This is a genomic window from Paraburkholderia sp., assembly GCF_050742655.1.
Lineage (GTDB): Bacteria > Pseudomonadota > Gammaproteobacteria > Burkholderiales > Burkholderiaceae > Paraburkholderia.
In genome coordinates this window covers 1-56,241 of the sequence record NZ_JBOIGG010000024.1, presented here as the reverse complement: position 1 = coordinate 56,241, position 56,241 = coordinate 1, and the positions used below count along the sequence as shown (strand labels likewise).

General features: G+C 63.6%; 51 protein-coding genes. 29 read left to right on the top strand and 22 right to left on the bottom strand.

The window, feature by feature from the left end; genetic code table 11:
- The first annotated feature begins 12 nt into the window (after window positions 1-12).
- The 6 genes from ACREXZ_RS27010 (at window position 13) to ACREXZ_RS26985 (ending at window position 7,563) form a co-directional block, all read left to right on the top strand.
- Window positions 13-1,614 (top strand): DUF3138 family protein, encoded by a 1,602-nt coding sequence (locus ACREXZ_RS27010; RefSeq protein ID WP_431767199.1) that lies wholly within the window; start codon window positions 13-15, stop codon window positions 1,612-1,614.
- 69 nt (window positions 1,615-1,683) lie between these two features.
- Window positions 1,684-2,976 (top strand): NAD(P)/FAD-dependent oxidoreductase, encoded by a 1,293-nt coding sequence (locus tag ACREXZ_RS27005; RefSeq protein WP_431767198.1) that lies wholly within the window; start codon window positions 1,684-1,686, stop codon window positions 2,974-2,976.
- The gene (locus ACREXZ_RS27000; protein ID WP_431767197.1) at window positions 2,976-4,280 is read left to right on the top strand and encodes an NAD(P)/FAD-dependent oxidoreductase; all 1,305 of its coding nucleotides are present in this window, start codon (window positions 2,976-2,978) and stop codon (window positions 4,278-4,280) included. Before ACREXZ_RS27005 ends, ACREXZ_RS27000 begins: the two co-directional genes overlap by 1 nt.
- 261 nt (window positions 4,281-4,541) lie before the next feature.
- Complete coding sequence (locus tag ACREXZ_RS26995; protein ID WP_431767196.1) at window positions 4,542-5,933, top strand: SidA/IucD/PvdA family monooxygenase; 1,392 nt, start codon at window positions 4,542-4,544, stop codon at window positions 5,931-5,933.
- Between the two features lie 69 nt (window positions 5,934-6,002).
- Complete coding sequence (locus ACREXZ_RS26990) at window positions 6,003-6,398, top strand: hypothetical protein (protein WP_431767195.1); 396 nt, start codon at window positions 6,003-6,005, stop codon at window positions 6,396-6,398.
- Between the two features lie 157 nt (window positions 6,399-6,555).
- Window positions 6,556-7,563: a DUF2891 domain-containing protein gene (locus ACREXZ_RS26985; RefSeq protein WP_431767194.1), complete on the top strand. Its 1,008-nt coding sequence runs from the start codon at window positions 6,556-6,558 to the stop codon at window positions 7,561-7,563.
- A gap of 16 nt (window positions 7,564-7,579) precedes the next feature.
- Here ACREXZ_RS26985 and ACREXZ_RS26980 read toward each other — a convergent pair whose 3' ends face one another.
- The 5 genes from ACREXZ_RS26980 to ACREXZ_RS26960 all read right to left on the bottom strand — a co-directional run bounded on the left by ACREXZ_RS26980 (window position 7,580) and on the right by ACREXZ_RS26960 (window position 13,462).
- The gene (locus ACREXZ_RS26980; protein ID WP_431767193.1) at window positions 7,580-8,998 is read right to left on the bottom strand and encodes an MFS transporter; all 1,419 of its coding nucleotides are present in this window, start codon (window positions 8,996-8,998) and stop codon (window positions 7,580-7,582) included.
- A 112-nt stretch (window positions 8,999-9,110) separates the two neighbouring features.
- A complete protein-coding gene (locus ACREXZ_RS26975) occupies window positions 9,111-9,779 on the bottom strand; it encodes a polar amino acid ABC transporter permease (protein WP_431767192.1) in 669 nt (222 codons plus the stop codon).
- On the bottom strand, window positions 9,766-11,370 hold the full coding sequence (locus ACREXZ_RS26970; protein WP_431767191.1) for an ABC transporter permease subunit: 1,605 nt from the start codon (window positions 11,368-11,370) through the stop codon (window positions 9,766-9,768). Before ACREXZ_RS26970 ends, ACREXZ_RS26975 begins: the two co-directional genes overlap by 14 nt.
- A 14-nt stretch (window positions 11,371-11,384) precedes the next feature.
- Window positions 11,385-12,197, bottom strand: coding sequence for a class I SAM-dependent methyltransferase (locus tag ACREXZ_RS26965; protein WP_431767190.1), 813 nt, complete (start codon window positions 12,195-12,197; stop codon window positions 11,385-11,387).
- Window positions 12,194-13,462 carry a hypothetical protein gene (locus ACREXZ_RS26960; RefSeq protein ID WP_431767189.1) on the bottom strand — a complete coding sequence of 423 codons (1,269 nt, stop codon included), beginning with the start codon at window positions 13,460-13,462 and terminating at the stop codon, window positions 12,194-12,196. Before ACREXZ_RS26960 ends, ACREXZ_RS26965 begins: the two co-directional genes overlap by 4 nt.
- A 1,220-nt stretch (window positions 13,463-14,682) precedes the next feature.
- Here ACREXZ_RS26960 and ACREXZ_RS26955 point away from each other — a divergent pair.
- From ACREXZ_RS26955 to ACREXZ_RS26915, 9 genes are all read left to right on the top strand, one after another.
- On the top strand, window positions 14,683-15,594 hold the full coding sequence (locus ACREXZ_RS26955) for an alpha/beta fold hydrolase (RefSeq protein WP_431767188.1): 912 nt from the start codon (window positions 14,683-14,685) through the stop codon (window positions 15,592-15,594).
- Between the two features lie 2 nt (window positions 15,595-15,596).
- Window positions 15,597-16,163: a methyltransferase family protein gene (locus ACREXZ_RS26950; protein ID WP_431767187.1), complete on the top strand. Its 567-nt coding sequence runs from the start codon at window positions 15,597-15,599 to the stop codon at window positions 16,161-16,163.
- A 55-nt stretch (window positions 16,164-16,218) separates the two neighbouring features.
- Window positions 16,219-17,496, top strand: a complete 1,278-nt coding sequence (locus ACREXZ_RS26945) for a glycosyltransferase (protein WP_431767186.1) — start codon at window positions 16,219-16,221, stop codon at window positions 17,494-17,496.
- Window positions 17,493-19,088, top strand: coding sequence for a DHA2 family efflux MFS transporter permease subunit (locus ACREXZ_RS26940; RefSeq protein WP_431767185.1), 1,596 nt, complete (start codon window positions 17,493-17,495; stop codon window positions 19,086-19,088). Before ACREXZ_RS26945 ends, ACREXZ_RS26940 begins: the two co-directional genes overlap by 4 nt.
- A gap of 32 nt (window positions 19,089-19,120) precedes the next feature.
- The gene (locus ACREXZ_RS26935; RefSeq protein ID WP_431767184.1) at window positions 19,121-20,638 is read left to right on the top strand and encodes an efflux transporter outer membrane subunit; all 1,518 of its coding nucleotides are present in this window, start codon (window positions 19,121-19,123) and stop codon (window positions 20,636-20,638) included.
- A complete protein-coding gene (locus ACREXZ_RS26930) occupies window positions 20,631-21,833 on the top strand; it encodes an efflux RND transporter periplasmic adaptor subunit (RefSeq protein WP_431767183.1) in 1,203 nt (400 codons plus the stop codon). The genes ACREXZ_RS26935 and ACREXZ_RS26930 overlap by 8 nt, the downstream gene beginning before the upstream one ends.
- A 22-nt stretch (window positions 21,834-21,855) precedes the next feature.
- Complete coding sequence (locus ACREXZ_RS26925; protein WP_431767182.1) at window positions 21,856-22,425, top strand: methyltransferase family protein; 570 nt, start codon at window positions 21,856-21,858, stop codon at window positions 22,423-22,425.
- A gap of 22 nt (window positions 22,426-22,447) precedes the next feature.
- Entirely contained in the window at window positions 22,448-23,389 is a 942-nt protein-coding gene (locus ACREXZ_RS26920) for a glycosyltransferase family 2 protein (RefSeq protein ID WP_431767181.1), read from the top strand.
- 68 nt (window positions 23,390-23,457) lie between these two features.
- The gene (locus ACREXZ_RS26915; protein WP_431767180.1) at window positions 23,458-24,225 is read left to right on the top strand and encodes a hypothetical protein; all 768 of its coding nucleotides are present in this window, start codon (window positions 23,458-23,460) and stop codon (window positions 24,223-24,225) included.
- A gap of 92 nt (window positions 24,226-24,317) precedes the next feature.
- Here the strand turns inward: ACREXZ_RS26915 and ACREXZ_RS26910 are convergent, their stop codons facing one another.
- The 4 genes from ACREXZ_RS26910 to ACREXZ_RS26895 all read right to left on the bottom strand — a co-directional run bounded on the left by ACREXZ_RS26910 (window position 24,318) and on the right by ACREXZ_RS26895 (window position 27,486).
- On the bottom strand, window positions 24,318-24,965 hold the full coding sequence (locus ACREXZ_RS26910) for a glutathione S-transferase family protein (protein ID WP_431767179.1): 648 nt from the start codon (window positions 24,963-24,965) through the stop codon (window positions 24,318-24,320).
- Window positions 24,966-25,124: 159 nt separating this feature from the next.
- Entirely contained in the window at window positions 25,125-25,922 is a 798-nt protein-coding gene (locus tag ACREXZ_RS26905; protein WP_431767178.1) for a BPSS1780 family membrane protein, read from the bottom strand.
- Between the two features lie 107 nt (window positions 25,923-26,029).
- Window positions 26,030-27,151 (bottom strand): DUF1700 domain-containing protein, encoded by a 1,122-nt coding sequence (locus ACREXZ_RS26900; RefSeq protein ID WP_431767177.1) that lies wholly within the window; start codon window positions 27,149-27,151, stop codon window positions 26,030-26,032.
- Entirely contained in the window at window positions 27,148-27,486 is a 339-nt protein-coding gene (locus tag ACREXZ_RS26895) for a PadR family transcriptional regulator (RefSeq protein WP_431767176.1), read from the bottom strand. Before ACREXZ_RS26895 ends, ACREXZ_RS26900 begins: the two co-directional genes overlap by 4 nt.
- Window positions 27,487-27,919: 433 nt before the next feature.
- On the opposite strand from ACREXZ_RS26895, the gene ACREXZ_RS26890 reads away from it, so the two are divergent.
- The 4 genes from ACREXZ_RS26890 to ACREXZ_RS26875 all read left to right on the top strand — a co-directional run bounded on the left by ACREXZ_RS26890 (window position 27,920) and on the right by ACREXZ_RS26875 (window position 32,099).
- Window positions 27,920-28,924, top strand: coding sequence for a sugar ABC transporter substrate-binding protein (locus ACREXZ_RS26890; protein WP_431767175.1), 1,005 nt, complete (start codon window positions 27,920-27,922; stop codon window positions 28,922-28,924).
- A 102-nt stretch (window positions 28,925-29,026) separates the two neighbouring features.
- The gene (locus tag ACREXZ_RS26885; protein ID WP_431767174.1) at window positions 29,027-30,013 is read left to right on the top strand and encodes an ABC transporter permease; all 987 of its coding nucleotides are present in this window, start codon (window positions 29,027-29,029) and stop codon (window positions 30,011-30,013) included.
- 38 nt (window positions 30,014-30,051) lie between these two features.
- On the top strand, window positions 30,052-30,843 hold the full coding sequence (locus ACREXZ_RS26880; protein WP_431767173.1) for an ATP-binding cassette domain-containing protein: 792 nt from the start codon (window positions 30,052-30,054) through the stop codon (window positions 30,841-30,843).
- Window positions 30,844-30,872: 29 nt separating this feature from the next.
- A complete protein-coding gene (locus tag ACREXZ_RS26875) occupies window positions 30,873-32,099 on the top strand; it encodes an ROK family transcriptional regulator (protein ID WP_431767172.1) in 1,227 nt (408 codons plus the stop codon).
- 4 nt (window positions 32,100-32,103) lie between these two features.
- Here the strand turns inward: ACREXZ_RS26875 and ACREXZ_RS26870 are convergent, their stop codons facing one another.
- Both ACREXZ_RS26870 and ACREXZ_RS26865 read right to left on the bottom strand, forming a co-directional pair.
- Window positions 32,104-35,199: a transglycosylase domain-containing protein gene (locus ACREXZ_RS26870; protein WP_431767171.1), complete on the bottom strand. Its 3,096-nt coding sequence runs from the start codon at window positions 35,197-35,199 to the stop codon at window positions 32,104-32,106.
- Between the two features lie 270 nt (window positions 35,200-35,469).
- The gene (locus ACREXZ_RS26865) at window positions 35,470-37,407 is read right to left on the bottom strand and encodes a S53 family peptidase (RefSeq protein ID WP_431767170.1); all 1,938 of its coding nucleotides are present in this window, start codon (window positions 37,405-37,407) and stop codon (window positions 35,470-35,472) included.
- A 527-nt stretch (window positions 37,408-37,934) separates the two neighbouring features.
- Between ACREXZ_RS26865 and ACREXZ_RS26860 the strand changes: the two genes are divergently transcribed.
- On the top strand, window positions 37,935-39,215 hold the full coding sequence (locus ACREXZ_RS26860; RefSeq protein WP_431767169.1) for an NAD(P)/FAD-dependent oxidoreductase: 1,281 nt from the start codon (window positions 37,935-37,937) through the stop codon (window positions 39,213-39,215).
- 110 nt (window positions 39,216-39,325) lie between these two features.
- Window positions 39,326-40,000 carry a TetR/AcrR family transcriptional regulator gene (locus ACREXZ_RS26855; RefSeq protein ID WP_431767168.1) on the top strand — a complete coding sequence of 225 codons (675 nt, stop codon included), beginning with the start codon at window positions 39,326-39,328 and terminating at the stop codon, window positions 39,998-40,000.
- A gap of 125 nt (window positions 40,001-40,125) precedes the next feature.
- Here the strand turns inward: ACREXZ_RS26855 and ACREXZ_RS26850 are convergent, their stop codons facing one another.
- Window positions 40,126-40,893 carry an SDR family NAD(P)-dependent oxidoreductase gene (locus ACREXZ_RS26850; protein ID WP_431767167.1) on the bottom strand — a complete coding sequence of 256 codons (768 nt, stop codon included), beginning with the start codon at window positions 40,891-40,893 and terminating at the stop codon, window positions 40,126-40,128.
- 318 nt (window positions 40,894-41,211) lie between these two features.
- Between ACREXZ_RS26850 and ACREXZ_RS26845 the strand changes: the two genes are divergently transcribed.
- Window positions 41,212-41,883, top strand: coding sequence for a peroxiredoxin-like family protein (locus ACREXZ_RS26845; RefSeq protein WP_431767166.1), 672 nt, complete (start codon window positions 41,212-41,214; stop codon window positions 41,881-41,883).
- Between the two features lie 12 nt (window positions 41,884-41,895).
- On the opposite strand, the gene ACREXZ_RS26840 is transcribed toward ACREXZ_RS26845, so the two are convergent.
- A complete protein-coding gene (locus ACREXZ_RS26840) occupies window positions 41,896-42,807 on the bottom strand; it encodes a LysR substrate-binding domain-containing protein (protein WP_431767165.1) in 912 nt (303 codons plus the stop codon).
- Window positions 42,808-43,028: 221 nt separating this feature from the next.
- Here ACREXZ_RS26840 and ACREXZ_RS26835 point away from each other — a divergent pair, with 221 nt between their 5' ends.
- Entirely contained in the window at window positions 43,029-43,352 is a 324-nt protein-coding gene (locus ACREXZ_RS26835) for a hypothetical protein (protein ID WP_431767221.1), read from the top strand.
- Between the two features lie 164 nt (window positions 43,353-43,516).
- A complete protein-coding gene (locus ACREXZ_RS26830) occupies window positions 43,517-43,777 on the top strand; it encodes a hypothetical protein (RefSeq protein WP_431767164.1) in 261 nt (86 codons plus the stop codon).
- A 33-nt stretch (window positions 43,778-43,810) separates the two neighbouring features.
- Here the strand turns inward: ACREXZ_RS26830 and ACREXZ_RS26825 are convergent, their stop codons facing one another.
- The 6 genes from ACREXZ_RS26825 to ACREXZ_RS26800 form a co-directional block, all read right to left on the bottom strand.
- Entirely contained in the window at window positions 43,811-44,149 is a 339-nt protein-coding gene (locus tag ACREXZ_RS26825; RefSeq protein WP_431767163.1) for a hypothetical protein, read from the bottom strand.
- 11 nt (window positions 44,150-44,160) lie between these two features.
- Window positions 44,161-44,877 carry a helix-turn-helix domain-containing protein gene (locus ACREXZ_RS26820; protein WP_431767220.1) on the bottom strand — a complete coding sequence of 239 codons (717 nt, stop codon included), beginning with the start codon at window positions 44,875-44,877 and terminating at the stop codon, window positions 44,161-44,163.
- A gap of 184 nt (window positions 44,878-45,061) precedes the next feature.
- On the bottom strand, window positions 45,062-46,390 hold the full coding sequence (locus tag ACREXZ_RS26815; protein ID WP_431767162.1) for an FAD-dependent oxidoreductase: 1,329 nt from the start codon (window positions 46,388-46,390) through the stop codon (window positions 45,062-45,064).
- The gene (locus ACREXZ_RS26810) at window positions 46,387-46,662 is read right to left on the bottom strand and encodes a (2Fe-2S)-binding protein (protein WP_431767161.1); all 276 of its coding nucleotides are present in this window, start codon (window positions 46,660-46,662) and stop codon (window positions 46,387-46,389) included. Before ACREXZ_RS26810 ends, ACREXZ_RS26815 begins: the two co-directional genes overlap by 4 nt.
- Window positions 46,659-47,798 carry an NAD(P)/FAD-dependent oxidoreductase gene (locus ACREXZ_RS26805; protein WP_431767160.1) on the bottom strand — a complete coding sequence of 380 codons (1,140 nt, stop codon included), beginning with the start codon at window positions 47,796-47,798 and terminating at the stop codon, window positions 46,659-46,661. The genes ACREXZ_RS26810 and ACREXZ_RS26805 overlap by 4 nt, the downstream gene beginning before the upstream one ends.
- Window positions 47,795-48,742, bottom strand: a complete 948-nt coding sequence (locus ACREXZ_RS26800) for a 4-hydroxyproline epimerase (protein WP_431767159.1) — start codon at window positions 48,740-48,742, stop codon at window positions 47,795-47,797. Before ACREXZ_RS26800 ends, ACREXZ_RS26805 begins: the two co-directional genes overlap by 4 nt.
- A 235-nt stretch (window positions 48,743-48,977) precedes the next feature.
- Here ACREXZ_RS26800 and ACREXZ_RS26795 point away from each other — a divergent pair, with 235 nt between their 5' ends.
- Both ACREXZ_RS26795 and ACREXZ_RS26790 read left to right on the top strand, forming a co-directional pair.
- Complete coding sequence (locus tag ACREXZ_RS26795) at window positions 48,978-49,883, top strand: dihydrodipicolinate synthase family protein (RefSeq protein ID WP_431767158.1); 906 nt, start codon at window positions 48,978-48,980, stop codon at window positions 49,881-49,883.
- 205 nt (window positions 49,884-50,088) lie between these two features.
- Window positions 50,089-51,558: an MFS transporter gene (locus ACREXZ_RS26790; RefSeq protein WP_431767157.1), complete on the top strand. Its 1,470-nt coding sequence runs from the start codon at window positions 50,089-50,091 to the stop codon at window positions 51,556-51,558.
- 101 nt (window positions 51,559-51,659) lie between these two features.
- Here the strand turns inward: ACREXZ_RS26790 and ACREXZ_RS26785 are convergent, their stop codons facing one another.
- Together ACREXZ_RS26785 and ACREXZ_RS26780 are read right to left on the bottom strand one after the other, a co-directional pair.
- Window positions 51,660-51,932, bottom strand: a complete 273-nt coding sequence (locus ACREXZ_RS26785; RefSeq protein ID WP_431767156.1) for a hypothetical protein — start codon at window positions 51,930-51,932, stop codon at window positions 51,660-51,662.
- A 53-nt stretch (window positions 51,933-51,985) separates the two neighbouring features.
- A complete protein-coding gene (locus ACREXZ_RS26780; protein WP_431767155.1) occupies window positions 51,986-52,417 on the bottom strand; it encodes a DoxX family protein in 432 nt (143 codons plus the stop codon).
- 250 nt (window positions 52,418-52,667) lie between these two features.
- Between ACREXZ_RS26780 and ACREXZ_RS26775 the strand changes: the two genes are divergently transcribed.
- From ACREXZ_RS26775 to ACREXZ_RS26765, 3 genes are all read left to right on the top strand, one after another.
- Window positions 52,668-53,393: a DeoR/GlpR family DNA-binding transcription regulator gene (locus tag ACREXZ_RS26775; protein WP_431767154.1), complete on the top strand. Its 726-nt coding sequence runs from the start codon at window positions 52,668-52,670 to the stop codon at window positions 53,391-53,393.
- Window positions 53,394-53,618: a hypothetical protein gene (locus ACREXZ_RS26770; protein WP_431767153.1), complete on the top strand. Its 225-nt coding sequence runs from the start codon at window positions 53,394-53,396 to the stop codon at window positions 53,616-53,618. It abuts the gene before it with no gap.
- Window positions 53,619-54,275: 657 nt separating this feature from the next.
- Window positions 54,276-55,829, top strand: coding sequence for an MFS transporter (locus ACREXZ_RS26765; RefSeq protein ID WP_431767152.1), 1,554 nt, complete (start codon window positions 54,276-54,278; stop codon window positions 55,827-55,829).
- A 97-nt stretch (window positions 55,830-55,926) separates the two neighbouring features.
- On the opposite strand, the gene ACREXZ_RS26760 is transcribed toward ACREXZ_RS26765, so the two are convergent.
- Window positions 55,927-56,085 (bottom strand): hypothetical protein, encoded by a 159-nt coding sequence (locus tag ACREXZ_RS26760; protein WP_431767151.1) that lies wholly within the window; start codon window positions 56,083-56,085, stop codon window positions 55,927-55,929.
- Between the last annotated feature and the right edge of the window lie 156 nt (window positions 56,086-56,241).

Below are 56,241 nucleotides of genomic sequence, written 5' to 3'. Positions count from 1 at the left end.
AGGAGAACGTCAATGAAGATGAAACTGATCTGTCTGCTGGTCGCGGGAACCCTACCGGGTGTCGCGCTGGCCGACTCCACCAGCGCCCAGCTAAAGGCGATGCAGGCGCAGTTGAACGCGCTGCAAAAAGAGGTCAAGGAATTGCGGGCTCAGGTCGCCAGCAAGAAGGCGGCGCCGGGGGCGCCCGCGGTCGCGGCCTCGCCAGGCGTTGCGGGCAAGGCGGGCACGCCGGCGGTCGCGGCGGCGCCGGTCGACGTGTCGTCACCAGACTACGGCAACGCGCAGGCGTCACTGACCAACGACCAGGTCGGCGCGATGAAGCAGCAGATCGCCAACCAGCAGCTGAAGGTCGATTCGCTGGTCGATGCGGCGAATACCGGACCGCTCGCAGGTCTTTCGGTGACTGGCTATCTCGACCCGACCTACATCTACAACCGTGCGGCAAGCAGTTCGTCGTTCCTGTTCGGGAACCACGAAAGCAGCTACAACTACTTCAACAGCACGTTCGGCGATCTGTACCTCGACATCAAGAAGACCTTCGGTGTTGGCCCGATGGCGCCGTCCGCGGAAGTCACGCTGATGCCGAACCGGGGCAACGGCATCACGCTGCTGACAAACGAGCACGGCAACATCGGCAACAACCTGTTGAACACGGCGGTTATCACGGTGCCGGTTACCGCGACGACGACCTTCGTGGCCGGCCTGATGCCAAGCTTCGGCGGCTATGAAGTGCAGCAGTCGAACCAGATGCTGACGCTCACGCACAACCTGCTGTATGACTTCTCCGATCCGGGCAGCTATATCGGCGTCGGCGTGAACTACACGGGTGACGGCAGCAACTGGGCGTGGAAGTTCATGCTGGGCAATGAACAGTACCGCACGTATGGTTCCGTGGTGCAGACGGGCACCAACGCGCTGGGCGATCCGATCACGAGCAGCAACAAGATCCCGACCTTCACGGCCCGCCTCGATTACACGTGGTCGAGCGCGCTGGATATCGGCGGCTCGTTCAATATCGGACGCCAGACGCTGGCGGCGTCCGTTGACAACAACGGCAACGGTGTCTACGGGGTCGGCGGCGGGGCGAGCAACCCGTATGGTTTGTTCTTCTTCGGCGAAGCTGACCTGGCCTACACCCAGGCCGACGTGCAGTACAACGCCGAAGTCGACTACGGCCAGCAGCAGAACGCGGCGTTCAACGGCGGGCAGGCACAATGGTACGGTATCTCGCTGCTCGCGCACCGCAAGTTCAGCATGCCGGTGGTGGGCCGGATGGGCGTGACCGCACGTTATGACGCACTCGTCGACAGCAAGAACGGCGGCGGCGGCGGCGGTGTCGCGCTGAACTCGAACGGCATGGATACGGCGGATGGCTTCGGCATCGGCGCGGACTGCCTTGCCAATTCGAAGGCAGGCGGCGGCCTCGGCTTCGAGTGCAAGGGCGCGATCCATCAGGACGTCGCGCTCGACCTGCTGTTTTATCCGACCCAGCAGATCACCGTGAAGGTCGAATACCGGCACGACTGGGCGAACAAACACGTGTTCCTGCGCAACGACGGCTCGTACGCGAAGTCCAACGACCTGGTCGGCACGCAGCTGATCTACGCGTTCTAACGTATCAGGCTGGAGCGCGGTGCGATGCATTACTGCACCGCGTTTCGGCTCTCTTTTGTGTCTCTGCCTATGGCCAGCTTTTCGCAGCAACCTCATGTCGCGTCTTACTACGCGGCTACCGTCAACGACACGACCGTTCATCCGCCGCTCGACACCGACATCGCCGTCGACGTATGCGTGATCGGCGCCGGTCTCACCGGCATCTCCACCGCGCTGAATCTCGCGGAGCGCGGCCATTCGGTGGCTGTGCTCGAAGCATCGAAAGTCGGCTGGGCCGCGAGCGGACGCAACGGCGGCCAGTTGATCGGCGGCTTCGCGTGCGACATCGATACGTTCGCCAAATATCTGCCCGAAGAAGACGTGCAGCGCATCTGGGCGATGGGCCTGGAAACGCTCGACATCGTGCGCATGCGCGTCGAGAAGCATCAGATCGACTGCGATCTGACCGCGGGCTACCTGACCGCTGCGAACAAGCCGCGCGACGTCGACGCATTGCGGCAGTGGCGCGATACCGCGGCATCGCGCTTCGGCTACGACCGGTTGCGCTATGTCGAACGCGATGCGCTCGGCCAGTACGTGCAGTCGTCGCGCTACCTCGGCGGCCTGTTCGATCAGGACAGCGGCCATCTGCATCCGCTCAACTACACGCTCGGCCTCGCGCGCGCCGCCGTCGCCGCGGGTGCGCGGATCTTCGAGGACAGCTGCGTCACCGCGCTGCGCCGCGAAGACGGCCGGCACGTTGTGCGGACTGCACGCGGCACCGTGCGTGCGCAGTTCGTCGTGCTCGCGTGCAACACGTACCTCAATACGCTGGCACCGGCCGTCGCGCGCAAGATCATGTCGGTCGGCACCTACGTGATCGCGACCGAGCCGCTCGGCGAAGCCCGCGCGCAAGCGCTGATGCCCGCGCAGGCGGCCGTGTGCGACAGCAGTTTCGTGCTCGATTATTTTCGCCCGGCGCCGGACGGCCGGCTGCTGTGGGGCGGCAAGGTCAGCTACTCGACACTCGAGCCGCACAATCTCGCGCAGGCGATGCGCAGCGACATGCTGAAGACGTTCCCGCAACTCGAGGACGTCGCAGTCGATTACGCGTGGGGCGGTTTCGTCGACATCACGATGAACCGCGCGCCGCACTTCGGCCGCATCGAGCCGACCGTCTATTTCGCGCAGGGCTTCTCGGGGCACGGCGTCAACACGACCGGGCTCGCGGGCAAAATGATCGCCGAGGCGATCGACGGTCAGGCGTCGCGTTTCGACCTGTTCGGCAAGATCGAACACCGCGATTTCCCCGGCGGCGCTACACTGCGCACCCCTGCACTCGTACTGGCGATGGCGTGGTATCGCCTGAAGGATCTGCTTTGATGGCTGACAGTCTCGACCGCCGCGCGGATGACCTGATCCGCGACTCTTACTACGAAGCGAGCGCGACGCGCCCGTCCACCGACGATCCCCAGCTGCAAGGGTCGCACGAGGCCGACGTGTGCGTGATCGGCGCGGGCTTCGCAGGGCTGTCGGTGGCGCTCGAATGCCGCGCGCGCGGTCTTTCAGTGATCGTCGTCGATGCGCACCGGCCGGGCTGGGGCGCATCGGGTCGCAACGGCGGACAGATGATCGTCGGTTTCGCGAAAGACCCGGTGATCGAACAGCAGCTTGGACTCGACGGCGCGCGCGCGGCGTGGGCGCTGTCGGTCGAAGGCGTGAAGCTGATCCGCGAACGGGTCGAGCACTACGGTATCGATTGCGATTTCACGTCCGGCTATCTGACCGTCGCGACGAAACCGAAACGCGTGCCCGACCTGCGCGCGTGGATGGATGCGGCGACGCAGCGCTGGGGGTACGCGCAGCTGTCGTGGCTCGACACCGACGCGATACGGGCGCGTATTGCATCGAAGCGTTATCTGGCAGGCGTCTACGATCCGTTGTCCGGCCATCTGCATCCGCTCAAGTATTGCCTCGGACTCGCCGACGCTGCACGACGCGAGGGCGCGCAGCTGTTCGCGCATTCGGCGGTGGTCGAGGTCGTGCGCGGCGCGCGTCCGGTCGTGCGCACCGCGGCGGGCGAGGTGCGCTGCCGCTTCGTCGCTGCCTGCGGCAACGCGACGATGGGCGACGTACTGCCCGCCGGCATCGCCGCGCGCATCGCGCCGATCGCGTCGTACATCGTCGCCACCGAACCGCTCGGCGAGGCGCGCGCGAACGCGCTGATCGTGGGACGCGAAGCGATCTGCGACAACAATTTCGTTCTCGACTACTTCCGTCTGTCGGCCGATCACCGCGTGCTGTTCGGCGGGCGCGCGAGTTCGTCCGGCGCGTCGCCGGCGCAGCTCGCCGATGCGATCCGTGTACGGATGCTCGACGTGTTCCCGCAGCTCGCCGACGTGAAAACGGCCTACGCCTGGGGCGGTTTCGTCGACGTCACGCGCAATCGCGCACCGGACTTCGGCCGGATCGATCCGAATTACTTCTACGTGCAGGGCTTTTCTGGTCACGGTGTCGCACTAACCGGGATCGCGGGGCGCGTTGTCGCTCAGGCGATGGCCGGCGAGAGCGCCGCGTTCGATCTGTTTGCGAAGCTGCGGCATGCGCGGTTTCCGGGTGGGCCTGCGCTGCGTGGGCCGGCGCTTGAGATTGGGATGTTGTATCACCGGATACTTGAGCTGTTCTGACCGTTCCGTATTTCTCCTGTAACGAGGGGCAAAATTTTTGCAGTAGTGTCCGGCCGCCCGCTTGCGTCCCGGCCGAGTGCGGATACGAGTTTTACTGCGGCTGCCCTTTGCCACTAGCGTTTTCCTGCCAGGCTGCGTGCGAGGAAAGACGAGCCCGACGCGCCCCATCGTCCTATCTGCCGTGCTCCTGGTGGGCGAGTTGACGCGCCTCGAATCGACAAGGCATAGTCATTCATTCCGAGGTCAATCGCCAATTCAAAAATGCCTACTGCAAACGTTGCCAAGAAGGCAAAGAGAAATCCGAATGAGCCTGTTCAGATCGCGATTGTAGGTGGTGGCCCAAAAGCCGCTGCTCTCGCTGCCAAGGCTTCGGTTCTGAGCAACTCCGGCAGGGGCGTTACGGTCAATGTGACAATTTTCGAATCCAGTGAGATCGGAGCCTACTGGTCGGGAAAAGGCGGCTACACGAACGGCGAACAACGACTGTGCACCATCGCTGAGAGAGATGTCGGCTATCCCTACCGCTCGATGTTCGACAAGTCACTGGACGTCGAAATGGCTTCTCGATTTTCGTGGGGACGTTTTCTGCACGGTCGCTCGAAAGGTGACCGACGCGCGTACAGCACCTGGGTCGACGGTGGGCGCAAGCCGCCGCTTCATAAGGACTTCGCGGACTATCTCAAATGGGTGGTTGACGAGTCCGGACAAAAGGTCGAGATCGGAAAGGTCACCGAACTGGCCAAGGCAGCCCCAGAGAAATGGCGTATCAAGAGTGAAGATGCCAACGGGAACGTCTCCGTGCACCGCACTCACTTCGACGCTGTTGTTGTGACCGGACCCGGCCCGGCCCGCTCCGTCAAAACGAGACCCGGCTCTGGAGACCCGCTGCCGGCTGCGCGAATCTTCGATGGCGCCAGTTTCTGGCTGCGGCACGATGAGGTGAAGAAGTGCCTCGCGAGAGCCGCAAAAGAGCAGCAAAAGTTGGGCGCGTTAGCCAATCCTATTGTGTTAATTGGCGCGGGAGGAACTGCCGCTGCCATTCTCTCCTGGCTTGTCGCCAATGGTGCGAAGGATCTGCCAATCCAGATCGTTGCCAACCAGGCGGCGCTTTACACGCGAGTCGACAGCGTCTTCGAGAATCGGCTTTTTAGCGACCCCACGCAGTGGGAAAGTTTGTCTCCCGATAGCCGGAAAGCGTTCTTCGACAGACTGAATCGAGGCGTGGTGTGGGCGACGGTAATGGACCAGGTGTCTTCCGCCACCAACTTTACGATGGTCGATGGCCGCGCCCAGTTCGTCAAGCCGACTGGTAAGGACAAGATAAATCTGGAGGTCAAGCGCGGAGACGGCACGTCTTATTCTGCGGAACCCGTGATGCTCGTCGATTGTTCGGGTTTCGATCCGTGGTGGTTTCTGTCCCTCATCAAGGGGCTGCCTGCCAGAATCAAAAAAGAGGCAGACCTGCGTCCCGGCTGGCAGCAATTGATGGGAAAGGCCTTACAGTTAAAGGGAGCGCCCTGGGACGACTTCCCGCCCCTTCATGCTCCAATGCTTTCGAGCAACCTGGGGCCGGGGTACGGCAGCCTGATGGTTCTCGGTGCGATGGCTGACCGGGTGCTGCACGCTCACGCGGGACTGATCAACGTTTCTTGAACGTCGGTCAATAAAGGTGTATACGTATACATATGAACGTACGGGCCCCGGTCCGACAAGGAGTAGCGCATGGCAGACAAAAATCTCGTCCTCCGCACGGTGTATATGGACCCGGACATCGACGACGAGTTGCGCGACGAGGCGTATGCCGGTCGTCGCAGCAAAAATGACCTGGTCCGGATGTATATCAAGATGGGCATGGAGGCAGCAAAGCTCGGCGCGACCCTTGGCAAGCCTGTTGTCATCCAGAAGGCAAACAAGGTAGTCGTCTCTGATGTAACTGCCAGATCCGGCACAGCCGCGCGCGCAAAATCGACCCCCTCCGGTCTGACCAAATCTGTCCCGGCGGCTCTTTTGCAGAAGAAGCCGTCTGGAATGGCGCGAGCAAGCGCTGCAAAGGCGGCCTCGGCTAGACGCGCTTCTCCTGCGAGGAAAGCCGCTGCCAAGCGCGCAGCCGTCGGATAAGGTGTTCTCGCAGGCTTGCCTCACGGCCTTGCACCCGACGTCAGAAAAGCCGGTCTCATGACCGGCTTTTCTGTCTGCCACGTTCGCTGTGACGCGCCTGGCGATTAGCTACGGACACCCGCGCCGGACCCCGCCCACCTCATCCAGAGAGTCACCGATGACCCAACTCACTTCCGCTATCGCAGCGAAATTCGCTACGCTCGCGCTCGATCACCTGACGCGCGAATACCCGAACAAGCTCACGCATGCGCTCGCCGGCCCGCAGGACGTGCAGGGCCCGCGCGCGCTGCATCCGATCTTCTACGGCAGCTACGACTGGCATTCGTGCGTGCACGGCTACTGGCTCGTGCTGCATCTGCTCGAACGCTATCCCGATCTGCCCGAGGCCGAGCGCATCGTCGCTTTGGTCGACGAGCACTTCACGGACGCGAACGTGGCCGCCGAACGAGCGTACCTCGACCTGCCGCACAATCGCGGCTTCGAGCGTCCGTATGGCTGGGCGTGGCTGCTCGCGCTGTCGGCGCAGCTCGACACGCTGAAGCATCCGCATGCCGCGCGCTGGGCCGCGACGTTCGCGCCACTCACCGACGCGTTCGTCGAGCGCTTCGAGGAATTCCTGCCGAAGGCGACCTATCCGCTGCGCGTCGGTACGCACTTCAACATGGCGTTCGCACTCGCGCTGTCGCTCGATTTCGCGCGCACGACGTCGCGCGATGCGCTGGCCGCGTTGATCGTCGATACGGCGAAGCGCTGGTATCTGAACGACGTCGGGTGCCAGGCCTGGGAGCCCGCGGGTGACGAATTCCTGTCGCCGTCGCTGATGGAGGCCGAACTGATGCGCCGCGTGCTACCGGCGGAAGCGTTCGCCGACTGGTTCGCGCGCTTCCTGCCCGATCTCGCGCAAGGCGAGCCCGCGACGCTGTTCGTGCCGGTTACCGTGACCGATCGCAGCGACGGCAAGATCGCGCATCTGGACGGGCTCAACCTGAGCCGCGCGTGGTGCCAGCGTTCGCTCGCCCGCGCGTTGCCCGCAGGCAATGCGCGGCGTGCACGGCTTGAAGATGCCGCGCAACGCCATCTGGACAGCGCGCTCGACCACGTCGCCGGCGACTACATGGGCGAGCACTGGCTCGCCACGTTCGCGACGCTCGCGCTCGAAGCGTAAGCCTGCACAGGCATCGTCAGTGCGAGATGTCCTCGAGCGCGATACCCCGCGTTCGAGGACCGAGCAGACCGATCGCGAGCATCACGATCGCCATCGCGCCCGCGATAAACACGAACACGCCGACCGTGCCGAAAAGCCGCAGCACCCAGGCGATCAAAAACGCGGTGAAGATCGCCGAGAAGCGGCTCCACGAATAGACGAAGCCCACGGCCCGCGCGCGGATGCCGGTCGGGAACAGTTCCGACTGATACGCGTGGAAGCTGTACGACATGATGTTGTTCGCGAGCGTGAGGCCGATGCCGAGCGTCACGAGCAGCACCGCGTCCGCGACCTGGCTGAACCACAGCCCGCAGACGATGTTCGCGCCGGCCATCGCGACGATCACCGTCCTGCGCTCGAAACGATCGGCGATCACGAGGCCAATCAACGGACCGATCGGCGCAGCAAGCGCGATCACGGTCGAATACATCAGGCTCGTCGTTACCGTGATGCCTTGCCTGATCAGCAGCGTCGGTACCCAGTTCGCGAAGCCGTAGAAGCCGACTGTCTGGAACACGTTGAAGATCACCAGCATCAGCGTGCGGCTGCGGTATGGCGGCACCCACATGTCGGCAAAACGGCCCTGCGCGACGACCGGCGCAGCCGGTGCGGGCAACGGCAGCGGCTGTCCTGTCTCAGCCTGCACTTTCGCTTCGAGCATCCGCATCACGCCATCCGCTTCGTCGAGGCGCCCCTGCTGCGCGAGCCAGCGCGGGCTTTCCGGCAACTGCCGGCGGATCCACCAGACGAACAGTGCGCCGTGCGCGCCGATCAGCACGACCCAGCGCCAGCCGTCGAGGCCGAACGGCGCGCGCGGCACCAGCAGGTACGCGAGAAACGCGACCACCGGCACCGCGGTGAAACCGACTGCCTGCTCGCACGCGAACGCGCGGCCACGAATGTGCTTCGGCACCAGCTCGGAAATGTACGTGCCGATCGTCACGAGCTCGACGCCGATGCCGATGCCCGCGACGAAGCGCCAGAAGTTGAGGCCCGTCGCGGTCTCCTGAAACGCCATCACGACGTTCGCGACGGTGTACCACAGCAGCGAGTACGTGAAGATCGCGCGACGGCCAAAGCGGTCCGCAAGAAAGCCGCACGCGATCGTGCCGATGAACAAACCCGCAAACAGCGCCGCGATGAAACTCGCGACACCGGTCGTGCCGAACAGGCCTTGGGTGGTCGACGTCAGCAGGCCGCTTTTGACGAGGCCAGGCGCGACGTAGCCGGTGTACAGCAGGTCGTATAGCTCGAAGAAGAAGCCGAGACTCAGCAGCACGACGAGCTTCCAGATCGAGCGTGTCGCGGGCAAGCGGTCGAGCCGCGCCGAGATCGTGCCGGCGTCGATGGTTGTATTCATATGTGCGACGGATCCGGGTCGGTCGGATGATGCCATGTCGTCTCCTCGTTCGACTGTTCCCCGCCGGCATGCAAGGCCGGATGCGGGTCCGGCCTGCATTCTAGCTGCACGTGGCTTTCAATTCACCGAACCAGGGGACTGTCAGAGGTTACGCGTCTTCGGAGAGCCGGCGATCAAGGCTATGCGACAGCCTGCGGATCAGCAACGTCGCGCAATAGCAGAACGCGAAGAACCACGCCATCGCGTACAGGTACACCCACAGCATCATGTCCGTCCTGCCGGCCGCATTGACCACGGTATTGCAACGGCTGACGATTTCCGGCACGCCGATCACCGATGCCGTCGACGACGCCATCACGACGATCACGAAGTAGTTGCCCCAGCTCGACACGAACAGATGCGCGTCGCGTCGACAGCCCGCGCGCCACGCACGCACGGCGCGCAGCAGATGGTCGGACACGAAGGCGGACACCGCGAGTGCAAGTGCGAGCGCAGCCTTTAGCCACGACGGAAACGGCATGCGTGCAGCCGCGAACGGCAGTGGCAATGTATCGGGCAGCATGAAAACCAGATAGAACTGGAACACGAACGTCGGTATGTTGCGCGTGAGTCCGGTAACCGTGATACCCGTGTTCGCGCACGCGCGCCGCGACGATGCACTCAGCCGCATCAGCAGATAGCCGCACACGGTGCCGACGATCATCGCGATTACCGAGATCGCGATGTTCCACATGAAGCCGCCCGCAAGGAACGGCGTCCACGCAAACAACAGGCTCACGATGTCGCCGACGCTCGCGGTGTGTTCAAGGCCGTTCATGGGCTCCCCGCTTTTCCATCCAGCGCAGCAGGCCCAGCACACCGAACACGGGCAGCAGGAACATCAGCATCAGCGTGTTCATCATCGTCGCGACGTTGCCGTGCTCGGCAACGATCGACGTCGAGACCGACAGCAGCTCCGGTACGGCGACGGCGCTCGCCATCATCGTCGCCTTCGTCACGTTGACGAGCAGCGCGGTGATCGAGGCCGAAGCATGACGGATCAGCCCACCCAGAGTCGCGATACGCAGCGAGAAATCCGGTGCGAGCCGGCGTTCGTGATGCGCGGCATCTTCGAGCGCCTGCATCACACCGGCGCCGGTATAAAGACTCAGCGATGCCACCACGGCCGCAAACGCATTGCACTGAAGACCCCAGCGCGCGGCGACGAGACTACCGACACCGAACACCAGCACGTAGATCTGCAACAGCGGTGGTGTCATTCTCGCGATCAGCGCGAAGCCACGCAACGCTCTACTGATGCAGGGCCATTCGTGCGCGGCGAGCAGCGCGAGCGCGATGCCGCACACGAGACTGCCTGATACGCAGCAGACGGTCAGCGCGAGCGTCAGCCACAGCCCATGCAGAAATTCGCCGCGTTCGTAATCGTCGTAGATGTACGTCAGATTGATGCCGGTCTTCTCGAATACGCGCAGACCCCAACTGCGCAGACCGCTCACATCGGTCGACGTGACGAAGATCGGATTGCGGCATGCGGGCGGCCACTGCCCGTCTGCCTGACGACGGCACACCCATGCACCGTCCGGTTCGCGCCGGGTCCACAACGTATGCATGTCCGCGAGAAAAGTCGAAGGCGGCAAACTCCATTTGCGTTCGAGCGCGATCAGCGTGCCGCTTCGGTGCCAGTCCGCGACGGTATCGCCGATGAAGCGTTCGAGCGGATCGCCCTTCGCCGCGCGCGCGATTGCGATCGCCCACGGCGTCATGAGTTCGGGCGGCAGACCGATGCGGTAGCCGTGCCATTCGGGTGTCAACAGATCGCCTGCGATCGCGGTGTTGTCGAACAGCCAGCCGACGCAGCGCCGGTCGCGCACGCCGAGCTTTGCGTCGCGGCCGTTTGCGTAGATCTGCAGATTCACCAGATAACGCGTCGCCACGGTCCGGTTGAAATAGCTGCCCTGCGTCGCGCACACCGTCTCGCCGCGAATACCGGCCCACGTCTTCAGCGTGCTGTCGGGGCGCGTCATCAGCGTCACGCCGGACGAGTAGTAGTCCGGTTCGATCAGCGTCGCGATCTGGCGCCGCTCCGACGTGTCGCCGAGCGTCGCGATCGTGACGTCCGCGCGACCTTCGTCAAGCACCTGAAGCCGGTTCGTGCTGGTCACACCGATGGTGCGCAGCTGCACGCCGAGCCGTCCCGCGAGATCGGCGGCGAGATCGTGCTCGAAGCCCTGCTGCACCGCATCGCGCGACAGCATGCCGAACGGTGGATAGTCGGTCTTCACCGCGACGACCAGCACGCCGCGCTGGCGGATCGTGTCGAGCAGTCCGGCCGCGTGCGCGGTGTCAGTCGCTGCGAAGATGGCGAGCGTCAGGCAGACAAGCGCACACAGGGAGCAGGTTCTGTGCAAACGTGCGGGCGCCCTCATACCGGCCGCGCCAGCACGCGGATGCCGTAACCGAGCGAGGGTGCGATCCAGCGCGACACGATGCGGTCGAGACCGCGCAGGATGCGCGATTGCGTCACCCACCATTCGGGCAGCACGCTTTCCGCTTCGCAGCGCTGGATCGCGAACCCGGCGGCCGCGAGATCCGCACGCAGATCGCGCAGCGTGTACAGGTGGTAGAAAAACGTCAGCGAATCGCCGTTCACCAGGCGAGTGAAATGGATATTGCCCGCTTCGTCTTGCGGCGGCTGCGCACGGCCCAGGCGCCGCGCGAGCACCGCCTTCAACAACTCCCACGGTCGTCGCCGGAAAATCGACGGTACCGACAGGATCAGGCGGCCATCGTTGCGCAGCAGGCGGCGCAATGTCGACAGCGTGCGGACGCGCGTCGCACGGTCGCCGACATGCGACAGCACTCCGAACAGCATCAGAATGAGATCGTATGAAGCAGGCTTCCCGAGCGCGGTCAGATCGTCGTGCACGAAGGCGACGCGTGCGCCGTACGGTGTGCGTTTCAGTGCGTCGGCGAACTCGGTCAACGACGCGGCCGAGATGTCGAACGCGGTCACGTTCGCATTCGATTCGGCGAGCAGCGCGAGCGCATAGCGGCCATTGCCGCAGCCGAAATCGAGAATCTTCGTAGCAGTGCGCGCGCCGTTCGCCAGCAGGAAATCCAGCGTCGCCGCGTTGGGCTGCGGATAACGGTGTCGATAGCCCTCGCTCGAAAAATACCGGTCGTACGTGTGTTGCATCTCCGCTGCAACGGGGTCGACAGAGCGATCTGGGGTCACTGCGCGCTCCGCGGTGTGGTGCTCTCGCTGCGGACCTGGACTGCTTCCCGCAGCTGAGCCAGCAGATCGTGCATGCCGTGGTCTTCTTTCGCGAGCGCGGTCTCTATCTTCCGCACCACCGCGAGCATCGCGCGCGACGGCGTACTGCCGCTGCGCGCGCGCCAGCGCATCCACCACAACACCGCACGCGCAAACACGACCATGAAGAAAAAGCGCACGCGTTCCAGCTCGGCGATCACGTTGACGACACCCGCAGCGACCCACAGCGCGAGCAGCGGCGCGAGATAGCCGTCGACCACGCTCGCCAGTGCCGCCGGAAAATGCGCGTAGGTCCACGGCGTGCCGTTGCGATAGAAATCGTCGACCCGGCTTTCCGCGAGATCGACGTTGCCCGAATAGCGCGGAAATTCATCGGAGCGGTTGACGTAGCTGCTCCGGCGATGCACCTCGCGCATCGCCTCGAGCACCGCATAGGTCGTCGCCGGCGGCAAGTCGCGACGCGCGGCGACCGAAATCGTCGCGGCGAGCATGCCGACGTCATGCGCGGGAAGGTCGTGGGCAAGATCGAAGATGCCGGCGGGCAGGCTCACTTCCTTCAGGTAGGTCAGCTTCTTCGTGATCGCCGTCTGCTGCGCGATCTGCACTATCGTCAGGTTCGGGTCTCTCGCGAGATCCGCCATCAGGTCGCTGTCGGCCGCGAGAATGAATAGCCCCACGTCGAACGCGCCGTGCTTCAGGCGGTCGATGCCCTGATCGAGCGGCAGGAATTCGATGTGCGTGTTCTGCCGGTCGATATCGTTCAGCGCGAAGATGCCGAGCAGCGTACGGCTGGTCAGGCTGCGCTCGGGCGGCAGCACCAGCGTCATCCCGCGCAGGTCGGAGAACGCGTGGATCGGTCGGGTGGCGGCCGTGCGACTGTTTTCGAAGATGAAGATCGGCTGCAACTGGATGTCGCCGAGCGACATCAGCTTGTCGCTCGCTTTCGCGCCCAGGTCTTCGGCGACGAAGCCGATGTCGAGGCCACGACGGTCGTCGGCCACGTCCGCGCCGATCTCGTCGGTGTTCTGAAACGGCACGATCTCGACGCGATAGCCCTTCTGTTCGATGATTTTTCGGTACTCGACCGCGGTTTCATAAAAGCTGCCGCCGACCGGTCCGGCCGCGATGCGGATGTGCCGCGACGGCAGGACGTGCACGGTCGCGTACACGAGACTGCCGAGCGCCACCGCACTCAGCAGCACGCGTGGGCGCCGGAGTTTCTGCATGATTCGCCACATGTCGGATTCCCGTTCGGATTCCCCGTTACCCGCGGCATCTGGACGATCGACGGCTACCGTGGTCGGCGTTGCGCGGAACCGCGCGGTTCATCCGCCGGCCCTGCGCACGCCCTCGTTATCGTGATGACCCTCCGGTATTGCCGTCGACACCGCACCGCGCGGCTCGTCGGCTTGCCGACCTGCGGCGACGTCATGTGCTGTTCACGCAAGGAAGGTCCATGTACCGTCTTCGCACCAGCAGAGTCACTGGATGCGCGACGGTCGAAGCCAGTGTAAAAACCGGCTGGGTCGACGGAAATGTGGCATTCGTTTGCAGCGACGCCATGGGCCAAAAGTCACGCGGGCGAACGGATGACCACGGCGCCCGGTTCGAGTGCAGGTACCCGCAGACGTGCCCTTCGATGATGCAAAGGGAATCGGGAGATTTTTCTTGCTTGAATAATTAGAATCGATTTAAGTACCGAATTTAATCTAAATCTTCCAATTTCCCATAATCTATTCCAAGTGGAATTAAATAGAGCAAATCGTCCATTCATTCGCCTAATTCAAACGCCTGTATCGCGTTCCGCGACCTGAGCGACACCGCCTGCGATGGTCCGGAAGAACGCTCCGAAACAACGGACGACGACGAAGGACGATGTGCTCGGCACCATGAATCGCGTCGCCTGCAACCGCGCGAGCTGCATCGGAGAGCGGACGGGTCGAGCTCACCGACGGTCTCGCCATCGCACTTGGCAATTTGAGCAAGAACGAGGTTTCATGCGGCTCTTGAGGCATCTCCATCACAGCATAAGTTGCACTTTTTGAACATCGCTGCGACCAGTTCTCGTTCCGCGCAAGGTTGACATGTCGCTGCGAAGCCATCGGAACATGGTGCGTGTAGACGCTTCACGCGCACCATCGCAAAGCCGGTCCAGCGCAAGCCGGTGCATGCACGTCACCTCGGCAACAAGTCGATTTGATTAAATTTATGCAGAGTGTTTATTTTGAAAAAGCCGCATAACTAATTCGAATTCCGTTAACTTTTTCCCTTGCGTTTACCCGGATCGCCAGACTATATTCCGGTCACGACATTGCGCCGCACAATTTGTTCCGGGGCAGTATTTTTCAGTGCGGCTCGCCTCGATTTTCAGCTGATGTAATTCACTGGTTATCGCCCCTCGTGGCGCGATGGTGGATCGTTTTGTCTTTCGAAACGCGGAGATGACATGCCTGTCGAGAAAGTGGTCGTTCGCCTCGCGAATTCGTTCAACGTGCATGTCGAACGGCACGTTTTTCATCCCGATGCCGACAGCGTCATCCTGATCAATGGGGCGCTCGCAACTACCGCGTCGTTCGGTCAGACGATCAAGTACATGGGCGAACGGTACAACGTCGTGTGCTTCGATCTACCGTACGCGGGACAGTCGCGCCAGCACAACAAGACCTCGTCCGTGCTGACCAAAGACGACGAGGTCGACATCCTGCTCGAACTGATCCATCGTTTCAAACCGGCCTTTCTCTGCTCGGTGTCCTGGGGCGGACTGGCGGCGCTGCTCGCACTCTCCCGCGGCGCGAGCAGCATTCGCCGGGCGACGATCTGCTCGTTCTCGCCGCACCTGAACGATGCGATGGTCCGCTACATCACCAGCGCACGCGACCTGCTCTCGCGCAGCGAAAACCGGCTCGCTGCACAACTGCTCAACGATACCGTCGGACAGCACCTGCCGCGCATCGTGAAGCTGCTGAACTACCGCTACCTGACCGCCCTGCCGAAGGACGAGGTCGATCAGGTCGCGTTCCACGTCGACCAGATCCTCGCGCTGGAACCGGCGGCCTACCTGCCGCGCCTCGCGGATATCCGCTGCCAGGTGAAGTTCATCAACGGCGCGCTCGACGAACATACGACCGCACACGATATCCGGCAGATCTTGCCTTACGTGAAAGGCGCGCAGTTCGCGTCGATCCCCAACGCCGGTCACTTCCTCGATCTCGAAGGCCGCGCACAGGCCGCCGCGGTGCGCGATGAAATCCTCGGTTTTTACGGCGCGCCCGTGCATACACCGGCACCCTCGCCAGTTCCTGCGCCACAGGAGCAAACGTTTGCTCCCATCGGATTCAATACGTCATTCGGAGCCTGAGCATGTCCTACCTGCGTTCTGCCGCCATTCTGATTCCGTGGCTGATGTGGGTCGCGTACTGGGTCCGCGCGTCGTCCGGCACGAAGCAGACCGTGCGTCGCGAGAGCGATCTGTCGCGCAGGCTGCAGGCGCTGCCGCTGATTCTCGGCGGTGCGCTGATCGTGCTGCCGCCGGTCGCATTCGGCCTGCGCAGCAACGCGGATGATTTCGGCTGGTTGCAGACCGTCGGTCTCGCCGTGCTCGCTGCAGGGCTCGCGTTTACGGTGTGGGCCCGCCTGCATCTCGGCACGAACTGGAGCGTGTCGGTCACGCTGAAAGATGCACACGAACTGATCCGCACCGGACCGTATGCGCTCGTGCGTCACCCGATCTACACGGGCTGTCTGCTCGGCGTGATCGGCTCGGCGCTGATTCGCGGCGAATGGCCTGGCGTGATCGGCTTCGCGCTGATCTTCGCGTCGCTCGCGTACAAGGTCCGCGTCGAGGAGCACTGGCTCTCCGAGTATTTCGGCGAAGGCTACCGCGTGTACCGGCGCGAAGTTCACGCGCTGGTGCCGGGACTGTACTGATCCATCGGGTTCGTCGGACACATCGAACGTACCGGACGCATGGGGCGCAAAACGCATGGCACAGATCATCATCACCGCGATCGGCTCGGCCGGCGACGTTCATCCGTTTCTCGCGATCGGCCGCACGCTGGCGGATCGCGGACACCGGATCGTGTTCTGCACGCATCCGCCATTCGCGCCGCTCGTCGAGCAGCACGGTTTCCAGTTCGTGCCGATCGGTACCGCGCTGGAATACGAAGCGGCGATGGCGAATCCGGCGCTCTGGCATCCGCGCACGTCGTTCCGCACGCTGTGGAAAGTGATCGCGCCGACGATTCGCCCGCACGTCGATGCGCTGACCGCACTCGTCACTGAAGACACGATCATGGTCGGTTCGCTGTGGGCGTTCTCCGCGCGCATCGTGCAGGAGATCCAGGGCACACCATACATCTCGGTCCAGGTCTCGCCGTCGACGCTGTTCTCCGGTCACGCGCCACCGACGCACAAGCGCTTCACGGTGCCGATGTGGCTGCCGCTGCAGATTCGCATCGCATCGATGCGGCTGATCGAAAAAGCCGTGCTCGATCCCGCGCTCGGCCCCGCGCTAAACGGCGTACGCAACGAGATCGGTCTCGCGCCCGCCCGGCGGATTCTGGGCAAATGGCTGCATTCGCCGGACGGCGTGCTGTGTCTGTTTCCCGAATGGTTCGCGAAGCCGCAACCCGACTGGCCGTCGAATCGCTTTCTGTGCGGCTTTCCGATGGCAAGCGAAGCCGGTCTCGCACCACTCGACGACGATCTCGCGGACTTCCTCTCCGCCGGCCCGGCGCCCGTCGCGTTCACCGCCGGCTCGACGCTGATCGACGAGCGCGCGTTCTTCGGCGCCGTGGAGGAAGCAATCCGGTTGACCGGCGTACGTGCAATCGTGCTCACACGCAGCGCACCGGCCGCGCTCGCCGCGCATCCGCACGTCAGGCTACGCCCGTTCGTGCCGATGCAGACGCTGTTGCCTCGCTGTGCGGCGATCGTTCATCACGGCGGTATCGGCACCGCTGCGCTCGCGTTCTCGAGCGGCATCGCGCAAGTCGTCACGCCGTTCGCGCACGACCAGTTCGACAACGCCGCGCGGATCGAGAAGACCGGCTGCGGTCTACGCATCGACGGTCCTGCGAGCGGGCGCGCGCTAGCCGCCGCGTTGACGCGCGTAACGCACGATTCCGCAGTCGCCGCGCGCTGCGCGCAGATGCGTCGGCGTATCGCCGAAGCGCCCGACGCGACTGTCGCCGCATCGCAGTACATCGAGCGCTTCGCGCCGTCGGTGGCCACGCTCGAAGCGCTGGATGTGCCTGCATGACGGGCGCACCTCCGCATCGGCAATCCGCCCCGTTTCCGCACGGCGGTACCGGAAGTAGCGACGCCACGCCGCTTCTGCGTGGCGCAAAACTCGCGCTGCTGACGTTCGCGCTGTCGCTTGCCACCTTCATCGAGGTACTCGATTCGACCGTCACCAACGTCGCGGTGCCGTCGATCGCCGGGAGTCTAGGCGTATCGAATTCGCAGGCAAGCTGGGTCATCAGTTCGTACTCGGTGTCGGCGGCGATCGCCGTGCCGTTGACCGGCTGGCTGTCGAACCGCATAGGCGAAACGCGGCTCTTCGTGATTGCCGTGCTGCTGTTCACGCTGACGTCGCTGATGTGCGCGACGGCACCGAACCTCGAGCTGCTGGTGGGCTTCCGCTCGCTGCAGGGCCTCAGTTCGGGCCCGATGGTGCCGCTATCGCAGACCATCCTGCTGCGCGCGTTCCCGCCGCAGCAGCGCGTGCTTGCGCTCGCGCTGTGGGCGATGACGGTGCTGCTCGCGCCGATCTTCGGTCCGGTGTTCGGCGGCTGGATCATCGACCGTTTTTCGTGGCCGTGGATCTTCTTCATCAACCTGCCGATCGGCGTGTTCGCGTTCATCGCCTGCATGTGGCTGCTGCGTCGTGACCCCGCGCCGGAACGCCGCGCGCGCATCGACCTGCCCGGCATCGTGCTGCTGGTGGTGGGCGTCGGTTCGCTGCAGGCGGTGCTCGACCTCGGCCGCGAGAACGGCTGGTTCGATTCGCCGATGATTATCACGCTCGCGGTCGTCGCCGCGATCGCACTGTCGTCGCTGCTGATCTGGGAATCGGCCGAAAAACATCCGGTGATCGACCTGTCGCTGTTCCGCGACCGGACCTTCTCGTTCGGCGTCGCGATCATTTCGTTCGGCATGGTCGCGTTCTCGGTGATCGGTGTGATCTTCCCGCTATGGATGCAGACCGTGATGGGTTACACCGCGTTCCAGGCCGGCATGGCGACCGCGCCGCTCGGTGTCCTTGCACTCGTGTTTTCGCTGCTGATCGGCATCTATCTCGAACGACTCGATGCACGCCTCGTCACGTCGTTCGGCTTCCTCGTGTTTTTCGGGGTACTCGCGTGGGATACGACGCACTTCACGCTGACGATGACCTTCCAGCAGATCGTCACGCCGATGCTGATCCAGGGCATCGGGCTGCCCTGCTTCTTCATCCCGTTGACGGCGGCAATCGTGTCGCGCGTGCCGGATCACCAGCTCGCGGCGGCGTCGGGATTGTCGAACTTCCTGCGCACGCTGTCGGCCGCGTTCGGCACCGCGCTCAGCGTCACATGGTGGGACAACCGCGCGGCGTTTCACTACGGCACCCTGCGTCAGTCGGTGACGCCCGCGTCCGACGGAACCAGCCTGTTCGCGCAGTCGCTGCACGATGCGGGTCTCGCGGCCGCTGGACCATTGCCGGTGATCCGCGAGGTCGTGCAGCAGCAGTCGTACATGATGGCGACCAACGATCTCTTCTATATGGCTTGCATCGTGTGCCTGGTGCTCGCTGCAACGATGTGGCTGACGCGGCCGGCCCGCCGTCTGTCGGCCGCAGGCGCGGGACACTGACGACCATGGCACGCGATCTCGACCGAACCCCAATGCGCACCTGGCTGCTTCGCCTGCGCCCGATCGCCGTCTCGATGCTGCTCGTGCCGATGCTCGTCGCATGCATCGACGACGGCACCGCGCGTCACGCGGTCGCGCTGCACGTGCCGAAGGCCGATGCGCTCGCGAACAGCACCCGCACCACGCACACCGATGCATCGTCGAACGCCACGACGAACGACTGGCCGACGACGAACTGGGTCGCGTCGTTCGGCGATCCGCAACTGGTCGCGCTCGTCGACGAGACCTGCGCGAACAGCCCCGACATCGATATCGCGAACGCACGGATCGCGGCCGCACAGGCTCAGCTCGAGACGTTCGGCGCCGCGTCGGGGCTCGGCGGCACCGTGGCCGCCAACGCGTTGAAAGCGCGGCTACCGAGAGTCGACGGTGCCGCCAACGTGAACTACGCGGGCACCACCATCCCGATCGATCTGTTCAGCGATCCGTGGGTTTCACCTGCAAGCGTCATCGGCGCCGCGCACTACGACCTCGATCTGTGGGGCCGTAACCGCGCGATCACGCGCTCGTTGGTCGCCGAACGCGACGCAGCACGCGTCGATGCGCAGCAGGCGCGCCTCGCGCTCGTGACGACGCTCGTCACGCTGTACGGTCAACTCGACGCGGACTACGCCTCGCGCGATCTCGTCGTGCAGAAGCAGCAGGACGAACAGCGCCGCGATGCGATCCTGCAAAACCGCATGACACGTGGCCTCGATACCGGCTACGACGCGCAGACCGCGCGTGCGCGTCAGGCCGATCTCGCGCTGCAACTGCAGCAGGCCGACGACACGATCACGCAGGTGCGTCTGCAGATCGGTGTATTGACCGGTAACGGTCCTGAGCGCGGGTTGAAGCTCACGCGTCCGGCGTTCGCGGCATCGGGCGCCACCGCGCTGCCGTTGCCCGCGAACCTGCCGCTTGATCTGCTCGGCCGGCGCCCCGACATCGTCGCCGCACGGCTGCGCGTTGCGGCGGCCGAAGGACGCATCGACGCGGCACGCGCGCGGTTCTATCCGAACATCGATCTGATCGGGGCGGCTGGCTTTTCGTCGTTGAACATCGGCTCGCTGTTCTCCAGTTCGTCGGCACTGTTCGCGATAGGGCCCGCGCTATCGCTACCGATTTTCGAGCGGCCGCAGCTGCGCGCGCAACTGCACGGCGACCAGGCGAATGCGGACGCGATGATCGGCCTCTACAACAAGACACTCGACACGGCACTCGGCGAAGTGGCGCGCTCGATCGCAACCGTGCGCAGCGCCGACGCGCAGATTACCTTGCAGGAACAGGCTGTCGCGGCGCGCACACGCGTCGCCTGGATCGCCGACGAACGGCACAAGCGCGGTCTGCTGCCGGAAGAACAGGTGCTGTCCGCGCGTCTCGCGCTCGCCGACGAACAGCTTCGCCTCGTGTCGCTGCACGCGCAGCGGCGCGACGCGAAAATCGCGCTGATACGCGCGCTGGGCGGAGGTTTCGATTACGACATCAAAGAGAACCACGGGCATGCATAGAGACAATCTGTCCGAAGCGGACATCGCGCCGGCCATTCGCGATGTGCAGGACGCGCAGGACCTGCGCGACCCGCGCAAGGTACGCCGCCGCAATGTGATGTTCGCGGTGCTGGCCGGGCTCGTGCTGCTCGCCGCGCTTGCGGCCGGCATCGAGTGGCTGGTGTGGGGCCGCTACGCGGAGAGCACCGACAACGCGTACGTAACGGGCAACATCGTGCGCATCGCCGCGCGCGCGCCCGGTGTCGTGCGTGACGTCGCAGTGGTCGACACCGAATGCGTGAAGGCAGGCCAGCCGCTCGTGCGTCTTGATCCGACCGACGCGCAGATCGCGCTCGAACGCGCGAAGGCCGGTCTCGTGCAGGCCTTGCAGCAGACGCGGCAAACCGGCTTCACGAATGCGATGTACGAAGACGCGATCCGCGCGCGCACCGCCGATCTCGCGCTCGCGGAACAGGCGTTGAAAGCGCGCTCGAACGCGCCAGCGGAAGTCGTGTCCGGCGAGGAATATGTGCGCGCGCAGTCGTCGGTTGCGCTCGCGCGCGCCAATCTCGCGGCCGCACGCAACCAGCTCGCCGCGGGCCAGGCGGCGATCGGTCCGGCCGATGCGAAGAACAACCCCGCGGTTGCGAACGCCGCGCAGCAGGTGCGGCTCGCATACGTGAATCTCGCGCACACGACGATCGCCGCGCCGGTCGCGGGCTGCGTGACGCAGCGCTCGGTGCAGATCGGTCAACCGGTCGCCGCGGGCGCGCAGTTGATGGCGGTCGTGCCGCTCTCGCAGTTGTGGATCGAGGCGAACTTCAAGGAGGCGCAGATCCGTCACGTGCGCGTCGGGCAGCCGGTGAAAATCGTGTCGGACCTGTATGGCTCGGACGTGGTGTTTCATGGCCGCGTCGAAGGGCTCGCGCCCGGTACCGGCAGCGTCTTCTCGATGCTGCCGCCGCAGAACGCGGCGGGCAACTGGATCAAGGTCGTGCAGCGGCTGCCGGTGACGATTTCACTCGTGCCCGCTGAAATCGCGGCGCATCCGTTGCCGCTGGGGGTGTCGATGGATGTGTCGATCGATACGCACGATCGCAGCGGGACGATCGCGACATTGGCGCCGCCGCGCGTGGGCGGATCGCCCGTGGCCGACGACGGCACGATGCAACAGGCGGACGCGGTCGTCAATGCGGTGATCGACGGCACCCAATAGCAGCGTAACGAGGATAGACGACATGAACATCATTCAAAGCATTGCCATCCTGCTTCCGTGGACTATCTGGCTGATCTACTGGATCGCCACGTCGAAGGCCGTGAAAGCCACGGCAAAACGCGAGGGCGTCCTGTCGCGCAGGCTGCAGGCGATCCCGCTCGTCATCGGCGGCGTGCTCATTACCGTACCCGCACCGGTCGCCGCCTTGTGGACGCCTGATCTCGGGAGCCTTGGCACCGTGCAACTTGCCGGCGAGCTGATTCAACTGGCCGGACTCGGGTTCTCGGTCTGGGCGCGACGGTACCTCGGGACGAACTGGAGTGTGTCGGTCACGCTGAAGGAAGGGCATGAACTCGTGCGCAACGGCCCCTATCGCCTCGTGCGGCATCCGATCTACACGGGTTGCCTGCTGGCGCTCGTTGGCTCGGCACTGATCAACGGGCAATGGTTCGCATTTCTGGGGGTCGCGTTGATCTTTGCGTCGCTCGCGTACAAAGTCCGCGTCGAGGAAAGCTGGTTGACCGATTATTTCGGCGATGCATACCGTCACTACCGACTCGAGGTGTCCGCGTTGATCCCCGGACTCTACTGAAAACCCAGAGGAGCGAAACGCGATGACGACACTGGGTGCGCTGATCGTGCTGTTTCACCCGAGCAAGGAGGAGCTTGCACACGCCGTGTCATTGCGTACGCACTGCAGCTCGATGCTTGCGATCGACAACTCACCGCAACCCGACGTCGAAGCGGCTGCCGTGCTCGGCGCATCTGGCGTACCGCTTCTTCATAACGGCAACCGCAACGGCATTGCTGGGGCGCTGAATCGCGGCCTGGCGCAGCTTTTCGTGGCGGGCGCAGACGCGGTCGTGCTGTTCGACCAGGATTCGTCCCCCCCGCCCGAGTTCTTCGACGTCATGCGCGATACGTGCAGCACGCTCGGCGCACAGCCCTTCCTGCTCGGGCCGCGCATCTACGACGACAACGAAAAGCGCTTCCTGCCCGAGATCGTTATCGACGGTCTGCTCGTGCGTCGCCTGCGGCTGGACCCGGGTACCCGCGCGCAACGCTGTTCGTTCCTGATTTCATCGGGATGTGTCGTGTCACGACGCGCGTTCGAGACGCTGGGTAATTTTGTCGAGTCTCTTTTCATCGATCACGTCGATACCGAATACTGCTTCCGCGCATTGCTGCATAACGTGCCACTCTATGTAATTCCCCAACTCGTATTGCCCCACAGAATCGGCAACAAGCGGCGACATCGGCTTGGACCGTTCATGCTCACGTCGGAGAATCACGCGCCCACGCGCAGGTATTACACAGCGCGCAACGCGATGTACATCGCACTGAAGTACGGCATGCGTTTTCCCGTCGCGTTTAGTCCTAACCTGTGGACACTGTGGCAGGCCTTGCAGGTTCTGCTGTTCGAGGCAGACAAGATCGCGAAGCTGCGCAGCATCCTGATGGGGGTGGCCGATGGGTTGTTCGGGCAGCTTGGGCCGCTCGAGACGGCGCGGCCTGGGCTTGCGGCCTGGCTGGCGCATCGTGTTGGGCGGGAGTGACGGGTGTTACTTGCTGCTGGTTTGCTCCGGCAGATGGCTAGGTTCGACCAATCTCCTGGGAGTTCACGATGACAGACAATTTCTCGCCGCAAGCCGCAGGCGACAGTAAAGCTGCAGCGGTTAAAACCGATCCGCTTTTTGTCAACCTGGATCTTTTCGGCTGGTTGCAGGAGGTGGTCGTGGCCCCGGACGTGCTCGCCGCTACCGTCGACGACGCACTCGCGAGTGCTTTGCGCGGCGCAATGACGGAAAAGGTGGGAGAGCGGTTAGCTAAATATCCTGGCGAGTTCATGATCTATACGCAGATCAGCTTCCAGGAGAATGGATATAACGCACCACCCGACTCTTGCGTATTCCTGTCGAGCGCGAGCAACGATTTTCTCGCCGGTTACGTCACATGGATGGGTCCCAAAGGGTACCTGGGAGGTGTTGGCGCGAACCATGCGATCACCTGTACCGTGGCTTGTTTTCGAGGTGGGCAAAGCTTTACCGTTGACGGACTTGACCGGGATGGTTTTCGCTACGGTGTGGTCGAGAAAGTCTTGAAAAGCCAGGCGGCAGTCAACGCCGAGAAAGACCAGGAAGCGGTATGTGCCGCCGTGCGAGACGGGATAACACAGGAAATGCAATCGAGGTTACCCGGTTATCAGGTGTTTACGCACGTCGGCCTCACGTCCGATGTCGATTACACCGACTGGCACTGGCCAGATCAATTTCTTGCAAGCAACGCCGGCGATCTCCACGCAGGCTATGTAGCGACGGGTGTCGGTCAAGCCGCTTTGGGGGGTGCTAACGAGATGTATGAATTTGGGGTAAGCGTCGCTTTCTGGAAATGACGAGGGAACATCAGATTCAAGCCACTCGCGCGAAGGCTGTCATTCCTCCGCGCCCGAATCGCAAGACAAAGCGCCGCTACAGTCGATGTGGCCTAATAGTCGAGCCGTCCGCGCAATTCTTCAAATGGAATCATCACATATTCCCTGTACGCCGGACGCTCTCTGAGTCGTTCGTACCACGCTTCAACATGCGGTACGTGAGGTCTCCTGATATCAAGTTCGAAGTATCGGTACAGGTTCGTTCCAGCGGGTATATCGGCCAAGGTGAGTCTATCGCCAGCGAGAAACGGCCGCTCAGAAAGAACTTGATCAAGAAGCTGGAAATATTGCGCGCATAGATCAATGCTCTGTTCAACGCTGGGGGCGTCTCGCAACTCTGGAGGGGTTCGAAAATAGCCCCAAAATACCCCGGTCAGGAAAGCCGGTTGCAGACTCGTTTGGGCCCAGTCCATCCAGCGGTCTGCGTTGGATCGGGTACCGGGGTCCTCACTCCAAAAATCGGGCCGCCCATAGCGAGCAGCAAGAAATCTCAAAATGCTGTGCGACTCCCAGACGACAGTTCCTTCATCATCGATAACTGGGACTCGCCCATGCGGATTCATCGCGAGAAATTCGGGGGTATTCTTGATTCCAAAACTTCCTCCGGCCGGAATATGCCGATGTTGAATACCTAGCTCACCAATGAGCCACATTACCTTTTGAACATTGAACGAACTACTGCGCCCCCATACCGTAAGCATACTGTTCTCCCGGAACCCTGTGCGTGCCAAAGCCTGGATGGTAACTCCAGTCGATTTGGCGTCGACACGCTACGGGTATGAGCGATCCATGAAAATGTGAACAGAGCCTGGAACAAGGACGCGCGCAATCTCACCGCGCACGCCCTACTTCGCGTCGTCTTACTTGCCGACAAACACGTCACGATACGCGCCATAGATTGCCAGCAGCGGCAGCGCAGTCAACAGCGGCGTCAGGACGAGCGCCCGCACTGCGAGCGGCATCGTCGGCATAAACAGCACGACAAGGGTCATCACAAGGAAGCCACCCAGCGTCAGCGGCCAGTTGCGCAGTGCGCCGCCGAGACTGGCGATCATGGCGTCAAGCGGTGTCATGTTGTGCAATGTCACGAGCGCCGGCGCAAAGCATGCGGCAGCGACGGCAACAGCGTAGATCGACGCGCCACACATTGCTTCGAGTGTGCCGCGCAGGCCCGGAGCACCGCCGTAGCTGATCGACAGGTTATGAACACCGTCCGCCGTAGTCGAGGCCATCAGCGAGACATTGAAGATCGCCAGCATGACGACGTAACCGATTGCGACGATCGCTGCGGCATACAGCCCGATCATGCAAAGTGCGTTGCTGCGGCGACGGATTGCCATCCACATTTCGCGAAACGACACTGGCTCGTCCCGGCTTGCGCCTTCCTGCACGAACATCAGCGCGCCGACCGCGAGCGGCGCCAGAAGCACCGCCAGCGGCCGCAACAACGGCAGGAAGCCGAGCAGCGTTGCGAAGTCGGCGCAGAGAAGCACGATGCTGAGCCACAACACCGGCTGCATGCTCGCCGCCCGCCAGCCGGCTGCGAGCCACGCGAACAAGCGCAGCGGACTGACTTCATGGCCCGCGGGGAAACGCAATGCGGGTGTGCTATGGGTGCGGGTTTCCCTTGAAACTGCGCTTGGGTAATCGATGTTCATGACGATTTCCTCTGATAGGGCGAATGTGGGGGTTTTGCTACCGTGTTTAGTTATCCGAATCTTCAATCGTTCTGTGATCCAATGACTTGCGTTTCTTCACTTCGTGTTCAGGACGTCTGGTCGCGCTCGAGTCTTTCCGAGACCACGTCGATTTGCCGCATTACATAGCGCGTCACGGCGCGCCAGCTCATTCGTGTCAGCCAGACCCAGAACAGCAGACCCAGCACGCCTATCGGCAGCATTGCGACCAGATAGTTATATTTACCGCCCGATGCGTGGACACGAATCCGGTCCTGACCGTCGTCAATGTCGACGCTGCCGTTGCGGATCTGCACCGAGTCCGAACCGCTTTTCGCGATCAGACTGCTGGTGTTGCCATGCGCGTCTTCCTCGATCTCCACATGGTCGCCATCGTCGCTGGACATTTTCCACCTGGCCGACTTGCCATCCTGCCCGGCGCTGACAAACGACACGCGGTCATCGTCGTCATTCCTCACGTCGAGCGTCACCACCTCATCGCGGCGGATACTCAAGGTACCGTCCTTCTCTTTGCTCAGAAGTTGCCGCGCGCCATCGCTCGGGGTTTCGATCTTCAGCTCGTCGTCGTCATTGCGCATCTTGATCGGACCGGCGCGTGTCACCATCGACACGCTGCTGCCATCCTGTAGATCGAAGACAAACCGGTCGCCGACGATTCGCAAATCTTTCAGGTTGCCCGGCGACTCCTCATCGCCCTTGCTGCTGCTGGCGGCGGTGGTATCCGCGTCGCCAGCATTGCCGTGGTCGCTGCTGCCGAAATGGATAGACGGAATGCCGTGCGACGGCGTGCTGAACAGGTGGTGTCCACTCAATGCAACTACGCCGACAATCCCGGCAATGGTCAGCCCGGTGAAGGCCACATAGCCAATAGTCAACACCACCAGGTACAACATGAGCGGCACCAGTAGCAGCACATTCAGCAGCCCCAGCCCTGCGATCGAGACCATCACGCGGAGCAGATTGCCGACCGAACGGCGGCTTTGCCATTGCCGGTAGTTCGCCTGCGCCTTCAGTTCGCGGGCCAGCTTGACCGGGTCGCCCAGCGCGGCGATCACGTCTTCCTCGCGCCGTCCGGCGGCGAGCGCGTCTCCGATGTACTCGCGATAGTCCGCCACAATTTCATCGACCGCCTGCTTGGGCAGACTGCTGAGTTCCCGACGCAGCGCTTCGATGAATTCGTCCTGCTTCATGGGTTTTCCCCTGAGTTCTGTTTGCCTTGTTGTCCCAGCACGCCGTTGACCTCGTCCACAAAACTGCGCCATTCGTCTTCCATTTCGAGCAAGCTGCGCCGCCCCGCACCCGTCAGCGAGTAGTACTTACGGGGTGGCCCCGAACTCGACTCGACGAGGTAAGTCGACACCCACGCTTCTGCCTGTAAGCGGCGCATCAGCGGGTAGATCGTGCCTTCGCTGATTTCCATCGTTTCCGCCAGCGTCGACACAAGCTCGTATGCGTAGCTATCCCCACGGGCCAGGACAGCCAGCACGCACATATCGAGCGTTCCTTTCTTTAACTGCGTCTTCATCAATTGCCAAGTTTGTAGTGTGTGTTGCGCGGTACCGTGCAAAGCACTGTAGCAGCGGCTACTGTTTTATGCAAGGTACCGTTCTATGCACGTCTCCTTGCCAAAAGACACCCCGAAAACCACCGCCACCTCCCGATTTACCCGAATCAGCCAACCTTATCGCTGCACTGCGAAATCATACAAACAGGCAGGCTGCACAAGGCTTTAACCACGACACTCCCTCACCTGATTCCCGCACCGCACCGCAACCTCCATCCTTGACACCCCATCCTCGCCCTGCTGTACTAAATAAACCAAAGTGATTTAGTCCCGACCGCAGCACAACCGCTCGCAAAACAAAGAGCGACTAAAAGCGGCCAGGAACAGAGGCGCATCGAACGCCCGCCCGCAGTCCCGACACGTCGTCAACTATCCGGATTTGGAGGAGCAACCCATGACCCAGCATTCCCGCAGCTACCCTGTCGCGCGGCGTCTCGCCGCACTCTGCGTCGCCGCATCCGCGCTCTGGGGCGCGAGCGCGTCGCAGGCCGCCGATCAGCCGATCGTCGGCCTCATCACGAAGACCGACACCAATCCGTTCTTCGTCAAGATGAAACAGGGTGCCGAAGGCGCGGCGCAGAAAAGCGGCGCGAAGCTCCTCACCGCCGCGGGCAAGTTCGACGGCGACAACGCGAGCCAGGTCACGGCCATCGAGAACATGATGACCGCCGGCGCGAAGGCGATCCTGATCACGCCGAGCGACACGAAGGCGATCGTGCCGAGCATCCGCAAGGCGCGCGCGGCAGGCGTGATGGTGATCGCGCTCGACACGCCGACCGAGCCGCAGGACGCAACCGACGCGCTCTTCGCCACCGACAACTTCAAGGCCGGCGTGCTGATCGGCGAATACGCAAAGGCCGCGCTCGGCAACAAGCCGGCGAAGATCGCGACGCTCGACCTCGCACCGGGCATCTCGGTCGGCGTGCTGCGTCATAACGGCTTTCTGCAGGGCTTCGGTGTGAAGGAAGGCGATCCGTCGATCGTCTGCAGCCAGGACACGCGCGGCGATCAGGCGAAGGGGCAGACAGCGATGGAAAACTGTCTGCAGAAGTCGCCCGACATCAACGTCGTCTACACGATCAACGAACCGGCCGCGGCTGGCGCATATCGCGCACTGAAAGCAGCGGGCAAGGACAAGAGCGTGATGATCGTGTCGATCGACGGTGGTTGCGAAGGCGTGCGCAACGTGAAGGCCGGCGCGATCGCGGCGACCTCGCAACAATACCCGCTGAAGATGGCCGGGCTGGGCGTGGACGCGGGCGTCGAATACGCGAAGACCGGCAAGAAGGTCAGCGGCTATCACGACACCGGCGTGACGCTGATCACCGACAAACCGATGTCCGGCGTCGACAGCAAGGACACGAAGTTCGGCCTCGACAACTGCTGGGGCAACAAGTAACGCTGCTTGTGCGGATCGCGCAGCGCATGTAGTACACGCGCTGCGCGATCCGCGACGTGAGTCACAGGGCGCACCGCGCCCTGCATCGAGGAATCCATCATCATGTCGACTCCCTCCGCGCCGGCGTCCTCGTCGCGCCGTTTCGCCGATCGCCTGCCGTCGCTTGCGGAAATCGGTCCGTTGATTGCACTGCTGCTCGCGTGCGCGTTCTTCATCTCACAGAGCAACCGATTCCTGTCGGCCGAGAACCTGTCGCTGATCCTGCAGCAGACGATGGTCGTCGCCGTGATCGCCATCGGCCAGACGCTGATCGTGCTGACCGGCGGCATCGATCTGTCGTGCGGGATGCTGATGGCGTTCGGCTCGATCGTGATGACCAAGTTCGCCGTCGTACTCGGCGTGCCGCCGATCATTGCGATTGTCTGCGGCATCGCGGCGAGCGCGCTGTTCGGCGCGCTGAACGGTGTGCTGATCACGCGCATCAAGCTGCCGCCGTTCATCGTCACGCTCGGCACGCTGAACATCGCGTTCGCATTAACGCAGATCTATTCGAACGCGGAGAGCGTCTCGAACCTGCCCGACGCGATCATGTTCCTCGGCAACACGTTCCGCTTCGGGCCGGCCGAAATCACGTACGGCACGGTGCTCACGCTGCTGATGTACCTCGCCGCATGGTTCGTGTTGCGCGACACGGTGCCGGGACGTCATCTGTACGCGCTCGGCAACAACGCGGAAGCCGCGCGTCTGATGGGGCTGTCATCGCAACGCATCCTGTTGACGGTGTACACGCTGGCCGGCGCGATCTACGGCATCGCCGCGCTGCTGTCGGTGTCGCGCACCGGCGTCGGCGATCCGCAGGCCGGGCAGACCGAGAATCTCGACAGCATCACCGCAGTCGTGCTCGGTGGCACGAGTCTGTTCGGCGGACGTGGGTCGATTGTCGGCACGCTGCTTGGCGCGTTGATCGTCGGCGTGTTTCGCAACGGGCTGACGCTGATCGGCGTGTCGTCGGTGTACCAGGTGCTGATCACCGGGATGCTGGTGATTCTCGCCGTCGCCGCCGACAAGCTTTCGCATCGCCGCACGTGAGTTCGCGCGCCCTGCCCCCAGCATTCCAGGAGACCGTCATGTCGACCCCTCAATCCGCCGCGACCCCGGTGCTGCAGGCACGGGGCCTCGTCAAGCGCTACGGCCAGGTCACCGCGCTCGACGGCTGCGATTTCGAAGTGCTGCCCGGCGAAATCCTCGCCGTGATCGGCGACAACGGCGCGGGCAAGTCGTCGCTGATCAAGGCGTTGTCCGGCGCGACCGTGCCCGACGAAGGCGAGATCCTGCTCGACGGCAAGCCGGTCAAATTCCGCAGCCCGCTCGACGCGCGCGAACAGGGCATCGAAACCGTCTACCAGGAACTCGCGGTCGCGCCCGCGATGAGCATCGCCGAAAACCTGTTTCTCGCACGCGAGATCGTCAAGCCGGGCTGGCGCGGCTCGCTGCTGAAGATGATCGACAAGCGTCGGATGCTCGAGGAAGCGACCGCGCACATGAAGGGTCTGCAGATCGGCATCCGCTCGATGCGGCAGGCGGTCGAGACGCTGTCGGGTGGTCAGCGCCAGGGCGTCGCGGTCGCGCGCAGTGCGGCGTTCGCACGGCACGTCGTGATCCTCGACGAACCGACGGCCGCGCTCGGCGTCAAGGAAAGCAACATGGTGCTGGAGCTGATCCGCCGCGTGCGCGATCGCGGGCTCCCGGTGATCCTGATCAGCCACAACATGCCGCACGTATTCGACATCGCGGACCGCATCCACATCCAGCGGCTTGGCCGACGCGCGGCGCTCGTCAATACGAAGGACGTGCACATGTCGGAAGCGGTCGCGATCATGACGGGCGCTAAAGAAGCAGACGTCAAGGCGATCGCATGACCTTGCTTCGCGATTAATCGGCGCACGTAATGGACACCGGTACCCGCTCACCGATGCGGCGCACGGTCGGCTCGAATCAGGTCGGCATGCGCCAGTTCAACGAACGCATCGTGCTGCAGGCGATCCGTCTGCATGGTCCGTTGCCGAAGGCCGATGTCGGGCGTCTGACGCGGCTGTCGATGCAGACGGTATCGATGATCGTCGAGCGGCTGATCGACGACGGGCTGCTCGTCAAGCAGCCGCGCGTGCGCGGCCGCATCGGCCAGCCTTCGGTACCGATCGCGCTGCGGCCCGATGGCGCGTTCACGATCGGCATCAAGGTCGGACGCCGCAGCCTCGACGTGCTCGCGATGGACTTCACCGGCAGCGTCTGCTGCCGCGACGTGCTCGACTATGCGTACCCCGATCCGCGCGAGCTGTTTCCCTCGCTCGAAGCGAAGCTCGCGCGCGTGAACGATGCGCTCGGCGCGCGTGCGCGCAAGGTGGTCGGCGTCGGCGTGGCTGCGCCGCTGTGGCTCGGCGGCTGGCGCGATTTTCTGGGCGCGCCGCAGGAAGCGCTCGACGCGTGGCACGACATCGATATCCGCGCGCGCATCGAAGCGATGACCGGCCTGCCCGTCGAATTCGCGAAGGACACGACCGCCGCGTGCGCGGCCGAACTCGTGATGGGCCAGGGCCGCGGCATTCACAACTTCCTGTATCTGTTCGTCGGCACGTTCATCGGCGGTGGCCTGGTGATCGACGGGCGACTGCACAGCGGACCGCACGACAACGCAGGCGCAGTCGGTTCGATCCCGCTCGCGGGCACGTCGCGCGCGAACGCGCCTGCGCGGCAGTTGCTGCACACCGCATCGGGCTTCGTGCTCGAACAGGCGATCGGCGCAGCGGGTGCGCCGATCGCTGCCGCGCACGATCATCGCGCGTTGTCGGCCGAATTGTGGCGTCACACCGAGCAATGGCTCGATGCTGCGTGCCCCGCTATCGCTGGCGCGCTAACCAACGCGGCGGCGTTGCTCGATCTGGAAGCGGTCGTGATCGACGGCGAACTGGACCGGCAGCTGGTACGCGAGATCATTCGACGAACCGAGCGCGTGCTCGACCGTTTCGAATGGGAAGGGATAGTGCGGCCGCAGTTGCTCGAAGGGACGATCGGCGCGGACGCACGCGCGATGGGCGGTGCGATTTTGCCGCTATACGCGCACTTCGCGCCGGTGCATGAGCTGTTTCTGAAGCCCGCAGTCGAAGCGCCGTTTTGAGCGGTCAGCTGGCTGCGTCGATGTCAGCGGTGCCAGTGACACCCGGCGTGGTGCCTTCGGCCCGTCGATCGTCGTCGAGCAGCGGCTGCAGCACCGGCGTCAGCGACTTCAGCAACTGCACGGACAGCGCGCTCGTGAAGTCGTAGCGCGCCGCATACGGTTCGTGCACGTAGGCCGTCAGCGTGCCGAAGAAGCGATCGCCGATCACGAACACGAACGTCGCGCTGCGATTCACCTTGCGCGACGCGATCAGCCGCGCGCCAGGCGCGAACACGTTGAAGCGCTGGTCGCCGGTGCCGGTCTTGCCATACACGTCGAGCGTGCGACCATCGGGCAGCGCGATACCTTCTGCGAGCCGCTTCGCGGTGCCGCCGTTCACGACGTCGCGCAGCAGCACACGTGCGACTGCCGCGATCTCCGGCGAGAGCACCGGTTGCGCGGGCGCCGCGACATGCGTGAAGCGCGTTTCGTACGGCGTGCCGCTCGCGAAATCGAGCGACGTCATGCTGTGCGTCGGGATGCGGTTACCGTCGTCGGCGATGATGCCGATCAGTTGCGCGAGCGCGACCGGCCGGTCGCCGGATGCGCCGATCGCCGCCGCGTACGACGGCGTCAGGTTCGCGAATGGATAGCCGAGCGCCTGCCACGACTTGCCGATCGCATCGTACGCGCGCAGCTCGACCATGCGCTTGATGCGGCGATCCTGGGTCGCGTGATAGCGGGTCTTGAAGAGCCACGTGTACGACGAGAAGCGTACGTCGCGGCTTGCGTCCTGCACGTCGTTCGCGCTCGCGTCCGGATGCGCGCGCAGGTACGCGGCGGTCCACAGCTCGAGCGGATGCACCTTCGCGATGTAGCCACGATCATTCAGATTGAAGCGGTCCACGCTGTACTTCGCGTACATCGTCGCGAGATCGTCGTCGGACATCGATGCGGCCGGCGTGCCCTTCAGTGCCACGCGCATCTGCGCGTCGAACCATGCAGGCGACTGCTCCGGCGCGACGCTACGCAGCACGGTGGCGACGCGCTGAGGCGATTTGCGCACTGTATGCAGCATCGTCGCGAGTGCGTCGTCGGCGGTCTTGCCGTGGTACTTCGTGTAGAAGCGGTTCATGTACACGCGGCTTTCCTGATCGACGAAACGTCGCAGATACATCTGCCGCGTCGCCGGATCGTCGAGCCATTGCGACGACGGGCCCGACGTCTGGATCATTTCGTAGCGCACGATATCCCGCATCAGCCGCACGAACACGAGGTTCACCGAATGCTGGAACGCGCGGTGCACGGTCAGGATGCGGTCGTTGTCGCTCGATTCGAAATTGGTAAACGCCTGCGCGCCGCCGCCCGTGTAGAAGGTTTCGCCCGCGCTCGCCGAGTACTTGCGCTCGACCGCCGCATCGAGCATCGGGCGCAGCGAACGATCCGGCGTCTTCGCGAGATAGTCGAGCGCCCAGCGAGTCAGCACGTCCTGGCGATCGGGCTGCACCGCCCGCAATTGCGCCGTGCTCATGCCGGCGTAGCGCTCGTGCAGGTCCGACACGATCTGCAGGTACGTGACGATAGTGCGCAACTTCGCGGTCGAGCCGAGATTCAGCCGAGCGCCCTGGTTGATGTCGAACGGCTGGTCAACGCTATCGGTCTGCACGCGCACGAGGTTCGCACCGCCTCGGCGTTCGAACAGCGTGAAGCTGTACGCGATCTTCGATGGGTCGTCCTGGGTCCGTAGCATTTCGAAGCCGTACAGGCCAGCCACGCGCGCGCCGTCGCGCGTCGCCGCACTGGCGAGCCGTTCGCTGACGGCCTGCTGCACGGTGTTGTCGAGCGTCGCGGTCGCGCGCAGATCGAGCCGGTCGAGATCGTACAGACTCGCTACACCCAGCGCGCCGAGCAACTGCGAACGCAGCGACGTCACCGCCTTGCGCGTGACGAACGACGTCGCAGGCGGCGGCTTCGACGTGCGGTTCAACGCGAGCGGCGCATTCAGCGCGGCATCGCGCACCGTCATCGAAATGACACCGTTCGCCGCAAGCAGCCGCAGATAGCTGTCGGTCAGCCGCTCGAGTTCCGGGTAATCGCGTTGCAGAAAGAACGACGGTGCGCGCTGCGCGATCATCAGCGACAGCACCTGCCGGAACGCGAGTCCCTGCGCGGCCAGTTGATCGGGATCGGTAGAAACGGGTGCCGTCAGGATGCGGTTCACATCCGCGAAATCGCGGCCATACCACGCGGCGAGGCCATCACCGATACCGTTGATTTCGCCAGTGCCCGCCTGCGCGGCAAGCGGCACCGAGTTCAGATAGCGCACGACGATCTGCCGCCGCGCGAGCATCGTCTGCGGACCGTTCAGATACGCGCGCACCGAAGCGGACGCGATCTGCCTCAGCTTCTCCGGCGCCGTCGACGTGCGGCCGCCCGCAGAGTGGCGGAATTTCTCGATCTGAGTCGCGAGCGTGCTACCGCCAGGCGTCTGCTGATGCGGATCGAACAGCCGCACGCCCTGATCGGCGAGCGCGCGACTGAAACGCCCCCAGTCGATTGCGGGATTGCGGTTCGGCTGCGACGGGTCGAGCAGATAGCGGTCTTCGATAAAGAGCAACGCATTCACGACGAGCGGCGGCACGTCGTCGTAGCTGCCATAGATGCGCGCCGGATAGCGCGCGCTGAAGAGCGGCGTGCCCGCTGCGTCGAACAGTTGCAGGCCGGCCTGGTCTTTTTCTTCGTAGGGAAGAAAGAGGCCTTCGTCGGCGAGATCCGTCATACGCACCGAATCGCGCGCCTGTGCGGCGACGACGTAGCCGCGCGACGCGAGACGCGCTTCGAACGCCGGCAACTGTGCGTAGCCGAGCCGGGTGTCGTAGGGTGCTTTGGCGGGGAAACGGATGCTGTCGCTGCGGCCTTCGTCGACGGTAAAGCCGACGTCGCGCGTCAGTTCGGACAGATAGCGCGCCTGCAGCCGCGAGGTTTCGATCTCGGTCCGCGCGACACGGTAGACGATCGCGACGGCCAGCAGAAACACGGCGAAAAGGAGCCACTTGAACCACGTCCAGAAGGACGTAGTGCCGATCGCGCGATGCGGGATGCGAACCAGCGGCCGATTCATGGCTGCGTCTCCTGCGCAGGTACAAGCCACAAAAACGTCGTTTCAGCAGCTAGTCTAGCGCCGATTTGCAAACTCGGCCGGACCACCGTTGCGCAGCCAGTACATCCATTTAGAGCGCTTGCAGACGCGCAAAACGCGGCTACACTATCAAGTTCGCAGGACGCTTCAACACCCTCAACGCGATGCCCTGAAAAAAACAGACGGCCCGTGAGTCGTCAAACGCACGGACCGCCTGGTGCTACGCGCTTATTGCGCAACTACGCTGCTTGATCACTGCGTATAAAGCGCGCTCAGCTTGCCGAAGTCGAGACTGCCGAACCCGGTGTCGTCGTCCCAGCCGGCCTTTGCGGTATAGCCATGACCGCTGTAGCCGTTATTGCCCGACGTCACGTCGTGGATGTACGTCGTATTGGTCGGGAAAGTCTGGTAGAAACCGGACGTCGGCAAGCCGATGCCGTTGCTATGCGCGGATTCGATCCGTGCAAAGCCGCCGACGAAAATCGGCGAAGCGAGGCTCGTACCGCCGAACTGTTCCGACTGTCCGTTGACGATGACCTTTGCGCCCGTCGCCCCGGCCGCATCGAATCCGACGTCCGGCAACACGCGCTTCGTCACGGAACTGCCGAGCGCCGTGGTCTGCCAGCTCGGTGCGGTCTCGTACGAGCTGACGCCGCCGCCGGTCGCCCAGATCCGGACCGAGTCGTCGATCTGGTTGCCGAACTGGTCGACGTCGGCAAACGCGGTCCCTTCGTTCCAGACCGTTTCGCCCGACCACGTGGTGGTGTTCGTCGTCGACAGCGTCGTGCCGCCCACCGCGACGACGTTCGGCGAACTGGCCGGCGACGATACGCTGTAGTGCGACAGGTTGATCGTCGTGTTGACGCCGCTGCCGTCGTTCGTGCCGATGTAGCCCGGCGCACCTTGCGGCGACGTGGACCACTGATACACGCCCGCGTCTCCGGACGACACCGAGAAAATCTGCCCCTGCGCCGCGGCCTGCTTGAAGACCGTATCGTCGGCGCCAAGCGAGCCGTCCGAATTCGCGGACGCTTCGTCGAGGCCGAGCGACACGTTGATGATCTTCGCCAGGTTGTCGGTCACGGCCTTGTTGTACGCCGACGTCAAAGTGCCGTCGGTCAGACCACTGTCCTGGCTGTCGCCGTTCACCGCCGCATAGAAGATCAGTTGCTTGACACCGCCAGACGTGCCGATGATGTCCTGGCTGTCGAGATCCCACTCGCTCGGGTCGCCGTCGTCGGCGAGCGTGCCGGAGCTTCCCGCGACCACCTTCGTGTTCACTGTCGCCAGACCGGCGTTGCCCGTGAAGGTGTTCAGATCCGCGATCGTCTGGGTCATGTCGCCCCACGTGATGATGCCGACGGTCGTGTTCGTCGCGGCAGGCAGGCTGCTCGCGCCGTAGATCTTCGCGAAATCGGTTGGCTGGTGTCCGACCTGCGCCGCCGCCGCGTTCGTTCCCGCCGTGCGTGCTTCGACGTTAGCGTTGACCGGGAAGACCCGGTGCAGCAACCGGTGCGGCACGATCGCGTTCTGCAGGCCGAGCACGGAGTCGACACTGGCGCTGAGCGACGACGGCACGAGTGCAGCCGTATCGTTCGCGAACACTTGCTTGCCGCGGTAATTGAAACGCTTCAGGCTCGCGTGAAATCCGTTCTGCGCGTTATTCGCATTGCCTTCCGCCGTGACCAGCTTGTTATTCGCGGACACCGCGATGTTCGTGAAACCACTTGCCTTCAAATGCGCGACTACCGCCTGCACCTGCGCATCGGTCGGGGCGAAACGCGCCTTGAATTGCTCGGGCGTCAGATACTGGCGGTAATGCGCGCTGCCCGGCTGGGCAACCTCGCGCAGAAACGCATCAAGCTGACTTTCGTTGCGGCCCTTCAGCACCACCGTAACGTGCAGCGGCTGGCTGACTTCGAGCGGCGTCACGAGCGCGTTGTTGAGTTCGGCGGCCGCGTGCGTGCCGAGCGTATAGCTGGCCACACCTGCCGTCGCACCGCGGGCTTCCGATTGCGCTGCGGCGGTAGCCGCCTGCGCGGGTTGCAGGAACGCGGCAGTCCGCGTCGCCACCCAGCTGTCCGCGGCATACGCGGACAGCGGCAGCAGCGTCGCCGCCACGGCCATCGGCAATAGCGCTCTCGCGAAACCAGCCGGGGATACACGTTTCACATGCACGACCTTCTTCATTTTTCCACGCTCCTGAAAAGAAACAAGAAATGAAATACCGGCACGACGATATATCTATAGTTAATTATCTGAAAACCCGCCCATTCCGATAATCAAAATCAAAATAACTCAAATTAGATCGTTATTAATCCGGCGGACGAAAGAAGCCCTCCGGAAATTATTTTTCCGGTAATAACGTCCAATGGATAGACCGCCTGCTCGCCATACGGCAAAAGCGTCCGGTCAGCAAGAAATGTGATCGCAGATGGAATTCGGGTGGTCAAAAGGTATAAGTCCCAAAACCCTCTGTCAAACTTTTTTTGATGAGATTTTGGATTTGTTGAATATTGGCAAGAAACTCATGTAATTAAAAGAAAGTATTCCGTAAATTAAATAGAATCCGTCGTGCATATCAGAAAATGTAAAATCGAAATAGTTAAATCGGCGAATTGGGCGCGGTGCGCCGACCATGCTCGTCCTCGTCACGCAACGGGCATTTCCTGATAGCCTGCCGGCTCATCGACCCCACTTACTCTCCCGGTTTTTTCATGCAGAGTTTCTACGAGGCAACGGTCGTGCGGCCCGAACGGCCCACTGTGAACGGCGCGCAAAGTGCCGAGGTATGCATCGTCGGCGGCGGCCTCGCCGGGCTGTCGACCGCACTCGGGCTGGCCGAACGCGGCGTGCGCGACGTCGTCGTACTCGAAGCCGAACAGGTTGGCTTCGGCGCATCGGGGCGCAACGGCGGCTTCGTGTTCGGCGGCTACAGCCTCGATTGCGCGGATCTGCTGCGCACGCTGGGGTCGGTCCATGCGAAAGCGCTTTACGCGCTGACCACCGACGCCGTCGATCTGATGCGCAAGCGCATCGCGCGCTACGACATCGCCTGCGACGCGACGGACGCGGGCGTGATCCTCGCGAACTGGTTCGACGATCCCACGCGCCTCGACACGCAGCGCGCGCTGATGAAGGACGCGTTCGACGTCGACTGGGAGCCGGTCAGCCGCGACGCACTCGCCGCGCAACTGAAGACCACCCGCTATCACGGTGGTCTTCTCGAGCGCAACGCGTTCCACTTTCATCCGCTGAAATACGTGCTCGGCATCGCCGAGGCGGCCGCCGCGCGCGGCGTGCGCATCTACGAACGCTCGCCGGTCGTGCACGTGCGTCCGCAGCGCCGCGGCGGGTTTCTCGTGCAGACCGCCGGCGGCAGCGTCGATGCGCGGCACGTCGTGATGGCGGGCGGCGGCTATATGCGCGCGGTCTACCCGCGCGTCGAGCGCGCGGTGTTGCCGATCGCCACCTACGTGATGGCGACCGAACCGCTCGGCGCCCGGCTGAAGGACGCAATCGATTGCGCGTCGGCCGTGTACGACACGCGCTTCGCATTCGACTACTACCGGCCACTGCCCGACACGCGCATCCTGTGGGGCGGCCGCGTGTCGGTACTCGAGCGGTCGGCGGACAGCATCGCGCGGCTGCTGCGGCACGATCTGCTGAAGGTCTATCCGCAACTTCGCGATGCGCGAATCGAATTCGCGTGGGGCGGCCTGATGAGCTACGCGCGGCACAAGATGCCGCAGATCGGCCGCGACCGCGACGGCGTGTGGTATGGCGTCGGTTTCGGCGGCCACGGGATGGCGCCGACCACCGTCTGCGGCGAACTGCTGGCGGGTGCAATTTCCGGCGAGCGACCGGTACCCGACGCATTCGCGAAGTTCGGTCTCACGCAAACGTTTGGCGCGGCCGGGCTCGCGGCCGCGCAACTCACGTACACCGCGATGCAGACGCGCGATGCGCTTGCCGCCCGTCGTCGACGCACGTCGTAATAAGCATTCCTGAAGCCCGTTTCGAGCCGCCGAAAAAGCCCGTCGATTGGCCGCAAATAGCGCTAAAACGCCATGCTAGAATGCGCCGTCATCGCCGCCGAAAATGCTCAATGAAACAGGGAAACAAGGCCGCCTCACCCGACCCGGATAGCCCTCCATCCGGGGGCCGGCGCAAGTACGATCCCGAGCAGACCAAGCGCAACATCCTCGACGTCGCGACGCAGGAATTCTCCGCGATGGGCCTCACCGGCGCACGCGTCGATGCGATCGCCGAACGCACCAGTACCACGAAACGCATGCTGTACTACTACTTCGGCAGCAAGGAAGGGTTGTACGAGGCCGTGCTCGACAAGGTGTACGGCGACATCCGCGCGCTGGAACAGGATCTGCATGTCAGCGAACTCGATCCCATCGAAGGGTTGCGCACGCTCGTCGAATTCACGTTCGACTATCACGACCGGCATCGCGACTTCGTCCGTCTCGTTACCATCGAGAACATCCACGGCGCGAAATACATCGAACAGCTGAAGTCGTTCAAGTCGCGCAACGCGAGCGTGATCGACACCATCGAAGACCTGCTCGCGCGCGGCGTCGCGGCCGGCGAATTCCGCGCCGATATCGACGCAATCGATCTGCATCTGCTGATCAGCTCGCTGTGCTTTCATCGCGTCGGCAGCCGGCATACGTTCGGCGCCGCATTCGGCCGCGACCCGTCGCATCCGCGGCTACGCGCGCGGCATCGCGAGATGATCGTCGATGCGACGCTGCGCCTCGTGAAGCGCTGAGCGAGCGCGGCCATCCCCAGCGCGAAGAACGCCACCGACAGGATCGCGATCAAGGCCACGGGGCTTCGACGGCGTCGAGATCTCGAAGTCGAGAACCGCGCCGCCGAAACCGCCCTTCGACCTCGTCAGGCAATCCATCCGCCATCGACCGTCAGGCTCTCACCCGTGGTATAGCCCGCTTCGGGACTCGCCAGGTACGCTACCGCCGCCGCAATTTCCTCGGGCTTGCCGAAGCGGCCCACACTGGCGAGCTTCGTCATCGTCGCGTGGTCTTCCGTTCCGGGCTTCGGCGACAGTTCGGTGTCGATCGGGCCGGGCTGAACCGCATTGACGGTCACGCCGTACTTCCCAAGTTCGCGTGAAAGACCGCGTGTGAAACCACGAATGGCGAATTTCGACGCGATGTAGAGCGTCACGCCAGGGAGCGGTGCCGCTTCGCCGAACGCGGAACCTATATTGACGATGCGCCCCCAGCCCGTCTTGATCATCCGCTTTGCCGCGTCCTTCGCGAGTTCGATCGGCGCGCGCACATTCAGATTGAAGTGCGTGTCATACGACGTGTCCGACGACTCGAGGAACGGACCGTACTCGACGGTGCCCGCGTTGTTGACGAGGATGTCGAGCCGGCCTTCGAACTTGCCGCCGAAGACGCCGTTCAACGCATCGGTCAGCGACGTCACACCCGCGGACTTCGACAGATCGGCACCGACTGCTTCGGCCTCGCCGCCCGCCTCGCGGATCGCTTTGACCACGGCTTCCGCGCGTGCCGGATTCGATGCGTAGTGGACGACGACCGATGCGCCGTCCCGTGCGAGACGCGTTGCGACGGCGGCGCCGATGCCGCGGGAAGCGCCGGTCACGAGTGCGAGTTTGCCTTTCAGAGCTTGAGTCATGATTACCTCGATAGTGAGTGTCGAAGGGTCCGCTTATGGTCGCAAACGCGGGGATAAACGGACCGCTGCATGTGCCCCAATGCGTCGATGCACGGGTTGATGTGTATCGTCCGCTCGCGTCGGGAGGCGCGGTAGTCATCGTCGAGGAATAGGTTCTATTCCTCGTGTTATTCGACAGCGTGCCTCGCTGGAATAACTGTTATCGACGGGGGATGTCTTCTGCCGGGGGTCGTGGAGCTTCAAGCTGTGGCTATCGTGAGCAGCAACGCGATGCGGATTCAAGGCCGCAACGGCCTCACCCACTCAAGGAGATTTGCGATGGCACTGCAAGACAGACTCGACGCTTTCAAAGCCGATTTCAAGGCGGGCAAGGCGCCCTATCACGCACCGGCGGAGATCCACCCGATCATGGAGCGCGCGACGGCCGAACTGATCGCGAGCGGTCAGGCGGCCCGCGCCATCAAAGCCGGCGATCGTGCGCCGCAGTTCACGCTGAAGGACCAGAACGGCGATGACGTCTCGTCTGCCGACCTGCTCGCGCAGGGACCGCTCGTCGTGACGTTCTATCGTGGCGCCTGGTGTCCGTACTGCAACCTCGAGCTTCAGGCGATCAACGACGCACTGCCGCAGATTCGCAGCTACGGCGCGAACGTGGTCGCGATCTCGCCGCAAATGGCGGTGAATAGCCGCAAGTCGGTACGCGACAACAAGCTGGGGTTTCCGGTACTGAGCGACGTCAAAGGCGAGGTCGGCGCGGCATTCGGCCTGCGCTTTGCGCTGCCCGACTATCTGGTCGATCTCTACAAGCGTCTGAAAAACGACCTCCCGTCGTTCAACGACGACCCCAGCTGGACGCTGCCAATGCCGGGGCGTTACGTCATCGGTCAGGATGGCATCGTGCTGTACTCGGAAGTCAACCCGGACTACACGCACCGTCCCGACCCGAGCGACATGTTTGCGGTACTCGAGAAGGCTGCGGCGAAGGTGTAGCTGTACGTTCCATCAATCCGCGATCGTGCTGCCGAAGTTATCGGCAAGCAGATGTTCGACGAAAGCGACGAAGGCACGCGCCTTCGTCGTCGCCATGCGGCCGGATGGAAAGACGGCCCAGACGTCGATGGGCGGCAGCGTCCATTCGGTGAGAACCGCTTGCACCGTGCCGTCGGCGAGTTCGGGCGAGAACATCCATTCGGACGCGACCGCAAGGCCCACGTGCCCCAATACCGCTGTGCGCATGCCCTCGGCGGCGCTCACGCTGACCCGGCCCGACACGGTCACGGCGACCTCCGCGCCATCGTTGCGGCTGAACGACCAGGACTCGCCGCCGCCGCGCAGCGAGTACACGATCGCCTCGTGTCGGCTCAGATCGGCCGGGGTCTTCGGTATGCCGGCTTCCGCGAAATAGCGCGGCGTTCCGACAACCAGTCGCCGTCCTCGCAGGATGCGCTTCGCGGTCATCGTCGAGTCGTCGAGCGTGCCCATGCGCAGCGCCACGTCGACGCCCTCTTCAAGCAGATCGATCGAGCGGTCGTCGAGGACGATGTCGATGTTCAGTTTCGGATGCTGGTCGAGGAAGGTCTTGAGCGACGGCAGAACATGCAGCCGCGCGAACGTGACAGCTGCGCCGATCCGCAAGCGCCCCGAAAGCCCGTCCGACGATTCGCGCACGACCTGTTCGGCCTGATCCGCCTCGTCGATCGCACGGCGGGCGTGTTCGTAGAATCGCTGACCCGCATCCGTCGGCGTCAGGCCTCTCGTCGAGCGCAATAAAAGCCGTGCGCCGAGATGCGCTTCCAGCTGTGCAATTGACTTCGAGACCGCCGGCTGGCCCAGCTTCAACCGGCGAGCCGCAGCGGAAAATGAACCCGCGTCCACTACGGTCACGAACGTTTCCATTGCCATCATGCGGTCCATACGTTCCTCTCGTACGAATGGCGGGTAGCGAAGCCGCACAGTCTACCTGGCATGCGTGCCGCTGTCTTCGGTGCCGGGATCGCGGGCCGACCACCTCGATCGCCGCTCCTCGCCCCGTTATAATCGACGTTTCAGCCGGCGCCGCCGCAACGCTCGCGCCGGCCCCGACACGAGCGAGGAGAAGCATGACGAAGTCGCTGAAAACCTTCAAAGCGATTGCAATGATCTCGACGATCGCAGCCGTTCCGCTGTGGCTCGGCGCATGCGCGCAGTTCCAGAACCCGGACGTCGGCGATCCCGTCACCGATACGCTGACCCAGCGTCCCGTCGACGACGTCGTGCAGTGCGTGATCGCCCAGGCGCAAAAGCACGACGCAAACTTCCAGGCTACCGATATCCCGCAGGGCAAGATGCTCGATTTCGGCGATTCGAACGTGATCAAGGTGCGCACCGACAACGGCGGCACGACGTACCGCTTCTACGCGGGCAAACGTCATATGTCGAATTTGTGGCTGGAAAGCGCGGGCAAGACCTGCGCGCCCTGACCGGTACCGCAGGCGTCGTACAACCGTACGACCGTGCGCCCGTAACGACCGGTTACGTCTTTGTCGCGTCCGTGAACGCGGCAGGCCGCCGGACGGTGTGGTTTTAAGAATGGCTTAAGTCTCGATCCGCATCATCGGCCGACAGACTTACACGAGGTGTACCGATGAACAGCCCTGACCGCCCCGCCGACGAAACACGCGCCGCCCCGAAGCGGCCCACCATCCTGCGTCGCCTGCTGAGCCACCACGAGCTGGCGACGTTGCTGCTGCTCCTGCACGCGCCGGTCGATGCATTCGCCAAACCGGAAATTCCGATGCTGCAGGAAGCCGGCCTCGTCGAGGCGGTTGCTTCCGAAGCAGGCACTCCGCACATCCGTCTCACCCCCGAAGGCAACGCGATCCTGCGCGGCCTCGGCATCAAGTAAGCGCAAGCCGGCCGCGCAACACCGCAGCACGGTTCACGCCTGCCACACCGCGTAACCCGCCTCACGCAGTCCTATTCCCAGTTCCACTTCCATGTCGCGCGCACCGTCGTACGGCAGCGGATTGAACACCTCATATAGCTCGGGCAGCAGCCGCACGCCGTAGTCGTGCACATAGCGGTTCGACTGGATGCCGGCTTTGTGCCGGTCGAAGCGCAGATCCGGATCGAGCCCGGTCATTCCCACATAGACACACGGTTTATCGAACCGGTACGACGGATTCGCGCGGCGAAAGCGCGCTTCGTTCCAGACCGTATCGTCGAGCAGCACCACATAGACGAAGTAACGCAGACGCGGCGTACGGCGAGTGGCCATGAACGTCGTGCTCAGCCGCGCGCGTGGCCCTGCAGCAGCGCGCGATATTCGCTCGGCGTCACGCCGACGGTCGCCTTGAACTGCCGCGTGAACGCGCTGTGATCGGTGTAGCCGCACAGCGCGGCAACATCGGTGACCTTGTCGTGCGACACGAGCAGCGCGGTGGCGGCGTCGAGCCGCGTCTTCAGCAGGACCTGGCGCGGCGTCAGGTGGAACACCTTGTGGAAATAACGTTCGAGTTGCGCCACCGACATGTCCGCCATCGCGGCCAGTTGCTTCAGATTCAGCGGCTGCACGTAGTTGTCCTGGATGTACTGCACCACCGTCGCGAGCCGGCTGTACGCGGGATGACCGCCCTCGTCCGCCTTCAGGTCGCGTGAAATGCCGACCAGTCCGACGATCTGCCCCGACGCATCGCGCAGCGGCTCCTTGGTCGTGAGGCACCAGCCCGGCTGACGTCCCGCATACAGATGCAGTTCGAGCTGATCGACCAGCTGGTTGCCGGCTTCGATCACGGCCTTGTCCTGCGCGGTGTAGATGCGACCGAAGCGGCGCGGGAACACGTCTTCGGCGGTCTTGCCGAGCAGCGCGGTCTTGTCCTTGTGACCGCAGCGCGACGCGAGCGTGCGGTTCACCAGCGCATACCGCGCGTGTGCGTCCTTTACGAAGAACACGACGTCGGGCATCGCATCGAAGATCGGTGCGAGCAGTGCGAAGTGCGCGAGCATGCCGGCGAGCGTCGTGTCCGTCGGATGCGACGACAGCAGCGGTTCGAGCGACGACGGCGACGGCGACGGCGACGGCGATTCGGGCGGGCGGTCCAGCATGATCATCGCGTGACGCGCGGATAGCGCATAAAGGCAGGTGAATGAATATGCGACCGATTATAGGGCCGCGCGGTGCGCGAAAAAATCAGGGCTGTGCCGGGGCGGCTTCGGGGAGGTCGGATGTCGGCTGATCGTCGGCGACAGCAGCCATCAGCGTGCCGATCCGCGTGGGGCCGAACGGTGGACGGTATTGCGCGGTCTGCGTGACTTGCGTGGTCTGCCAGCCGAACAGCGTCTGCGCCGCGGTGCCGCAGACGCGCCCCTGACACGCGCCCATACCGCAGCGCGTATGCAACCGCGCAGCGCGCCAGTCGGGTTGCATCCGCACGTCGCCGCACGTGATGTCTTCGCAGCGGCACAGCAGCGTGTCGTCGGGAGGCAGCGCACGTGCTTCGTCGCGCAAGGCGAACGCCGTGTCGAGCCGTGCGGCGAAGCGCCGCCAGCGTGCGCGCTGTGCATCCAGTGCCGGCGACGGTACCAGGCCGCTCGCCGCGACCCCGGCGATCTCGCCTTCGACGCACGCGAGTTCCATCCCACCGATGCCGGTGCACTCGCCGGCCGCGAACACATCGGCGACCGATGTACGCTGCGCATCGTCGACGGCAATCGCACCGTGCGGCGACAGCGCGCAGCCGAGCGCCTGCGCCAGTTCGACGTTCGGCACGAGTCCGTAGCCGCACGCGATGCGGTCGCACGCAAGCGTCGTGTCTTTACCGTTCGCGCGCCGGATCGTGACCTGCTCGACGCGCTCTGTACCGTGTGCTTCACGGACAATACTGCCCGCCCAGTAGCGCGTGCCGATGAAACCGTGCGTCAGTTGCACGGCCTGCCACAACTTCGACGGCGTCGCCGCGAGCGACGCACCGAAGCGCGCGAGCGCCGTCCAGGGCGCTTGCTCGACGACGGCGAGCACGTGCGCGCCGGCCGCGCGCGCTGTAGCCAGCGACGCCAGCAGCAACGGCCCGCTGCCCGCGATCACGATGCGCTCGCCGCGCACCGGCATACCGCCCTTGATCAGCGCCTGCAGACCGCCCGCCCCCGTGACACCAGGCAACGTCCAGCCGGCAAACGGTAGCAGCCGCTCGCGCGCGCCGGTCGCGAGAATCAGTTGGCCGTAGCGAAGGCGCAGGCCATCCTGAGAGGCCGTTTCAACCAGCAGAGTGTGCGAGCCGAGCGTTGCGACGATCCGCGCGGACGGCCACACGTCGACGTTTGCCCCCTCGGCGAGCGCCGTGAGCCGTTCGCGCAGTGGTGCCTGCGGCGGATGCGCCGGCCCCTGACGCCACACCTGGCCACCCGCGCGCGGGTTGTCGTCGATGAGCGCGACGCGCGCACCACCGCGCGCAGCTGCCTGCGCCGCGCTGAGTCCTGCAGGCCCCGCGCCCACTACAACGACGTCATAAGCGCGGTTCATCGCGGCCCCGTCGTTTCTATCGCTAACCCATCGCGGCACACGGTCTGACACGCGAGTACATGCGCGCGCCCATCGACCGTCACGCGACACTCCTGGCAGATCCCCATCCCGCACACGGCCGTGCGTGGCTGTCCGCTCACCGACGTGCGCGTGCCGCGCAATCGCGGCATCGCAAGCACGGCGGCAACGCTCGTACCGTCCGGTACGCGAACAGCGTAGCCGTCGATCGTCACCTGCACGAGATGCAGGGCGTTCTCTTTCGATGAATTCATTGCACGCGCTCCGTGACACCGTTCAACGCGGCGAAGCGCTGCGGCAGATACGGCTCGTACGGAATCGGCGCGGCCATGTGCAACATCTGCGCAGCAAGCAGTTGTGCGGTCGCAAGCGACGTCGTCACGCCGAGCCCTTCGTGTCCGACCGCGAGCCACACGCCGGGCGTCGCGTCGCCGGCCGGGCCGATCAGCGGCAGACCATCGGGCGATGCCGCGCGAAAACCGGTCCACGCGCGAATGCCGTTCAGCGACGGCAGCGACGGCAGATAGCGGGCCGCGCGCCTCAGCATCTGCGCGAGCACCGGCAGTTCGACGGCCGGATCGGTCGTATCGAACTGTCGGGATGAGCCCAGCAGCAACTGGCCGGTCGGCCGCGGCTGCGCGTTGAACGCGACCGATGTGCCGGCCGCGTGATGCGCGCTCTTGATGTAGCCGAGCTCGAGCAGCTGATGGCGAATGAAGCCGGGATAGCGATCGGTGACGAGCAGATGGCCCTTCTTCGGCTGCAGCGGCAGCGCCGGCACGAGCCGTTGCGCACCCATGCCGTTCGCGACGACAACCTGCGCAGCGGGCACGCGCTCGCCGTTCGCGAGCGTCACGCCGTGCGCATCGACGGCGACTGCTTCGGTATTGCAGCGCACGCGTATCTTCGCCGCGCCCGGCGATGCTTCGAGTAGCCACTGTGCGACGGTCGGCGCATAGACGATGCTGTCGTCCACGATACGCAGGCCGCCTGCCATGCCGGGCACAAGCACCGGCTCGCATGCGCGCAGTGCGGCCGCGTCGAGCAGTTCGCCAGCCACCTGCTGCGCGGCGAACGCGGCGTGCATCGCCTGCGCGGCGGCCCACTCCTCTTCGTCGGCTGCGACCCATAACGTGCCGCAACGCGCGAATGCATCGCGCGGGCGCAGCTGTGGCGCAAGCTCGAGCCACAGCGCGCGCGCATAGCGCGTCAACGCAAGTTCGGCCGGCGAATCGTTCATCACGACCAGATGGCCCATGCCGGCCGCCGTCGCACCGCCGCCGATATGCTGCGCGTCGATCACGTCGACCCGCAGTCCCTGCGCGGCGAGCTGTGCCGCACACGCCGCACCGACAATGCCGGCGCCGACGACAATCGCATCCGCGATCATGCGACGCGCACGCCCCACGCGAATGGGTCACGCTCGTCGAAGCATTGACGCCCCTCGGCCATGATGTACGCGTGACCGGTGATTGTCGGGATCACGGTACGGCCGTCGCCCGCGTCGTAGAAGCTCGCATCGAACACGCTGCCGATGATGCTCTCCTGGCGCCACACCGTGCCCTCCGCGAGCTTGCCGTCCGCCGCGAGGCAAGCAACCTTTGCGCTCGTCCCCGTGCCGCACGGCGACCGGTCGTACGCGCTGCCCGGGCACAGCACGAAACTTCGGCTGTCGATGCCCGGCGCCGAGCCCGGACCGAAGAGCTCGATGTGATCGATCATCGCGCCGTCGGCGCCGGTGATGTGCTGCCCGTCGAGGGCATCGCGGATCGCATCGCAGAACGTGGTCAGTTCGGGAATGTTCGACGGCACGAGCGTGCGGCCGTGATCGGCGACGAGGAAGAACCAGTTGCCGCCCCAGCCGATGTCGCCGGTCAACGGGCCGTAGCCAGGCACGTCGACGGTCACGTCTTTACGCAACCGATACGCGGGCACGTTGCGCACCGCGACGCTACCATCGTCGTTAAGCGTCGCTTCGACGACGCCGACCGGTGTGTCGATCTTGTGCCGTCCCGGTCCGATGCGGCCGAGATGCGCGAGCGACGCGACGAGTCCGATCGTGCCGTGTCCGCACATGCCGAGATAGCCGACGTTATTGAAGAAGATCACGCCGGCTGCACATTCGGGGTCGTCGGGTTCGCACAGCAGCGCGCCGACCATTACGTCGGAGCCGCGCGGCTCCATCGCGATGCCTGCGCGCCACGCGTCGAACTGCATACGGAAGCGTTCGAGCCGCTCGGCCAGCGTGCCGCCGCCGAGATCCGGGCCGCCCGATACGACGACGCGCGTCGGTTCGCCGCCCGTATGGGAGTCGATAAAGTTCAGGGTTTTCATGCCGCCATGGTAGGAAGCGCGAGCCCGCGAGTCTTGTCGCCGTTGCGCGCCGATCGTGACGATTTCAGCACAACACGCGATTCTGCTCGGGAACGCTTTGCAGGCGCCGCGCCGCGTGGCGGCCCGCGCGCGACGACTGTGCCAAAATCGTCATCCGGTACGCGTTAATCGCGCAAGACGTGCGCTTTTTCGATACTTACACTGCAGCACACTCAACACTATCGGGAGATCAATCGTGGCGCATATCTGGGAAGGCGTGTGGCCTGCGGTCACTACCAAGTTCAACGCGGATTTCAGCATAGACCGTGCATGGACTGGCAAGAACATCGACGCGCAGATCGACGCGGGCGTCGACGGAATCATCGTGTGCGGATCGCTCGGTGAAGCGTCGACGCTGTCGCTCGACGACAAGCTCGATGTACTCGACATAGCCGTCGAATCGGCACGCGGACGCGTGCCGGTACTGCTGACGATCGCCGAGAACAGCACACTCGACGCGTGCCGCCAGGCCGAAGCCGGCGCACGACGCGGCGCGAGCGGCTACATGGTGCTGCCGGGTCTTCGCTATCTGTCGGACCGTCGTGAGACGCTGCAACACTTTCGCAGCGTCGCCAGCGCGACGACGCTGCCGCTGATGATCTACAACAATCCGCTCGCCTATGGCGTCGACATGACGCCCGACATGTTCGCGGAAATCGCCGATCAGAAAAACGTCGTCGCGATCAAGGAATCGTGCGGCGACGTGCGGCGCGTGACCGAGCTGATCAACGCGGTCGGCGATCGCTTCGCGATCCTGTGCGGCGTCGACAACCTCGCCATGGAAGCGATCCTGATGGGCGCGCACGGCTGGGTCGCGGGTCTCGTCTGCGCGTTCCCGCGCGATACGGTCGCGATCTACAAGCTGCTCAAGGCAGGTCGCCTCGAAGAAGCGCGCGCGATCTATCGCTGGTTTGCGCCGCTGCTCGCGCTCGACGTATCGTCGAAGCTCGTGCAAAACATCAAGCTCGCGGAAACGATCGTCGGTCTCGGCACCGAGCCCGTGCGTCCGCCGCGGCTGCCGCTCGTGGGCGACGAACGCAAGGCGGTCGAAGCACTGATCCGCCGTTCGCTCGAAACGCGGCCCACACTGCCGGCGCTCTGAACCCGGATACGACGGCGCGCTTCCACGCGCGCCGCCGCAGTCCGGCATCCGCGAGTTCCGCCACGCGAACGACCCGGCACGCACGGCGCCGGCGCGCGCGCTCGCATCCACAAAACGGGAAAAGTCGTACAGGCACGGGAAGGGCGCGCCCATAGTTCAGCCGACACCGAAACATCGGCTGCGGGGCCCGCTCTATCCTGTGCACATGAACCCGACCTCCTCCCCCTCCTCCCCTCATGCATCGCTTACGCCGGCGCTCGCGCGCGTCGTCGCGACGGTCAGCGTGGGATTCGTCGTCACGCAGCTCGACGTGACTATCGTCAACGTCGCGCTCGCGCGCATAGGCACCGACCTGCACGCGAACGTCGCGGGCCTGCAGTGGATCGTCGACGCGTACACGCTGTCGTTCGCCGTGTTGATGCTGTCGGCTGGCGTGCTCGGCGACCGGCTCGGCGCGCGCCGGATGTTCGCGGCCGGCATTGCGCTGTTCGCGTTCGCGTCGCTCGCTTGCGGACTCGCGATCGACGCGACGACGCTCGTCGCGGCGCGCGCGTTGCAAGGCGTCGGCGCCGCGGCGATGCTGCCGAACTCGCTTGCGCTGCTGAACCAGGCCTGCGGACACGATCCCAAACTGCGTGCCCGCGCAGTCGGTCTGTGGACCGCGGCCGGCGCCGTGTCGATCGCCGCGGGGCCGGTGGTCGGCGGGTTGCTGATCGCGGCCTTCGGCTGGCGCAGCATCTTTCTCGTCAACCTGCCGCTGTGCGCGGCGGGTCTCGTTGCGACGTTCCTGTGGGTGCCGAAGGCACGTGGCAACGCGACGACGACGCGCCGCGGCTTCGATCTGCCGGGCCAGGCTCTCGCGATCGTCACGCTGACCGCGTTCACCGGCGCGGTGATCGAATGGCGTCCGCTCGGCCTCTCCCATCCGCTCGTCGCGGGCGGACTGCTGCTCGCGCTCGTTGCCGGCTGTGCGTTCATCGCCGTCGAACGCCGCGTGCGCACGCCGATGATGCCGCTGCCGCTGTTCGGCAACCGGACCTTCAGTGCGGCCGTGCTGTTCGGCATCTGCGTGAACCTGACGTACTACGGCGTCGTGTTCGTGCTGAGCCTGTATGTGCAACGCGTGCGCGGCGATACGCCGTTGCAGGCAGGCCTCGCGTTCCTGCCATTGACGGGCGGCTTTCTCGTGTCGAACGTCGCGAGCGGCTGGGTGGTCGCGCGCTACGGTTCGCGCGTGCCGATGATCGTCGGCGCGCTGATCGCGGCGCTCGGTTACGGACTGCTGCATCTCGTCGATGCGCAGACGTCGCTGCCCGGACTGCTCGTTCCGTTCCTGCTGATTCCGTCGGGGATGGGCCTCGCGGTACCCGCGATGACGACGGCCATCCTCGCGAGCGTCGAACCGCAGCGCGCAGGCACCGCGTCGGCGATCCTGAACACCGCGCGCCAGGCGGGCGGTGCAGTCGGCGTCGCGGCATTCGGTGCGCTCGCGAGCGGCTCGGGTGCTGCGCACATCGTGTCCGGCGTGCAGACGGCGACAGCGATTTCGGCCGGGCTGCTGCTCGTCGGCGCGGTGCTGGGGAGTCTCGTGCATCCGCACCCGCATACGCCTATGCGCAACGGCGCACAAGGACGGTCGAGCAACGATTCGCGCGCGGCGGCCGCGGGCAAATGACCGGCTCTGCGCTGCTCCCTTTTTCGCTGTAAACGCAAACACCCACGATGCATCCGCATCGTGGGTGTCGTTTTGATCCGGCGTGGTGCGCGCCGTTTGCGTTACAGCGCGGCTTCCTGAATCGTGCCGGTCCTTAGCGCCTGCTCGATCAACCCTTCGCTGCGCACTTTCCTGATCGCATCGGCGATCAGCGCCTGCGGCTCTTCGAACTCCACTTTCAGCGCGCCTAGAAAACCCGACGCATCGAGCACGACCAGCGTCTTCGCCGACTCAGCCTCACTGATGATCACGCGATGCGGCGTCGGCCCTTCGCCGAGGCTCGCGCAGAAGGTCACCACCTGGCCGTCGATCGTCTGTTCGAAGTTCTGAATCATCGTGTGCTCCCTTCGTGTGCGCCCTAAGTGCGGGTCAGGTCACGCCGCATCCGTCAAAGCCCGAGCCCGCTGCGCGGCGCCCGTGCGCCGTCGATGCTGATGCGCCCCGCGCCCGTCACGCACAGCAGCAGGAAGCCGCCGGCGATACCGATGTTTTTCCAGAAATGGATGACCATATCGTGTTGAATCACCGGATCCGTGATGTTCCAGAAGTCGTGACCGAGCACCGCCGTCGCGACCGTATAGACCGCCATCACGAAACCGAGCGGGCGGATCTTGAAGCCGAGGACGAGAAACACGCCGCCAAGCGTTTCGACTGCGGTGGCGATCGGCGCGGCGATCTGCACGAAGGGCACGCCCTTCGATTGCAGGTACCCGACGAAGCCCGCGTAACCGAGAATTTTCATCACACCTCCCCACAGGAACAGCACAGCGAGGGCGATGCGTGCGACAAGGATCACGCCGGAATCGACGGGACGCGTCATAGGGGGCTCCTGTAATGAATTAAACAGAAGACCGGGCTGCGCGGCCGCAGTTCCCGGGCGCTCACGTCAGCATATGTGCGTTGCGGACCTTTTCCAAGCGAAACCGCGTGCTGCAAAGCACCGTGGCGCGGATCGTGCGGCCTGGAAGGCTACGAAAATCGCGTGTTCCGTTTGTGCATCGCTTGTTATAATCTTTTCACGAACCCGAACGAAAACTAACGCGTCACGGCGCCTTCTCCACGGAACCTCCATGTTGAAATCCGAACGCCTGCGTGCGCTCGCCGATGCTCTGGCCCGACAGAACGTGATGCGTCTGCGCGATGCCGCGACGCTGCTCGGCGTGTCGGAGATGACGGTGCGCCGCGACATTGCCGCGAGCCCTGGGCATTTCACCTATCTCGGCGGCTATATCGTCAGTGCGACCGATGTGCCGAACACGGCCGGTTATTCGCTCGAGCAGGAAAAGGATCATTTCGCACAGGCGAAGGCCGACGCATCCGCGTTCGCCGCGCAGTTGATCGGCGACAACGAGACGCTGTTCATCGATTGCGGCACGACACTCGCGACGCTTGCGCGGTTGATTCCCACGGAGCGGCACGTGACGGTCGTGTGTTACTCGCTGAACGTCGCGGAGATTCTGCGGCGCAAGCCGAATGTGCGGATGATTTTGCTGGGCGGTGTGTATGTTCCGTCCTCTGACTCGTTCGCGGGCGAAGAGAGTCTGGAGACGTTGCGTCGGATGGGGATCAACAAGGCGTTCATATCAGCGGGCGGCGTTGACGTGGAGCGCGGCGTGACGTGCTGGAACTTTCATGAGGTGGCGTTGAAGCAGGCGGCAATGGCGAGTGCGGTGGAGCGGCATCTGGTGGTCGATACGAGCAAGTTCGGGGTATTGAAGGCGGTACGGTTTTCGCAGATCGATGATTTTGATTCGATTATTACGGAGAAGGGGCAGCAGGTTCGGAAGAGGAAGTAGGTGTTCGTTTATCTGTTGTTGGTTTTTGTTGTTCGCTGTTCGCTGTTTGTTGCTTGTGGTTCGCCCTGGCAGGCGGTGCTTATTCGCGCCTCGCGGCGCAGGCGTTGCCCCTGTGCGGGGCGGCGCTTACTCTTCTTTGCCGCGGCAAAGAAGAGTAAGCAGAAGAAAGCCGCCGAGACGTTACCAGGTCCTTTCCGTGTGATGCCGGGAATGGCACTCGCCTAAGTGGGCACCTCGTTCACACAGCACAGTGGTCCGAGACGAGACCCGCCCTCGCGCCACTTAGGTTAGTGACAAAGCAGTCATTCGCTCCGGCGAGCTTCGCCGCCGATAGGCATAACACCCTCGGGCAATGCCTTCGCTTAATATCTCTCGTCAATGCCTTCGCTCAGAGCTCTCGTTGCGATCCTGGTTCTGTCGATCGCGGCGACAGGCCTGCACGAGCATCCCTAAGCTCGAGCGGTACATCGCGACCCCTCTCCCGGCGCGGTAAACAACCTGGCAGCGGACTGGGCAAGGTTCGTCAGGCCGTCGAGCGCACGCATGCCTCGCCGCATCACTTCCGGTGCCTTCGGATCCGTTTCGAGCGACGCGCCGACATTCACACAGCCTTCCTTACCCTCATCGGCCGACGCACCTCGCAGCGTACTCAAAGCACTTTGTGAAGTCGTTTCCAGGACCGAACCCGTTGTCGGGTATCCGCTCGAGCAGACGGTCCGTTTTTCATTATTCGTGTTCCCCGACAGATGAATTCGCATTGTCTTGCTTTATCCATGACGCTGAAGCCCATAGGATTAACCCTGCCTGAAAACCGGGAGACGCCCGTTGCAGCGCTCCCGATCGCACGAACCTTAGGGAATCTTATCAATGCATCAGCGCTCCATGAATACTTCCCCGTTGGCCCCGAGGTCCAGACGCGCCAAAGCCCTTGTTCTAATCGCGGTGATTCTGGCCTGTGTCAGCTTGCCTTTGAGTCTCTCGGCGGGGCCTGCTGCACAAACCTTTATCAGCCGTGATCTTGCAGGAGGGACCGTCGCTCTTTCCTGGATCACCAATGCTTTTATGCTCGCGTGCGGCAGTACCTTGATGGTGGCCGGTGCGCTTGCCGACCACTATGGCCGCAAGAAAATCTTTTTTATCGGCATGCTGGTCATGACGCTTGTTTCGCTTGTGATGCCGCTCGCACCAAGCGTTTTGTGGCTTGACTTCCTTCGCGTTCCACATGGTCTCGCGGCTGCTTGTGCTTATGCCGGCGGCGTGTCAATGCTGGCCCAGGAATTTGAAGGCGCAGCGCGCGTCAGGGTTTTCAGTCTTATCGGTATCGCGTTTGGCGCGGGCCTCGCTTTCGGCCCGACTCTGGCCGGCATTCTGATCGCTTTTTTCAACTGGCATGCGGTCTTCCTCAGTAGTGCAGTCATCAGTTTTATCGCGCTGATACTGTGCATTTTCTGCATGACGGATAGCAAGAATCCTGCGGCGCATGGTCTCGACTGGACAGGTGCCGGCATCTTCACCCTCGCATTGACGCTCTTCACCTTCGCAGTGATTGAAGCTCCGGTGTATGGATGGACAGGCTCGCTTGTCTTGGGACTTTTTCTGGCGAGCGGTCTGATGCTGGGCCTTTTTGTCGCGGTAGAGATGAAGGTCAAAAATCCCATGCTTGATCTCAGCCTGTTCCGCTATCCGCGTTTCGTAGGTGCGCAGCTTCTGCCGCTCGCAACGGCGTACTCATATATTGCGTTGCTCATTATTCTGCCGCTGCGCTTTATCGGGATTGAAGGACTCAATGCGCTGGATGCCGGGATATTGATGCTTTATTTTTCAGCGCCGCTGCTCTTTATCCCGTTCCTTTCGGCGATGCTCACCCGATTTATTCCGGTTGGCATCCTCTCGGGTCTGGGCATGCTGATCTCGGTCGCTGGGCTCTTTCTGCTCGCCCAGGTGCCGCTCGGCAATCACGGCATCCTGATGCGCGTGGATCTGCTTCTCATTGGTCTCGGTGCCGCCATTCCATGGGGGTTGATGGATAACCTTGCCGTCAGTGTGGTCCCCAGTGAAAAAGCTGGAATGGCGGTTGGTATTTTTGGCGCTTTGCGCGTGTCGATCGATAGCACGGCAATGGCTATTGTGGGTTCATTGCTGGCGTTTTTCGCCCAGCAAACCCTGACCGACATCAGGCCTGAACAGAATCCGGATAGCCTGGCATCAGGTGCGGCACAACTTGCGGCCGGAACGCTGGAGAAAGCGGGATCGATCCTTTCGGGCTTCGATCACGCGCACCTGCTGCAGGCTTATGACCTTGCATTCCAGAAGCTGCTTTGGGTCTCGATTATCCTGACCCTGGTGGCTGCCGTTCTGGTCTTTGTGCTGCTTGGAGCGGTTCGCTCCGACCATGGAGAAATTGCGGTAGAAAATGTAGAACCAAGCGCGTCGTAAAGTATCTGCATCGTGATGCGGAAGACCGGGCGTGGATTAGCGGCTTGCTGTCCGCACGTTTCTTGACAGCAGATGCCACCCTGCATAGAGGCGACACCTACGGCGCAAAGGCATAGCCGCATTCCAGAAGAGCAAAAAAAAATCGCCAGCAAACGGCGAGGGCAACATAGCGCAAGCCATCGGCAGCGTGATAGAAGAGCAGCGGTACGCGGCCGAAATGATTCACGGTGCGCAGAATATTCAAACGGTTTCCCAAGCAGCCCCCTCCGCGCGCACACCAGTGCACCGCGGGGTGGGCGGGCCCCGTGTCACTCCGGTTTGCGACGCGAGGGACGATCTCGTCTCGGACCACTACCGTGTCAGTGCGAGGACGACACTTAGGTGCGGGCCATCTCGGGCTACGCGCGGAAAG

What these genes read in the sequence shown, in the direction of transcription:
- ACREXZ_RS27010 (WP_431767199.1), top strand. Translation starts at nt 13, where the DNA reads ATGAAGATGAAACTGATCTGTCTGCTGGTCGCGGGAACCCTACCGGGT.
- ACREXZ_RS27005 (WP_431767198.1), top strand. Translation starts at nt 1,684, where the DNA reads ATGGCCAGCTTTTCGCAGCAACCTCATGTCGCGTCTTACTACGCGGCT.
- ACREXZ_RS27000 (WP_431767197.1), top strand. Translation starts at nt 2,976, where the DNA reads ATGGCTGACAGTCTCGACCGCCGCGCGGATGACCTGATCCGCGACTCT.
- ACREXZ_RS26995 (WP_431767196.1), top strand. Translation starts at nt 4,542, where the DNA reads ATGCCTACTGCAAACGTTGCCAAGAAGGCAAAGAGAAATCCGAATGAG.
- ACREXZ_RS26990 (WP_431767195.1), top strand. Translation starts at nt 6,003, where the DNA reads ATGGCAGACAAAAATCTCGTCCTCCGCACGGTGTATATGGACCCGGAC.
- ACREXZ_RS26985 (WP_431767194.1), top strand. Translation starts at nt 6,556, where the DNA reads ATGACCCAACTCACTTCCGCTATCGCAGCGAAATTCGCTACGCTCGCG.
- ACREXZ_RS26980 (WP_431767193.1), bottom strand. Translation starts at nt 8,998, where the DNA reads ATGGCATCATCCGACCGACCCGGATCCGTCGCACATATGAATACAACC.
- ACREXZ_RS26975 (WP_431767192.1), bottom strand. Translation starts at nt 9,779, where the DNA reads ATGAACGGCCTTGAACACACCGCGAGCGTCGGCGACATCGTGAGCCTG.
- ACREXZ_RS26960 (WP_431767189.1), bottom strand. Translation starts at nt 13,462, where the DNA reads ATGCAGAAACTCCGGCGCCCACGCGTGCTGCTGAGTGCGGTGGCGCTC.
- ACREXZ_RS26955 (WP_431767188.1), top strand. Translation starts at nt 14,683, where the DNA reads ATGCCTGTCGAGAAAGTGGTCGTTCGCCTCGCGAATTCGTTCAACGTG.
- ACREXZ_RS26950 (WP_431767187.1), top strand. Translation starts at nt 15,597, where the DNA reads ATGTCCTACCTGCGTTCTGCCGCCATTCTGATTCCGTGGCTGATGTGG.
- ACREXZ_RS26945 (WP_431767186.1), top strand. Translation starts at nt 16,219, where the DNA reads ATGGCACAGATCATCATCACCGCGATCGGCTCGGCCGGCGACGTTCAT.
- ACREXZ_RS26940 (WP_431767185.1), top strand. Translation starts at nt 17,493, where the DNA reads ATGACGGGCGCACCTCCGCATCGGCAATCCGCCCCGTTTCCGCACGGC.
- ACREXZ_RS26935 (WP_431767184.1), top strand. Translation starts at nt 19,121, where the DNA reads ATGCGCACCTGGCTGCTTCGCCTGCGCCCGATCGCCGTCTCGATGCTG.
- ACREXZ_RS26930 (WP_431767183.1), top strand. Translation starts at nt 20,631, where the DNA reads ATGCATAGAGACAATCTGTCCGAAGCGGACATCGCGCCGGCCATTCGC.
- ACREXZ_RS26925 (WP_431767182.1), top strand. Translation starts at nt 21,856, where the DNA reads ATGAACATCATTCAAAGCATTGCCATCCTGCTTCCGTGGACTATCTGG.
- ACREXZ_RS26920 (WP_431767181.1), top strand. Translation starts at nt 22,448, where the DNA reads ATGACGACACTGGGTGCGCTGATCGTGCTGTTTCACCCGAGCAAGGAG.
- ACREXZ_RS26915 (WP_431767180.1), top strand. Translation starts at nt 23,458, where the DNA reads ATGACAGACAATTTCTCGCCGCAAGCCGCAGGCGACAGTAAAGCTGCA.
- ACREXZ_RS26910 (WP_431767179.1), bottom strand. Translation starts at nt 24,965, where the DNA reads ATGCTTACGGTATGGGGGCGCAGTAGTTCGTTCAATGTTCAAAAGGTA.
- ACREXZ_RS26905 (WP_431767178.1), bottom strand. Translation starts at nt 25,922, where the DNA reads ATGAACATCGATTACCCAAGCGCAGTTTCAAGGGAAACCCGCACCCAT.
- ACREXZ_RS26900 (WP_431767177.1), bottom strand. Translation starts at nt 27,151, where the DNA reads ATGAAGCAGGACGAATTCATCGAAGCGCTGCGTCGGGAACTCAGCAGT.
- ACREXZ_RS26895 (WP_431767176.1), bottom strand. Translation starts at nt 27,486, where the DNA reads ATGAAGACGCAGTTAAAGAAAGGAACGCTCGATATGTGCGTGCTGGCT.
- ACREXZ_RS26890 (WP_431767175.1), top strand. Translation starts at nt 27,920, where the DNA reads ATGACCCAGCATTCCCGCAGCTACCCTGTCGCGCGGCGTCTCGCCGCA.
- ACREXZ_RS26885 (WP_431767174.1), top strand. Translation starts at nt 29,027, where the DNA reads ATGTCGACTCCCTCCGCGCCGGCGTCCTCGTCGCGCCGTTTCGCCGAT.
- ACREXZ_RS26880 (WP_431767173.1), top strand. Translation starts at nt 30,052, where the DNA reads ATGTCGACCCCTCAATCCGCCGCGACCCCGGTGCTGCAGGCACGGGGC.
- ACREXZ_RS26875 (WP_431767172.1), top strand. Translation starts at nt 30,873, where the DNA reads ATGGACACCGGTACCCGCTCACCGATGCGGCGCACGGTCGGCTCGAAT.
- ACREXZ_RS26870 (WP_431767171.1), bottom strand. Translation starts at nt 35,199, where the DNA reads ATGAATCGGCCGCTGGTTCGCATCCCGCATCGCGCGATCGGCACTACG.
- ACREXZ_RS26865 (WP_431767170.1), bottom strand. Translation starts at nt 37,407, where the DNA reads ATGAAGAAGGTCGTGCATGTGAAACGTGTATCCCCGGCTGGTTTCGCG.
- ACREXZ_RS26860 (WP_431767169.1), top strand. Translation starts at nt 37,935, where the DNA reads ATGCAGAGTTTCTACGAGGCAACGGTCGTGCGGCCCGAACGGCCCACT.
- ACREXZ_RS26855 (WP_431767168.1), top strand. Translation starts at nt 39,326, where the DNA reads ATGAAACAGGGAAACAAGGCCGCCTCACCCGACCCGGATAGCCCTCCA.
- ACREXZ_RS26850 (WP_431767167.1), bottom strand. Translation starts at nt 40,893, where the DNA reads ATGACTCAAGCTCTGAAAGGCAAACTCGCACTCGTGACCGGCGCTTCC.
- ACREXZ_RS26845 (WP_431767166.1), top strand. Translation starts at nt 41,212, where the DNA reads ATGGCACTGCAAGACAGACTCGACGCTTTCAAAGCCGATTTCAAGGCG.
- ACREXZ_RS26840 (WP_431767165.1), bottom strand. Translation starts at nt 42,807, where the DNA reads ATGGACCGCATGATGGCAATGGAAACGTTCGTGACCGTAGTGGACGCG.
- ACREXZ_RS26835 (WP_431767221.1), top strand. Translation starts at nt 43,029, where the DNA reads ATGATCTCGACGATCGCAGCCGTTCCGCTGTGGCTCGGCGCATGCGCG.
- ACREXZ_RS26830 (WP_431767164.1), top strand. Translation starts at nt 43,517, where the DNA reads ATGAACAGCCCTGACCGCCCCGCCGACGAAACACGCGCCGCCCCGAAG.
- ACREXZ_RS26825 (WP_431767163.1), bottom strand. Translation starts at nt 44,149, where the DNA reads ATGGCCACTCGCCGTACGCCGCGTCTGCGTTACTTCGTCTATGTGGTG.
- ACREXZ_RS26820 (WP_431767220.1), bottom strand. Translation starts at nt 44,877, where the DNA reads ATGCTCGCGCACTTCGCACTGCTCGCACCGATCTTCGATGCGATGCCC.
- ACREXZ_RS26815 (WP_431767162.1), bottom strand. Translation starts at nt 46,390, where the DNA reads ATGAACCGCGCTTATGACGTCGTTGTAGTGGGCGCGGGGCCTGCAGGA.
- ACREXZ_RS26810 (WP_431767161.1), bottom strand. Translation starts at nt 46,662, where the DNA reads ATGAATTCATCGAAAGAGAACGCCCTGCATCTCGTGCAGGTGACGATC.
- ACREXZ_RS26805 (WP_431767160.1), bottom strand. Translation starts at nt 47,798, where the DNA reads ATGATCGCGGATGCGATTGTCGTCGGCGCCGGCATTGTCGGTGCGGCG.
- ACREXZ_RS26800 (WP_431767159.1), bottom strand. Translation starts at nt 48,742, where the DNA reads ATGAAAACCCTGAACTTTATCGACTCCCATACGGGCGGCGAACCGACG.
- ACREXZ_RS26790 (WP_431767157.1), top strand. Translation starts at nt 50,089, where the DNA reads ATGAACCCGACCTCCTCCCCCTCCTCCCCTCATGCATCGCTTACGCCG.
- ACREXZ_RS26785 (WP_431767156.1), bottom strand. Translation starts at nt 51,932, where the DNA reads ATGATTCAGAACTTCGAACAGACGATCGACGGCCAGGTGGTGACCTTC.
- ACREXZ_RS26780 (WP_431767155.1), bottom strand. Translation starts at nt 52,417, where the DNA reads ATGACGCGTCCCGTCGATTCCGGCGTGATCCTTGTCGCACGCATCGCC.
- ACREXZ_RS26775 (WP_431767154.1), top strand. Translation starts at nt 52,668, where the DNA reads ATGTTGAAATCCGAACGCCTGCGTGCGCTCGCCGATGCTCTGGCCCGA.
- ACREXZ_RS26765 (WP_431767152.1), top strand. Translation starts at nt 54,276, where the DNA reads ATGAATACTTCCCCGTTGGCCCCGAGGTCCAGACGCGCCAAAGCCCTT.